Consider the following 57,269-nt stretch of genomic DNA (forward strand, 5'->3'; position numbering starts at 1 on the left):
GCCGACGTTCTGGCCATGCGCGAGCTTGCCGCTGCGGCCCATCCCGGCCTGCCGATCATCCTGTTCGGCCACTCGATGGGCGGCTTGATCAGCCTCAACACTGCCGTCACGCATCCGGAGAAGTTCGATGCCGTCACGGTCTGGAATTCCAATTTCAATCCAGGCATTGCCGGCCGTGCCGCCCAGCTCATCCTGAAGACGGAGCGCATGCTCAAGGGCTCGGACGTGCCAAGCGCGCCGCTGCCGAAGCTGACCTTCAGCGCATGGGGAAAATCCATCCCAAACCACCGCACTGAGTTCGATTGGCTGTCGCGCGTGCCCGAGCAGGTTGATAAGTACATCGCCGACCCTCTCTGCGGTTTCGATGCCTCCGTCTCGCTGTGGCTGGATGTATTCGAGCTGAGTTTTCGCGCACCGCAAAAAGCCTATCTCGATCGGTTGAAGCGCGACATGCCGATCCATCTTGTCGGAGGCGGCAGGGATCCGGCGACGGACAATGGAAAGGCGATTTCCTGGCTGTCAAACCATTTGAAGCGCGCAGGCTTCTCGCGTGTTACGACCACTATCCATCCAGATATGCGGCACGAAACACTGAACGAGATCGGAGCCGATCAAGTCATATCAGACTTTGCCGACTGGTGCAGAAAAATAGTGATAAAGAATTGATATTAAAAGGAATACCCCAATGAATGCGAACGGCGGCTCCTCGCTGCGGTTGCCGCAGTCGGAGCTGACTTTCGGCCTAGCGATGATGTTCATCTCCGTCATCTTCTCGCCGATCATCGATATCTTCTCCAAGCTTGCGGCAGCCACCGTCCCGCCGGCCGAGGTCACGGCCGCACGCTTCATCCTGCAAGCGCTTTTTGCCCTGCCGATCATGGCCATGCGGGGACAATGGGGCGTCTGGTCATGGCGTCGCAGCGGCGTGCATGCCATCCGTGCCGGTGTACTGACGCTATCCATGGTCTCGTTCGTGACCACCCTGCAAGTCATGGAAGTCGCCGATGCCATTGCCATCTTTTTCGTCGAGCCGATCATCCTGACCGTCCTCAGCAGCATCTTCCTGAAGGAGACCATCGGCTGGCGGCGCTACACCGCCTGCGCGGTGGGCTTCTTCGGCGCAATGCTGATCATCCAGCCGAGCTTTCAGGAAGTTGGTTTCGTTGCTTTGCTGCCTGTCGTCACCGCGTTCTGCATCGCAGTCTATGTGATGATCACGCGAGTCGTCTCCCATAGCGAGGACGCGTCTTCGATGCAGTTCCAGACCGGCATATGGGGCGTCGTTTTCAGCCTGATCCTGCTTGCCTTAGGCCGGGCGACCGGAATTGCGATCCTCGGTTCGGTCGTCCCGGACCCGACAGCCACGCTCTACCTGCTCGGCGTCGGCGTCAGCGCGGCCATCACAGGTATTCTTACAGTATATGCCTATCGCGCCGCGCCGGCCTCGATGCTGGCGCCATTACAATATTTCGAGATCGTCTCGGCAACGATCTTCGGATGGCTTGTCTTCGACAATTTTCCGGATGCCATCAAATGGCTCGGCATCCTCATCATTATCGGCTCCGGGCTCTACATTCTCTGGCGCGAGCGGCGCTTTGCATCCAAGCCGGTATCCGATACATCTGAAACAGCATTCACGCCATAAGCGGGAGAGCGGATCGACATGACAGACCAAAAGACCAAGAAACCTCCGCTTTCCGGTATTCGCGTCATCGAGCTCGCCCGCGTGCTGGCCGGTCCGTGGGCCGGGCAAATGCTGGCCGATCTCGGCGCCGACGTCATCAAGGTAGAAAATCCCGACGGCGGCGACGACACGCGCCAATGGGGACCGCCCTTCGTCGAAGGCAAGGACGGCGAGAACCTCTCGGCCGCCTACTATCACTCGGCCAACCGCGGCAAGCGCTCCGTCGCTGCCGATCTCAAGACCGAGGAAGGACAAGAACTGGTGCGCCGGCTGGTGAAGACCGCCGACGTGGTGATCGAGAACTTCAAGCTCGGCGGCCTTGTCAAATACGGGCTGGATTACGAGAGCCTGAGAAAAATCAATCCCCGCCTCGTCTATTGCTCCATCACAGGCTTCGGGCAGACTGGCCCCTATGCCGGCCTTGCGGGCTATGATTACATCGTCCAGGGCATGTCCGGTTTCATGTCGATCACCGGTGAGCCGGACGGCCAGCCGGTGAAGGCAGGCGTTGCGATCGCCGATATCTTCACGGGCATCTATGCCGTCTCGGCGATCGAAGCGGCGCTGATCCACGCCCTAAAGTCTGGCGAAGGCCAGCTTGTCGATATGGCGCTGCTGGATGTGCAATCCGCCGTGCTTGCCAACCAGAACATGAACTATCTGATCTCGGGCAAGCCGCCCGTGCGGCTTGGCAACGCCCATCCCAATATCTCGCCTTACGAGGTCGTTCCGACCGGAGACGGCTATCTCATTCTGGCCGTCGGCAATGACGGGCAGTTCCGCCGCCTCTGCACCATTCTCGGCCTCGATACCTACGCCGACGACGAGCGCTATTCCACCAACAAGGCCCGCGTCGCCCACCGCCACGAGGTCCGGGCATTCATATCGGCAAAAACGTTGACGTGGAACAAGGCTGATCTGTTGAAGGCCTGCGAGGACAATGCCGTTCCGGCCGGTGCCATCAATACGATCGAGGATATGTTCGCCGACCCGCAGATCAAAGCCCGCGGCCTGCGCATCGATCTCGAAGACGCCGCCGGCACCATGATCCCGAGCGTTCGCACGCCGATCGTCTTGTCGGAGACACCGTTGACTTATACGCGGCCAAGTCCGCGCCTTGGGGAGCATCAGGAGGAGGTTCTCGCCGAATTGGCGGAACTGGAGGGAAAGGCGAAGATATGAAACGAACGGGCGGCCAACTCATCGTCGAGGCTTTGAAGGCAAATGGCGTCAAGCGCATTTCCTGCGTGCCGGGCGAGAGCTTTCTTGCGGTGCTCGATGCGCTGCACGACAGCGACATCAATGTACTCGTCTGCCGTCAGGAGGGTGGTGCTGCGATGATGGCGGATGCCTGGGGCCGGCTGACCGGCGAGCCGGGTATCTGCATGGTGACCCGCGGCCCCGGAGCCACCAACGCATCGGCCGGCCTGCACATTGCCCGGCAGGACTCGATCCCGATGATCCTGTTCATCGGCCAGGTCCAGCGCGATGCCCGCGAGCGCGAGGCGTTCCAGGAGGTGGAATTCCGCCGGGCACTGACCGAATACGCGAAATGGGTCGGCGAGATCGACGATGCTGCCCGCATCCCGGAGTTCGTCACCCGCGCGTTCGCGGTCGCGACATCGGGACGTCCCGGCCCCGTCGTGCTGACGCTGCCGGAAGACATGCTGCGCGACGAAGTCGAAGCGCCGGAAGCCAAGCCCTATACGCCTGTCGCCGCTCACCCCGGTCGCAGCGAGCTTGCCGATCTTCAGCGGCGCCTCGCTGCCGCAGAGCGCCCGATGATCATTCTGGGAGGCACACGCTGGAATGACGAAGCCGTTGCCGGCATCCGGCAATTCGCAGAGCGCTTCAACCTACCCGTCGGCTGCTCCTTCCGCCGACAGATGCTGTTCGACCATCTGCACCCGAGCTATGCGGGCGACGTCGGCATCGGCATCAACCCGGCGCTGGCAAAGGAAATCAAGGAATCCGATCTGCTGATCCTGCTCGGCGGTCGCCTCTCCGAGATGCCTTCCTCCGGCTATACGCTGGTCGATATCCCCTACCCGCGCCAGCAGCTCGTCCATGTCTATCCCGATCCGTCGGAGCTGGGCCGCGTCTATCGTCCGGATCTGGCGATCTGTGCCAGCCCCACCGATTTCGTCGCCGCCCTTGCTGGTCTGGAGGCTCCGGGCAAAGCCCGTTGGGCAGAGCGGACCGAGCGCATGCACGCGGCCTATCTCGCCTGGTCAACGACGCCGGAGAAAAGCCCTGGCTCGGTTCACATGGGTCGCATCATGGATTGGATCGAAGCCAATACGGCGGCCGATACGATCTTCACCAACGGTGCCGGCAATTACGCGACGTGGCTGCACCGCTTCCACCGTTTTCGCCGCTTCGAAACCCAGGCAGCGCCGGCTTCGGGATCAATGGGGTATGGCCTGCCGGCAGCAGTTGCCGCCAAGCAGCTGTTTCCGGAACGGGAAGTCATCTGCTTTGCCGGCGACGGCTGCTTCATGATGCACGGGCAGGAATTCGCAACCGCCGTCCAATACGGCCTGCCGCTCATCACGCTGGTCATCAACAACGGCATGTACGGCACCATCCGCATGCATCAGGAGCGGGATTATCCCGGCCGCGTCAGCGGCACCGGGCTGAACAATCCCGATTTCGCTGCACTTGCCCGCGCCTATGGCGGTCACGGCGAGACGGTAAATGCGACGGAAGAATTCGCCCCGGCCTTCGAGCGAGCCCGCGCCAGCGGCAAACCGGCGATCATCGAAATCGCGCTCGATCCGGAAGCTATCACGCCGTCGCGCACCCTGACGGAAATCGCCCAAACGAAAGGCCGGTGAGCGCAAGCTCCCCGGCCTTCCAAACACATAGTGCGCTGACTTAGTCAAGCGCGGCGGTCACGATGAACTCGACCTTGTACTTCGGCGCTGCGAGCTTGGCTTCGCTGGTGGCGCGAGCAGGCGTGTTTGCCGGATCGACCCAGGCTTCCCAGGCAGCGTTCATTTCTGCGAAGTCGGAAATGTCGGAGAGATAGATGAGCGTCTGGAGGACCTTCGACTTGTTGGTGCCGGCTGCTGCGAGCAGGCGGTCAACTTCAGCCAGTGCCGACTTGCACTGATCCGTAACGCTTGCGCCTTCGCCGACCTGGCCTGCGAGGTAAACGGTGTTGCCGTGGATGACAGCGCCGCTCATGCGGGCGCCAACGTCGATACGCTTGATGCTCATGGTTTTCTCCTGATGTTGTTTTTCGACAGGTGAACAGGGCGCGGCACTTAGCCTGCCCTGCAATCTCGATGGCCGGGAAAGCCCGTTCAGCCGCGCCAGTTTAGCCGCGAATATGCTGCGTCTTCTGATAGATCGCTGTCGAGCGTGCGCCCGACCGGCAATAGCCGAGCATCGGCCGCGGAAACTCGTCGAGCGCATCGACCATGCCGCGCACGGCTTCTTCCGTCACACCCATCGGGCCGACGGGCACATGGGTGATCTCAAGGCCGAGCTCCTTGGCGCGTGCCTCGATTGCTCCGAACGGCGTCTGATCCGGGCTTTCGCCGTCCGGGCGATGGCAAACGATGGACTTGAAACCCATGGCCTTGATCTGGTCGAGATCCTCTACGCTGATCTGGCCGGATACCGAGTACTCATCGTCGATCGGGCGGATATCCATGGTTCATGTCCTCTCTAAAACCGTGGCCTTGATCTACGCCGCCCCGGATCAAGCGTCAACCGCCGCACGCGCTCAAACGAAGGCAAAGTTGAGCGCAAAACTACGGGATTCGCCAGGCTGGAGAATATTGAATTCGCCCGCCTCCTCAAGCTCAGCGCGCGAAACCCAGCGGTGCGAAACGGGCTCGATACCGAACACATGCGCCGGCGCGCGCTGATTGCGCCAGACCTGCAGGAAAGGCAGCGTATCCGTGCCGAAACGCACCCTCAAAGACTTGCCGCCGATCGCCGCGATCGGACCGAGACTGATTTCTGCCCAGTCCTCTCCCTTATCTTCTGCCGGCACACAGAAAATGTCGCCACCCTCCTCGCCGAACGTCCAGGGAAAACCGCCATTCTCAAGCATCTGCCCGGTGAGACGCGTGCCGCTGTCGAACCACTTCCCCCCGATATTCATGTGGTACATGAGGAAGACCGGCATCGCCTCGACACTCGTATTGACGACACGATCGGCAAGCGAGACCTCGCCGCTCGCGCCATCGATACGCCAATGGCGCTCCAGTCTCGCCGTTCGCCCCTCGGCGGTGACGATGTCGATATCGGCACGGCATTCCGCATTGCCATTTTCGAATTTGGTCCAAAGAATTTTGGCCGGATGAGAGGAAAATGAGCCGTGCAGCGGATAGCGCCTTCCCTCGAATGCGCCCGTCATCGGCTGCGGATGACGGATATGATCCGGACCGCAAGTGAAGAGGAAGCCCTCCAGAGAGTGGTCGATGCGCGGGTCCCCATCATCTGGAATGGCACGCCCGGGAGCGAGGTTGTTTCCATCGACGACGCAGGTGCCGATATCCAGAACGGAGGTTTCATCCAGCGCCAGCTTAGGCCCTTTGGCTGCGGCAAAATCCATCATTCTCCGAAATCCTCCCAGACAGGCTCCGCGCATGGGCGCCGTCCCACAATAGAGCGCGGCGCAAATAAACGGTGATTTACCTTACCGATTGTTAACTCGAACCCTTGATCACACAAATTTTTATATTTTATTCAGCATGATAATCTAAATTTCCATACTGGCGTCAAAATTGCCATGTGTGTGTCAGCCGAACGACTATCCGAGGATTCGACAGACGTGAACCGGTTCGTAAAATTGAGTTTTGTCTTGGCAATGACTGCCACGATGTCCGCGCTCGCGCTGAGCAACGCGCAGGCACAATATTATCGTGGCGGAAACGGCAATACGGTTCTAGTCACACCCGACGGGCGAATTCTCGAGCAGTACCCCGATGGGGGCGGATATTCCATGGCGAGAGACGGACGCGGCCGCCGCGTTCTCGTCGACGCCTATGGCAATATCGTTGCGACGGAAATGAGGGCGAGCACCTATTATCCCAAAGCACCGGCCCGCGATGCCTATAACGATAATGGATACGGCAATGGCGGCCGCTATGGCGACACGCAGCTTTCCAACAATGGCGGCTATCGCGACTATCGCCAGTATCGCACCGACGGCTACGGTCAGCAGGATCAGGATATCGTAACCGGCGGCATTCCGCGTGATGGCGATATTCTGCGCCAGCCGCTCGACGACCAGCCAATGCCGGGCAAAAGCCCAAACCAGATGAATTCGACCGGCAACGACTATGCCTCGATCGACCCGCAGCAGGGCACGCCGGATATCATCCGCAAGCCGCAGCAGGCGGATCCAGTCATCACGCTCAAGGGCAAGTCGAAAATGGAAATCACCGCGCTTGAGGTCTTCCTCGCGCGGCAGGGTATTTCCCCAGGCGCCATCGACGGCCGCATGGGCGCAAACGTCACCAAGGCGATCTATGCCTATCAGCAGATGACCGGCCAGACGCTCGATCCGAACAATACCGACGCGATCCTCGAACAGCTGCGCATGTCCGGCGGCATGCCAATCATCAATTATACGATCACCGCAGCCGACGCGGCTGGCCCCTATGTCGCCTCGATCCCCGAAGACTACGCGGCGAAGTCCCAGATGCCGTCGCTCGGCTATACGTCGACCACGGAAATGCTGGCGGAGCGCTTTCATATGGATGAAGGCTACCTGAAGGCACTCAATCCGGGCGTCGATTTCACTGTACCTGGCAACACCATCAAGGTCGTCAATACCGGCCCCAGCAAGACCGGCGCGGTCGCCAAGATCCTTGCGGATAAAGGGCGCAAGCAGGTTTTCGCCTATGATGCCAACGGCACGCTGATCGCCGCTTACCCGGCCAGTATCGGCTCTGCCGACACGCCTTCGCCGTCCGGCACGGTCACAGTCGAGCGCGTCGCCTTCAATCCAGGCTACACATACAATCCAAAAATCAACTTCCAGCAAGCCGGAAACGACAAGGTTCTCAACATCCCACCCGGTCCGAACGGTCCGGTTGGAACAGTGTGGATGGCCCTGTCAAAGCCAACCTACGGTATCCACGGTACGCCTGACCCTTCCAGAATCGGCAAGACGCAGAGCCATGGCTGCGTGCGTCTCACAAACTGGGATGCGACGGAGCTGGCAAAGATGGTCAAGCCCGGCGTGGTCGTGGAATTCGTCGACTGATCGCCAGACACGGCTGAACAAAGAAGCCGCCGGGCTCACCCGGCGGCTTTTTTGTTGTCCTGAAGTGCTCGACGCACCGCAACTTTCGTCCGGCGCGTCGAGATGTTCCGCAATGCCTCAGAAGCAGTCGCGGAAAAGAGCCTTCGTGTTTTCCAGCGTCATCGGCACCGGATTGCCACCGGCGCTCGGGTCTTCGATTGCCATGGCAGAAAGCTCGTCGATGCGGTCGGGCGTGATGCCCATGGCCGATAGGCTTTCCGGAACGCCGAGTTCAGCACGCAGCTGCAGCACGTAGTCATAGAAGCCGTCGAAGCCGCCGGCGATGCCGAGGTAGGCTGCCGCGCGGGCGATCTTCTCCTCGATGGCCTTGCGGTTGAAGCGCAGGACCGCCGGCATGACAACGGCATTGGTCATGCCATGATGCGTGTTGTAGACAGCGCCGATCGGGTGTGACAGCGCATGGATGGCACCAAGGCCCTTCTGGAAGGCGACCGCACCCATCGCGGCAGCGCTCATCATGTTGGCGCGAGCTTCGAGATCCGTTCCCTCGCGATAGGCCCGCGGCAGGAATTCCTTGACCAGACGCATGCCTTCCAGCGCGATGCCGGCCGACATCGGATGGTAGAACGGCGAGGAATAGGCTTCCAGGCAATGGGCAAACGCGTCCATGCCCGTACCCGCCGTGATGACCTTCGGCATGCCGACAGTCAGTTCCGGATCGGCGATGACGACGCCCGGCAGGAACTTCGGGTGGAAGATGATCTTCTTCACATGCGTCGCGGAATTGGTGATAACGCTGGCGCGGCCGACTTCAGAACCGGTGCCTGCCGTAGTCGGCACGGCGACGATCGGTGCGATCCCTTCGAGATTGGCGCGGGTCCACCAGTCACCAATATCTTCGAAATCCCAAACCGGCCGGGTCTGGCCAGCCATGAAGGCGACGCACTTGCCGAGATCGAGGCCGGAGCCGCCGCCGAAGGCGACGACGCCGTCGTGACCGCCATCCTTGAATGCCTTCACGCCGGCTTCAAGATTCTTCTCGTTCGGGTTCGGATCGACATCGGCAAAGATTGCTCGACCGAGACCTGCATCCTCCAGAATGTCGAGGGCCGTCTTGGTGATCGCCATAGACGCAAGTCCCCGGTCAGTGACCAGGAGAGGCTTCTTCATGCCCAGGCTCTTGCAGGCGTCCGCGAGTTCCTTGATACGGCCGCGGCCGAGCTTGAAGGCGTTCGGATAGCTCCAGTTGGCTGAGATGTTGCTCATGCTGTTACTTTCTTCAGGTGATAGGATTTCGGGCGCGTCAGATTGTGGAAGCCGATGACCGACAGCGAGCCGCCGCGGCCGGTTTCCTTGACGCCGGTCCAGCACAGTGCCGGATCGAGATAATCGGCGCGGTTCATGAAGACGGTGCCGGTTTCGATCTCGCGGCCGATCCGCGAGGCGCGCTCGACATCCTTCGTCCAGAGCGAAGCGGTCAGACCGTAGGGGCTGTCGTTCATGAGTTCCAGCGCCTCAGCATCGCTCTTCACCTTCATGATGCCGACGGCCGGGCCGAAGGTCTCTTCGCGCATGAAGGCCATGGAGTGATCGACATTGACGAGGATCTGCGGCGCAAGATAGGCGCCGCCATCATCGGCCGGGAACAGTTTGGGATCGACCAGTGCTTTGGCGCCCTTGGCGACAGCATCGGCGATCTGCTCGCGCACGACCTTGGCAAAGCGCTTGTGCGCCATGGGCCCAAGCGACGTCTCAGGATCCAGCGGATTGCCGAGCTTGTAGTTCGAAACCCATGCGACGGATTTCTCGACGAAAGCGTCGTACAGGGATTCATGCACGTAGATGCGCTCGATACCGCAGCAGCACTGCCCGGAATTGAAGGTGGCGCCATCCATCAGCGTGTCGACGGCGGCGTCGAGATCTGCGTCCTCCATGACATAGCCCGGATCCTTGCCGCCGAGCTCCAGCCCGAGGCTGGTAAAGGTGCCGGCAGCGGCACGCTCGATCGACCGGCCGCCTTCGACAGAACCGGTGAAATTGACGAAGTTGAAGCTGCCGGCGGCAATCAGCGCCGATGTCGTATCGTGGTCAAGGAAGACATTCTGGAAGACGTCGGCAGGAACACCCGCTTCGACAAAAGCCTGAACGAGCCGCTCGCCGACGAGGAGCGTCTGGCTTGCGTGTTTGAGAATGACGGTATTGCCGGCCATTAGGGCCGGAGCAACCGTGTTGATCGCCGTCATATAAGGATAGTTCCAGGGAGCGATGACGAAGACGACGCCATGCGGTTCGCGCTCGATACGGCGGGCAAAATTGGCGCTGTCTTCCACGACCAGCGGCGCCATTGCATCGGCAGCGATCGAGGCGACATAGTTCGAGCGCTCGTTGAAGCCGCGATATTCGCCGCCATACTTGATCGGGCGCCCCATCTGCCAGGCAAGCTCCGGCACGACTACATCGGCCATCTCGTTGAGCCGGGCGACACCCTTCAGCACGAGCTGGACACGATCTTCCAATGGGCGGCGCGCCCAATCCTTCTGCGCCTTGCGGGCGCGGGCCACGACTTCCTTGGCGGCTTCCAGCGACAGCGCCGGACGCTCGGCATAAACCTCTCCGTTTACCGGTGAGACGCATTTGATCATCGTCATGATCGAATTCCTGTTTTCTTGGTCATCAAATTGATTGCCGGATGTTGCACAACCTGTGGCCGCATTCAAAGCGGAAATATCAGGCGAGCGGGCCATCCTGACGCCCTGCCCGATCATGAAATGGAAATCGGACAGGGACAGCTTGCAAAAGCCTTACGCTCTTTCGAATCCGCGCGCCACTTCCCAATCGGTGATGCGACGATCATACTCTTCCTGCTCCCATTCGGCAGCGCGGGTATAGTGATCGATCACCTCGTCGCCGAAAGCCGCACGCAGCATTTTCGAATTGGTGAGGGCTTCGGTCGCGCCACGCAGCGTGCGCGGAATTTCTCGAACCTCGCGTGCGCCATAGGCGTCGCCGACAAAGGGCGCTTCCAGTTCGAGCTTATTCTCAATGCCGTCAATGCCTGCAGCGATCAGCGCCGCAAAGGCAAGATAGGGATTGAGGTCGGAGCCGCCGACGCGGCACTCGATACGGATGCTCTTCGTGTCAGCACCGCACAGGCGATAGCCGGCCGTGCGGTTGTCGGTGCTCCAGATCGCCTTGGTGGGAGCAAAAGTGCCAGCCACGAAGCGCTTGTAGGAATTGATATAAGGCGCCAGGAAATAGGTGATTTCGCTGGCATGCGTCAGAAGGCCGGCAACGTAGTGCCTCATCATCGGCGTCATGCCATGTTCTTTTTCCTTGTCGAAGAACAGCGGCGTCTTGCCATCGGCGCTCCAGAGCGACTGATGGATATGGGATGAACTGCCGGCAGCGCTGTAATTCCATTTCGCCAGGAAGGTAATGGCCTTGCCCTTCGACCAGGCGATCTCCTTGCAGCCGTTCTTGATGATGGCATGACGGTCGGCCATGGTCAGCGCGTCGGCGTAGCGGACGTTGATTTCCTCCTGGCCTGCAGAGGCCTCGCCCTTGGAGTTTTCGACCGGGATATCGGCGCCCTGCAAACCCTTGCGGATCGCGCGCATCACATCTTCTTCCTTGGTGGTTTGGAAGATGTGGTAATCCTCGTTGTATCCGCTGACGAGATTGAGGTTGCGATAGCCGGCTTCGCGGGCACTGTCGTAGCTCTGATCGAACAGAAAGAATTCGAGCTCCGAAGCCATATAGGCCTTCATGCCCATCGCCTCGAGGCGCTTGACCTGCTTCTTGAGGATAGCCCGCGGCGAATGCGCGACTTCCTCATGCGTGTGATGGTCGAGCACGTCGCAGAGGACCAGCGCCGTGCCTTCCAGCCACGGAATGCGGCGCAGCGTGGCAAGATCAGGCTTCATGGTATAGTCGCCATAGCCCTTCTCCCAGCTTGTCGACTTGTAACCGGAGACGGTTTCCATCTCGATGTCGGTCGCCTGTAGATAGTTGCAGCTATGCGTTTCCTTCCAGGCGCTCTCGACGAAGAATTCTGCCTGGAAACGTTTGCCCATCAGGCGGCCCTGCATGTCCACCTGGCATGCCAGAACCGTATCGATGCGCCCTTCGGCCACATCCTTCCTGAGGTCGTCGAACGTATAGCTGCTGCTCATAATTTGGTCCGCCTGAAAAAATAACAGAGTGATCGGCCAGCGGCATTATCGTGGGCATTGCCCGAAGCCGCATGTCAGGTTGGAAGGGGCCGCAGCAACGGCCCCCGCCGGATTAGGGATGTGTGAGAATCACACCTCGCCGACGGCTCTTTCGGCAGCGGCAATATCGGCCTGCCGCTTGGCGATCACGTCGCCGATCGGTGGTCCCTGGAAGCGGCGATTTTCGAAGGCGAACCAAACGATCGCGGTCAGAACCAGGAAACCGATGGTGATGTAGAGCGCCCATTCGTTCGGCGGCTGCACGCCGATGATGAAGATGATCGCCATGGCGATGACCACCAGAACGGAGACCAGCTTATAGGTGCCGACGCCCATGTTCCACGGCCCCATTTTCGGCCATTTCGCAGTTCCGATCGCCTTGATGCCGAGGACGATCGGCACCGTGAAGGAGAGGAAAAGGAAGATGACGGTGCACGACACGACGATGGTGTAGGCCGAAGAGCCGGCGATCGTGACGAGCGAAGCGCCCCAGACGAACAGGACTGAAAGAACCGCGCCCGTCCAGATGGCGATGGAAGGCGTGCGGAATTTGGGGCTGACGCTGGCGAGCGATTTCGAGAACGGCAGGCCGCCGTCGCGCGAGAAAGCATAGATCATGCGCGATGCGGATGTGACGGTCGCAAGGCCACACAGCAGCTGCGAGATGAAGATCGCAACATAGAGGATATTGGCGACGACAGGGTTGGTGATGCTGTTGATCGTCCAGAAGAAGACGTTCCAGCCCTGTTTCGATGCTTCATTCATGTCCGGGATGGCCAGCAGGAAGGCCAGCAGCATGATGTAGCCGAACAATGACGACCACCAGACCGAGGAGACCATGCCGCGCGGCACCGAGCTGGATGCCTTGACGGTCTCTTCGGACGTATGCGCCGAAGCGTCATATCCCGTGATCGTGTAGATCGGCAGCAGCAGGCCGAGAGCAAAGACGTACCAGATATTGTCCATCTTCGGCCAAACCGATGCATCACCCTCCGGCGTGCCGGAGTAGTTGGTGAATGTCCAGATGCGGCTGATGTCCCAGCTCTTGACGCCGATCAGGCAGACGATGGTCAGCGCGATCGCTGCGGCAAAGATCAGATAGCCGGACATATCGGTCAGCTTGGCCGTCAGCTTGATGCCGAAATGATTGATCAGCGCCTGCAGGCCGGTGATGATAGCAACGAAGATGATCTGGTTCGCAAAACCGGCCGAAGTAGTGGTGTCGACGGCAATACCGAACCACGGGGCGATGGAGCCGCTGAAAAAGCCCCAGGTGCCGACATTGATCGCACCAAGCACGGTGATGAGGCCAAGAAGATTGAGCCAAGCCGTCAGCCAGCCGGTGAAGCGGTTGCCGAGGATCGAGCCCCAGTGATAGAGGCCGCCGGCCGTTGGATAGGCCGAGGAAATCTGTGCCATCGAGAGCGCGAAAACACCCGAGATCAGGCAGCCGAGCGGCCAGCCGATACCGATTGCAGCACCGCCAGCGCCAGATGTCGCCTGTGCGAGCGAATTGATACCGCCGGATAGAATGCAGATGATGGAGAAGGAAATGGCGAAATTCGAGAATGAACTCATGCGCCGTTCCAGTTCCTGAGCATAGCCCATGGAGTGCAGGATATGAACATCCTGCTTTTTGTCTAACTCTGTGTAATCAGACATGTCATTCCCCCTTAAGCCCGGTCGTCCGCGGGATTGCGGAGAACCATGTGTCACATGAGCCGCCGGCTTTTTGCCGTGCGGCTCGATCGCAGTTGAACTGCTCCCCGGGGTCTTTTTCTTTTATGCTCAGGCTTCCAGACTGCTCTGGAGAAGCCTTGTCAGATAGTCAGCCATGACCCCTTGGCTAACGTCATCTCCGATGAGATCGTTGCGGATCTCGATCATTACGTTGTGCAGACCGTTGGCGATCCCATGCAGCTTCAGCGTATGGGTGACACCATCTTCAGGCCCGTAAGGCTGATTGCGTTCGGTCCGATAGAATGGTGTCTGCGCTGCCCCGTCCAGCATGCGATCGGCCAGCCAATGGTCGTCGTCATGCAGAATGCCGAGCTCCACTGCCCTCGGCTTGCCGTTATAGATCGGCGTGAAACTGTGCATCGTCACGACCACGGTTTTTTGTCCGCGTGTCGCTCTCTCCTTCAGCAGAGCGCGGATGCGGTCATGAAACGGTATGTAAAGCCCCTCGGTGCGTGCCCGCCGATCCGCATCGCCCAGGCGCTGATTGCCGGGGATCGTATAGATCTCGCTCGTTTCCGGCATCGCTCCGGCGCTTTCCGGCGGCCGGTTGCAGTCATAAATCAGCCGGGAGAAGCGCTGGTAGATCAAGGTCGCATCGAGACTTGCCGAGATTTTGCTTGCAACCGCGAGTGCACCGGGATCCCAGGCGATATGGCTGGAAAGAGCTTCAGCGGAAAGCCCAAGATCACCAAAACGTTCGGGCAAAGCACGGGAAGCATGCTCGCAGATGATGAAAACCGCGCTGCTGCCGTCTGGTCTCTCGACCGCGACGCAATCGCCGTCCGCCTTGGTCAAAATGCCTTGCTGTGCAAGCATCCGGGGCGCCCCATTGCCGATTAATAAAATCTTTATAAGAAAAGAATTCTTCAGCTTTTGGCCGCTGTCAACCGGAAACTGAAATTATTTCTTCATTTGTGACATTGACTCGAAATGTGACAGCGTTGTTATATCGTTGCAGGAGATCGGCATAAGACCGTCCCGGGGAGCAAAAATCGATTGAGCAATGCGTCAAAGACAGTTTCTGACGTGATCAATGCCCGCTTCGACACGCTGACGCGGGCCGAAAAGCAGCTGGCTAAGAGCTTGCTGGACAACTATCCCGTTTCCGGGCTGGGCAGCATCACGACAGTCGCCGAGAATGCGCGCGTTTCGACGCCGACCGTCGCCCGAATGGTGCAGAAGCTCGGTTATAAGGGCTATCCCGACTTTCAGTCTCATCTCCATCAGGAGGTCGAGGCGACTATCTCCAACCCGCTGACAAAGCATGATCGTTGGGCGTCGAATGCGCCGGGCACGCATATTCTCAATCGCTTCGCAGATGCTATCATGAACAATCTGCGCCAAACGCTCGCTGATATCGACGCCGCGACATTCGATAGTGTGGCGGCCTTGCTGTCCGAGCGCAAACGCGGGCTCTATTTCGTCGGTGGCCGCATCACGGGCGCGCTTGCCGAATATTTCTTCACCCATATGCAGGTGATCCGCCCGAACACCACGCTGCTTTCCTCCAATTCCAGCACCTGGCCGCAATACGTCCTGAACATGAATCCGGGCGACCTGCTCGTGATCTTCGACATCCGACGCTACGAGCAGGAAATGGTCAATCTGGCCGCCGCCGCCCGTCGTCGCGGCGCGGAAATCATCGTCTTTACCGATCAATGGGCAACACCGGCTGCCAAGCACGCCAAGCACATCTTCCGCGTGCAAATCGAGGCTCCGTCCGCCTGGGATTCATCGGTTGTCACACTTTTCATCGTCGAGGCCCTGATCGAAGCCGTGCAGAGCTTGACCTGGGACGAGACAAGCGAACGCATGAAAACGCTAGAAGGTCTTTTCGAGCAGACAAAATTGTTCCGCAAACTGAGCTAGAGGGAAGCAAAACTACAAAATTAGGTGAGACGGAGCGGTGTGAAATGCAGCAGCTGTCACACTTAACGATTAGAAGCGAAATCAACCGCGTTTAGCGCAAACGTAGCGCCTTGGAACCGTCACACAACCTTCATGCAACGTCATTAACAGCAACGCCAGACACTGAAAACCCAAAAGGAGGAAATGCAGTGATCTCGAAAATTCACCGTCTTCTGACCATCTCTACCGCGATGCTCGTCGCTTCGTCCGCCATCGCTGCCGCAGAGCCGAGCGCCGATCTGATCGCTGCCGCCAAGAAGGAAGGCACGCTGACCACGATCGCCCTGCCCCACAACTGGTGCGGTTATGGCGATCTGATCGCCGCGTTCAAGGCAAAGTACGGTATCGAAGTCAACGAGCTGAACCCGGATGCGGGTTCGGGCGATGAGGTCGAAGCAATCCGCGCCAACAAGGGCAACACCGGCCCTCAGGCTCCGGACGTGATCGACGTCGGCCTCTCCTTCGGCCCGACCGCCAAGAAGGAAGGCCTGCTGCAGCCTTACAAGGTTTCCACCTGGGATTCGATCCCGGACAGCGCCAAGGATGCCGAAGGCTTCTGGTACGGCGACTACTACGGCGTTCTCTCCTTCGTCACCAACAAGGACGTCGTGAAGAACCCGCCGAAGGACTGGGCTGACCTCCTGAAGCCGGAATACGCCAACACCGTTTCGCTCGCTGGCGACCCGCGCACCTCGAACCAGGCCGTTCAGGCCGTTTACGCCGCTGGCCTCGCTGCCGGCGAAAAGGATGCGACCAAGGTCGGCGCTGCTGGTCTCGACTACTTCGCCAAGCTGAACAAGGCTGGTAACTTCGTTCCGGTCATCGGCAAGTCCGCTTCGCTCGCTCAGGGCGCAACCCCGATCGTCGTTGCATGGGACTACAACGGCCTGTCCTGGCGCGACAGCCTGAAGGGCAACCCGCCGGTTGACGTCACCGTTCCGGCTTCGGGCGTTATCGCCGGCGTTTACGTTCAGGCGATCTCGGCCTTCGCTCCGCACCCGAACGCTGCCAAGCTCTGGATGGAATTCCTCTATTCCGACGAAGGTCAGGTCGGCTGGTTGAAGGGCTACTGCCACCCGATCCGCTTCAACGATCTGGCGAAGAACAAGAAGATCCCGCAGGAGCTTCTCGACAAGCTGCCGCCGGCTGCCGCCTATGAAAAGGCTGTATTCCCGACGCTCGATGAACAGGCTGCCGGCAAGACCGCCATCACCACCAAGTGGGATTCCGTCGTCGGTTCGAACGTGAAGTAATTCGACCTAGCATGACCTCCCCGTTTCGACGGGGAGGTTTTCCATTTCTTGGCGCCGCGGATTGGACCAGTCATGAGCATCGTCACAACATCAACGGTCAGTTCCACTCCGATGATCAGCAAACGCATGGTCGTCGACTGGCTGGGCATAGCGCCCTTCCTAATCTTCGCGCTGCTGTTTCTGATTCTTCCGACGATCTATTTGATCGCAGGCGCCTTCCTGACGCCCGAAGGCAGTTTAACGCTGAAGAACATCGGCGATCTGTTCACCAAATCGATCTGGGATTCCTATTGGATCAGTATCAAGGTGTCGGTCGCATCTTCGCTTGGAGGCGCACTGATCGGCTTCTATCTGGCCTGGGCCCTGGTCATGGGCGGCCTGCCGCCCTGGGTACGCCATACGTTTCTGACTTTTTCCGGTGTCGCATCCAATTTCGCCGGCGTGCCGCTGGCATTCGCATTCATCGCCACGATCGGCCGCCTGGGCCTCGTCACACTGCTGATGAGAGACTGGCTCGGCTTCAATCTCTATTCGACCGGTTTCAACCTCTACAGTTTCGTCGGCCTGACCATCACCTACATGTATTTCCAGATCCCGCTGATGGTGCTGATCATCACGCCGGCGCTCGACGGCATGAAGAAGGAATGGCGGGAAGCGGCCTCCATTCTCGGAGCAACCAATGGGCAATATTGGCTCATGGTGGCGCTGCCGATCCTATGGCCGAGCCTGCTTGGAACGACCCTGCTGTTGTTTGCAAACGCTTTTGGCGCCATCGCAACCGCCATTGCCTTGACCGGCAGCTCGCTGAACATCATACCGATCCAGCTCTATGCCCAGATCCGCGGCGACGTGCTGCACAACGCCAATCTCGGCTACGCCATGGCCCTCGGCATGATCGTCATAACAGGCATATCCAACCTGATCTACATCATCATGCGCATGCGCGCAGAACGGTGGCAGAAATGAAGCTGCAAAAATTCTTTGCCTGGATCGCGGTCGTCATCGGCGCCGTCTATTTCATCGTTCCGCTCATCGGTACGCTGGAATTTTCGCTACGCATGCGCCGCGATGCCTATAGTTTCGACGCCTACGCATCGGTCTTTTCTGATAGTCAGTTCTTGTATGCGTTCGGCTATTCCATGCTCATGGCCTTGCTAACCATCATCTTCGGCATGCTGATCGTGGTGCCCACGGCCTATTGGGTCCGGCTTCGTCTGCCGCAGATACGCCCGATCGTCGAATTCATCACCCTGATGCCGCTGGTCATTCCCGCGATCGTTATCGTATTCGGCTATCTGCGCCTCTATAATTCGTCATCGATACTGCCTTTGACGGGCTTCGAGCAGACGACAAACTTCCTTCTGGTCTGCTCCTATATTGTCTTGTCCCTCCCCTATATGTATCGTTCCGTCGATACGGCGATGCGCACGATCGATGTAGGCACACTGACGGAGGCGGCCGAAAGCCTCGGCGCTAAGTGGACGACCATCATGTTCCGCTGCATTTTTCCCAATGTCATGAGCGGTGTTCTTTCCGGCGCCTTCATCACACTGGCGATCGTCATGGGCGAGTTCACGATGGCTTCGCTGCTCAATCGGCCGGCATTCGGCCCATATATGCAGCTCGTCGGCGCGAACCAGGCTTATCAGTCCTCGGCGCTGGCGATCATCGCGCTTGCCGTCACATGGCTGAGCATGGGCTTGCTCCAGCTTGCTTCCCGCTTCTCAAAATTGGCCCCGATTAAGGCGTAAGGCTTCTCACCATGGCTTTTCTCGAACTCACCCACATCAAGAAATCATTCGGCGAAGTTCAGGTCGTTCACGATTTCAATATGAAAATCGAGAAGGGAGAATTCGTCTCCTTCCTTGGACCGTCGGGCTGCGGCAAGACGACGGTACTGCGCATGATCGCCGGTTTTGAGACACCGACCGCCGGTACTTTGATGATCAACGGCAAGGATCAGCGGTCGCTGAAGCCGAACCAGCGCAACATCGGCATGGTGTTCCAGGCTTACGCGCTGTTTCCAAACATGACGGTGCACGACAACGTCGCCTTCGGCCTGAAGGTCGCGGGCATGTCGAAGCCCGACATCGAAAAGCGCGTCAAGGAGATGCTTGCTCTTATCAAGCTCGATCACCTTGCCGCCCGTTTTCCATATCAGATGTCCGGCGGCCAGCAGCAGCGCGTGGCGCTCGCCCGCGCCATCGCGGTCAAGCCGCAGGTCCTCCTGCTCGACGAGCCGCTCTCGGCGCTCGACGCCAAGATCCGCATCTCGCTGCGCGAGGAAATCCGCGCAATCCAGCAGCAGCTCGGCATCACCACGGTCTTCGTGACCCACGATCAGGAAGAAGCTCTGTCGATCTCCGACCGCATCGTCGTCATGAATGCCGGCCGCGCCGACCAGATCGGCACGCCCTTCGAAATCTACAATACCCCGGCCACCCGCTTCGTAGCCTCCTTCGTCGGAACGCTGAACCTCATCGAGGGCAAGGTCATCGATCCCAACAGCAACCGCATCATGATCGGCGATCAGGGCGTGACCCTGAAGCAATCAGTCACGGCCTACAAGCCAGGCGATACCGTATCGCTCGCCCTGCGTCCGGAAGCCGGCTCGCTGGCGGAATCGGCCAAGGGCGACACGGCGCTGACGGGCGAGGTTTCCTCGGCCCACTTCCTGGGCTCGGTCATCCGCACGCGCATGAACGTCGCCGGCAACACGATTTCCTTCGACATGTTCAACAGCCCTGGCATGATGCCCCCGAACGTCGGGGAAAAGGTGACGCTGCGGTTCGCCTCGTCCGATCTGCTGGTCATTCAGGACTGAGAACACCACCCCGAAAGGGGAATGCTTTGGAAAAATAATCGCCAACGCCGGGCCAAAAGCCTGGCGTTTTTCTTTGATTTCCCAGCGGAAATGCATTTATAGTCCACGCGTTCTCAGGGCGGGGCGAAACTCCCCACCGGCGGTATGGGATTTTCCCGAGCCCGCGAGCGCCTTTCGGTTCTCCGAAAGGGTCAGCAGATCCGGTGAGAGGCCGGAGCCGACGGTATAGTCCGGATGGAAGAGAGCACGCAGGGTCGTACCTCCTCCGCGCGAGGGGCGCCGCAATGCTGCATGTTCGCCCAAGGGATAATTGACACAACCCTTGAAAGGCAAATTCATGACCATTTCTATCTCTACCCAGCCGAGCCGCATTGCGCTTATTCGGGCCCGCTGGCACGCCGACGTCGTCGACCGTTGTGTTGATTCATTCGTTGCCGAGTGGCAGACGGCGGAGGGCGCATCGCCGATCGATATCTTCGACGTGCCCGGCGCACTGGAAATCCCGCTGCATGCGCAGACGCTGGCCCGCAACGGCCGCTACTCGGCGATCGTCGCCACCGCCTTTGTTGTCGACGGTGGCATTTATCGCCATGAGTTCGTTGCCAATACGGTTCTCGATGCGATGATGCGCGTTCAGCTCGATACCGGCGTGCCGATCCTTTCGGCAGTCCTCACGCCACATCACTTCCAGGAATCGGAAGCGCACATCCAGTTCTTCAAGGAACATTTCATCATCAAGGGCCGCGAAGCGGCGAGTGCCTGCCGACATATTCTCGCAGAGCGCGCAAAGCTGCTGCCATCTGTTACGGTCTGAGCCAGAATAATTCCAGCAAAAGTGCGAGGCGGTTTGCGTTAGGAATTGCGTGAAAACAAAGAGATGGAGCATTTCCGTGACTCCGTTTAGAACGGAAATGCTCTAGCTGGCGGAGGCGGCGAAAGTCCGCCTCCATCTCACAAGGGAGAACCGTCGTTGACCGTCCTGCGCATAATCCCAAACCTTGCCGCCGCCGATCCTGCTACCGCCCGACTGTTCTACCACGACCTGCTCGGCCTCAATATCGTCATGGACCATGGCTGGATCCTCACCTTTGCCTCCGAGGCGGCGACGGTGCCGCAGATCAGCGTCGCCAGCGAAGGCGGCTCGGGGACTATCGTTCCTGATCTTTCGATTGAGGTCGATGATGTCGACACGCTCTATCAGCGCGCCGCATCTATGGGTTTCAGCATATTATACGACCTCACCGACGAGCCCTGGGGCGTTCGCCGTTTTTACGTTCGCGACCCTTTCGGCAAGGTCGTCAACATCCTGTCCCATCGCTAAAGCAGAGTACGCGGCGCAGCGCCGTTGCAAAGCGGCGCAAAGCTCCCTTAATCCAACTATCGCAGATCGACATTGAAGAGGGTGCGCCATGAATTCGTCCGGACGACCGAATATATGGAGCCACCATTTACCCTCGCCATAAGTGAGGTTCTATTGCTTGCAGTCGATCATCCATTGCACGCCATACCGATCCGTCAGTTTGCCGTAGTAGCTGCCCCATGGCTGTAGGCCAAGCGGCGTCGTCACCGTCGCGCCATCAGCCAACAGGGCAAAAATCCTGTCGGTGCTGGCGCGGTCGTCTATGACGAGGATGTGAGCAGACCCGCGCATCGGCTCGGCATCATGATTGTCGGACGCGAAGAATAACACGCCTGGCCCCTCGAAACGCGCATGCATCACCCTGCCCCGCAGGGACTCGTCAGCAATGCTCATTCCATTCGCACCGTGCCGGACCAACAGCGTAACCTGGCCGAGCCCGCAGGCAGTATAGAAGGCAAGCGCTTCCTCACAATGCGTTGTAAAAAATAGATAATTGGCGAGTTGCACGTCCTGCCTCCCTGTTGCTGTCGGACGATAGCGGCCTAAGTCTGCCCGTCCGTCATTGATGTTAATTCTACCGCCTGAGCGACGTTGAACCTCTGCTTAGGACATTGCAGCGTTCTGAATGGCCCCAACCAGATCTACATTGCTGTAACTCTGGCCTGCAATGCCCCAAGCTCCCTCCGGCGCGTAGACGATGTTCGACCAGATATGCTCGCGTTTGATGCGGCCCTCGGCTGCCCGCTCGACGACATCGGTCGCCTTTTCGATGAAGGCGCGCTTGGCCTCAGCGGTCGCAAGTGCGATCTCGGGCAGCTTGAGTTCGACAAAGGCCGCGGCAACGGGCTTGCCCGCAGCCAGCACATGGTCGACGGGAAGCACGTTGATCGTGCCGATGACATTTGCCGTCATGAAGGTATTTCCGGTCAAGCCGGCAACATCGAGGACTGCATCGGTCAAGCCGGCAAATGCCTGCGCCTGCGCTTGAGACGAAAGCAGTCCTTCGGATACGGTGAGCGTAATGGGCATTGGAACATCTCCTTGTTGGACCTGTGCCGGCAATTGATATATACCGATCACTCTTTAACGATACACACCGATCACTCTCTATGCAAGAGATAAAGAGCGATCTCTCTTAATGGAGGCCGCAATGCGGTATAGCGCCGAACATAAGCAAGAGACCCGGTCGCGGGTCATCGCGGCTGCCGGGCAGGTATTTCGAAAGGAAGGCTACGGCGGTGCGGGCATCGACGCCTTGACGAAAGCGGCCGGGGTTACCAACGGCGCTTTCTACGGACACTTCAAGTCCAAGGTCGAAGCATTCCGCACGGCCGTTGTGGAGGGTTTGGAGGAACTGCGTCAGGCGGTTTTAACACTCAGGGAAAACCAGGCGAAAGACTGGCTGCAAACCTTTGCCAGCTACTATCTCGGCTACAAACGGACTTGCGATCTCGGCGACAGCTGCACGCTGCCGAGCCTTTCCCCGGATGTCATGCGCGCCGACGAGGAAACGCGCGATGCCTATACGGCAGTGTTGAGGAAACTCATTGCGGATGTTGCGGCCGGTCTGCAGGAGGCTTCGAAAGCAGACGCAAACGAGACAACGGCGGAGGATCGCGCCATCATTCTCCTCGCAACGCTCAGCGGCGGCGTCACTCTTGCTCGCGCCGTTTCCGACCCCGCTCTTTCCAGCCACATCGCCCAGGTCATAGAACGGGCGGCGCTGGCAACAGGCAATCCCTCGAATCCGCAAGGCGGATGATCGATCGCTGGGATTCTTCAGCCAGAAACAGCCGAGGCAAAGCTTCCCACTTCGCCTCGGATAGACCAAATTACGCCCGGATCGCTTGGTCATTCGCATCGAAGCGATGCATGTGGCTTCTGTCCGGCGTCGCGTAAACGATCTGGTCCGGCTCGTATTTGTGCTCGCCGAAGAGACGCACGGTCAGGAGGCCGGTGGTCTCGGATTCGAGATAGATGATCGTGTCGGCGCCGAGATGCTCGACGTGGATGACCTTGGCGGCCCAAGAGCCCTGATCGGGCGACAGAGTAATATGCTCGGGGCGGATGCCGACAGTCTTGGCGCCGCTTTCGCCCAGCCGCTCGGCCGGAATGAAATTCATCTGCGGCGAGCCGATGAAGCCGGCAACGAAGATGTTGGCCGGGCGATTGTAGAGTTCCATCGGCGAGCCGATCTGCTCGATCGCGCCGGCATTGAGCACCACGATCTTGTCGGCAAGCGTCATCGCCTCGACCTGATCGTGGGTAACATAGATCATGGTTGCCTTGAGGCTGCGATGCAGGCGGGCGATTTCGAGGCGTGTCTGTACGCGCAGGGCCGCATCGAGGTTCGACAGCGGCTCGTCGAAAAGGAAAAGTTCCGGTTCGCGCACGATAGCGCGGCCGATGGCGACACGCTGGCGCTGACCGCCGGAAAGTTCGGCCGGCCGGCGGGCGAGATATGGTGCGAGCGACAGCATGCCGGAAGCTTTCTCGACGCGGCTGTCGATCTCGGCCTTCGGAGTGCCTGCCTGCTTGAGGCCAAGCCCCATATTGTCCTTGACAGTCAGATGCGGGTAGAGCGCATAGGACTGGAAGACCATCGAGATGCCCCGCTTTGCCGGCGGCGTCACGGTGACATCCTGCCCGTTGATCAGCACGGCGCCCGAAGTCACGTCTTCGAGGCCGGCGATGCTGCGCAGAAGGGTCGACTTGCCGCAGCCGGAAGGACCGACGAAGATGACGAACTCACCGTCCTTCACTTCGAGGTCGATGCCCTTCAGTACATCATGGATACCGTAGGCCTTGCGGATGGATTTCAGTTGAAGCGATCCCACAGTCTTTTGTCCTTATAGATAAACAGGCTTGCCGGTGCGCACGCTTTCATCGGCGGCGAGGCAGATTCGAAGAGAGTTGAGAGCGTCGTCCATGTGGCGGGTGAGGTCCAAATCCTCACGGATGGCCTTCAGCATGAAGGCCTGCTCCGCCTCGCAAAGTTCCTGGTGACCAGGTTCGCCCGTCATGTTGATGATCTCATCCGGATATGCTAGCCGGCCGGTCGCTTTGTCGATATCAGCGCGATGAACGCGGATCGTCGAGGTCTTCGTGTGAGCATCGACGTCATCCGACTTCGTATTCGGATCAACGACAATCGAGACTGCCCCGTTTGGCGACATCACATCCTTCACGAAGAAGGCCGTCTCCGAAATCATCGGCCCCCAGCCAGCCTCATACCAGCCGACCGAACCGTCGTCGTAGATCACCTGCAGATGGCCGTAATTATACATATCCGGCTTGATCTCCTGCGATAGCCGCAGCCCCATGCCGCGCACTTCGACGGGCTTGGCATCGGTGATCTGGCACATCACGTCGACATAATGCACGCCGCAATCGACGATCGGCGAAGTCGTGCGCATCAATGACTTGTGTGTTTCCCAAGTGGGGCCGCTGGATTGCTGATTGAGGTTCATGCGGAACACATAGGGGCCGCCGAGCTTGCGCGCTTCCTCAATCAGTCTCACCCAGGATGGATGATGGCGAAGGATGTAGCCGATCACCAGCTTCCGCCCAGCCTTCTTCGCGGCAGCAACGATACGCTGCGCATCTTCCATAGTTCCTGCCAGCGGCTTTTCGATAAAGACGTCACAACCTGCCTCGAGCGCCATCACAGCGTAATCGGCATGGCTTTCCGTATAAGTGCAAATCGAACAAAGATCCGGTTTCAGCTCGGCAAGGGCTTTGGCAAAGTCAGGCCGGATCTCGTAGATATGCAGTGCCGGATCCAGTGTTGGCGCCGTCCGGTTCACCAGACCGACAATTTCGAAGCCCGGATTGCGGTGATACGCGAGAGCGTGGCTTCGGCCCATATTGCCGAGCCCGGCGACGAGCACACGAACTGGCTTGTTCACCATATTGATATCTGCTTGTTCGGGGTTCACTTGACTGCTCCGGAGGTAATGCCGCGAATGAGTTGACGCGAAAACAAGACATAGAGGATGAGGATCGGCAGGATGGCCAGCGTCAGCGCCGCCAGCACAGCGTTCCAGTTGGTGACGAACTGGCCGATGAAGATCTGCGAGCCTAGCGTCACCGTCTTGGTCGCTTCGCTTGGTGCCAGGATCAGCGGGAACCACAGGTCGTTCCAGATCGGGATCATGGTGAAGACCGCGACCGTTGCCATTGCCGGACGAACGAGTGGCAGAACGAGGCGGAAGAAGATGGCGTATTCACTGAGGCCATCGATCCGGCCGGCGTTCTTCAGGTCACCGGATACGGTCCGCATGAACTCCGAGAGAATGAAGATCGCCAGCGGCAGGCCCTGCGCGGTATAGACGAGGATCAGCGCCGTCAGCGTGTTGACAAGGCCAGCGGCGACCATGCCCTGCAGGATCGCGACCGTGCCGAGGCGGATCGGGATCATGATGCCGATCGCCAGATAGAGCCCCATCATGGTATTGCCGCGGAAGCGATATTCCGACAGCGCGAAGGCCGCCATCGCCCCGAACAGCAGCGTGAAAATAATCGAGACGATCGTCACGATGAAGCTGTTCTGGAAATAGGTCAGGAAATCCCCCTGCTTCAGAACGGTGTCATAACCGATCGTGCTGAAAGAGGATGGCGTCGGAACGGTCAAGGGCGCACGGAAGATCGATGCGCGATCCTTGAAGGAGTTGATGACCGTCAGGAACACCGGGAAAATGGCGACAAGCGTATAGGCGATGAGCGCCAGATGCACGAGGCCGGTACGGACAACGGAAGTGCGTGCCTTCGACATGGATCGCCGCTCCTCAGAATTGGTAACGGCGAATGCGCCGCTGTACGATGAAAAGATAGAAGGAAACCCCGGCGAGGATGATGAGGAACATCACCGTCGCGATCGTCGCACCCATCGAGCGGTCGCCCAGCTGCAGCTGGAAGCCGAAGAACACGCGATAGAGCAACGTGCCGAGAATATCGGTCGAGCCATCAGGTCCCGCCAGGGCGCCCTGCACGGTATAGACGAGGTCGAACGCGTTGAAGTTGCCGACGAAGGTCAGGATCGAGATGATGCCGATCGCAGGAAGCACCAGCGGCAGCTTGATCTTCCAGAACTGGCTCCAGCCGGTAATGCCGTCACATTCGGCGGCTTCGATGACCTCTTCGGGAATGTTGAGCAGGGCGGCATAGATCAGCATCATCGGAATGCCGACATATTGCCAGACGGAGATAAGGGCGACGGCGATCAAAGCCGTGCTTGGCTTGCCGAGCCAGGGCGCGAAAAACGACTTGAGGCCGATCACACTCAAGAGCTCGGGCGCGACGCCCCAAAGCGGCGAGAGGATCAGCTTCCAGATGAAGCCGACGACCACGAAGGACAGCAATGTCGGCAGGAAAATGGCCGTGCGATAGAAGGCGACGAAGCGCAGCTTCGGCAGAGACAGAAGTGCTGCCAGCGCGACACCGATCGGATTCTGCACGCACATATGAATGACGAAGAAGATCAGGTTGTTGCGCAGCGCATTCCAGAAATCATGCGCCCAGCGCTCGTCGCCGAACAGCACTTTGAAATTGTTCAGGCCGACGAAGACGGGCTGATTGTCGACGACGTTATAAAGCGACAGTCGCAAGGTCTCGATGAGCGGCAGGATCATGATCGCCGTATAGACGACGAAGGCCGGGAAAAGAAAAACGAGGATGTGCCAACGTTTGGGGTGCCTGATCGGCGTGACCTCAAGGGCATCTGATGTCGCAGCGTCGCTCATGGCTTTCTGCCTGTTCTTGTTGGCTGACCGGTGAGACGGCAGCGCTAAGGTTCAAATCCACCCGTTGTCCCGGGCGTGCGGCCGGATCGAAAAGACACCGGGCGTGTCGCAATGCCATAGCGATATGATCGCCAGAGCGATGGTCGATGATGAGAAAAGGGCGGGGAGCCAGAAGCCCCTCGCCCCTTTACGCGATGATCACTTGGCCGGCTTGTACCAGCTGTCGAGACCCTTCTGGAGCTTCTCGGCAGCCTGTGCCGGCGTATCCGTGCCGTTGATGACGTTGGCGGATTCGGTCCAGGTTGCGTTTTCCAGGTTCGGCGTGCCGCGCGACAGGATCTGATAGGTGGAGCGAACGGTCGACTTGTGGTCGTTGCGCCAGGAAACGAACGCCTGGGCAAGCGGATCGCTCATCTTTACCGGATGCGAGTTCAAGCTGAAGAAGCCCGGCAGCGCATTGGCGTAGATGGTGGCGAACTCGTCGGAAGCAACCCAGCTCAGGAACTTCTTGGCTTCTTCCTGATGCGTGCTCTTCGCATTGAGGCCAACGCCGATATCCGGATGGTCGGAGATGTAAGCCGTGTCGCCAGCCTTTGCGATCGGCGGCGGGAAGGCGCCCATCTTGAACTGAGCCTGCGTGTTGAACAGGCCGATTTCCCAGGAACCGGACGGATAGATCGCAGCCTTGCCGAGCGTGAAGAGGTTCTGGCTGTCAGAGTAGCTCTGCGCCTCGAACCCGTCGCCGAGATAGGGCTTCCACTTGACCAGTTCCTTGTAAGGATCGACCCATGCGGCGTCGGTCAGCTTTTCCTTACCCGATATCAGAGCCTTGCGGCCGTCTTCACCCTTCCAGTAGTTCGGACCGATGTTCTGGTAGCCCATGGTTGCGGCTTCCCAGAGATCCTTCGTGCCCATCGCCATCGGGATGTAGGTGCCATCGGCCTTGATCTTGTCGAGAACCGCAAAGAACTCGTCGCGCGTTGTCGGAACCTTGAGGCCGAGCTTGTCGAAGGCGTCCTTGTTGTAGATGAAGCCGTGGATGACCGAGGCCATCGGCACGCAGAAGGTCGACTTGCCGTCATCGGTCGACCAGGCGGCCTTGGCGACGGCAGAGAAGTTATCCATCCCCTTCAGGCTCGTCAGATCGGCAAGACGCTTCTTGTTGAAAAGATCGAGCGAGGCATCGAACGGACGGCAGGTGATGATGTCACCGGCGGAGCCGGCATCAAGCTTGGCGTTCAGCGATGCGTTGTATTCGGTCGGCGCAGTCGGCGAGAAGACGATCTTGATGCCCGGGTTCTTCGCTTCGAAAGCCGGGATGATCTTTTCCTGCCAGATCTGCAGGTCGTCGTTACGCCAGCTTTCAATGGTCAGCGTCACATCGGCTGCATGCGCCAGGCTGACGGAGGTCAGCAGGCTCGATGCGAGAAGCAAGCCTTTCAGAACATTGGTTTTCATTTCCCTCTCCTGTTTTCCGCGCCCATAGCAAGGCGCTGTTCTCGATCTGAAAATCCGCTGGCCTGTCCGAAGGAACGGTCAGCGCTCCATAGAGATCGCCAATTCTGCCGACCTCCCAAGCATGGGACCTCTGGGGCGAATTGCCCGATTGGCCCGATCAACGTCTGCCTGCCGCTGGAAAGCGGAGGCATTGCAAGAACCATGCGTGAAATTCATGACGAGCGCCGAAACGCGGATCCTCATCCAGTAGCTTCCAACAACAACGAGATGCGCACTTAGTCGCTTCGTCTACCGCTCGTTGTTATTCTGCCGGCCTTGCCGATGTCTATTCGCACTGTTCCCTTGAAGTGAATTAAGGCCAAAAAAATACCAATTGTCCAGCCGATTTTAACATTCGGCAGAAAAAAGAAAGGACAAAAAATTTTTATATAAATATTTCAAATAGATAGAATGAAGAAAAAATGGACGCCTTGGCTATTGGTAAATGGTATTTTTTTGGTATTGTATGATAAAACGGGGAACAGGCGGCATCCGGAGGCATGATGGGACAGCTTGCAATAGGCATCGACGGCGGCGGAACGAACTGCCGTGCGGCCGTGATCGACCAAACGGGGCAGATTCTCGGCACAGGCAAAGCCGGCGCCGCGAACATTCTCTCCGACCTGGAAAACTCTCTGATCAACATCGTCGAGTCGGCACGGCAGGCGTTGGCAACAGCGGGGTTCGACCCGGAGCTTGCTCGTCAACTGCCGGCAGTCATCGGCACGGCAGGCGCCAATGTCGGCAACTATGGCAAACGGGTGGAAGGTGCCCTTCCCTTCGCTAGCTCCCGCGTGGTGACAGATGCCACGATCGCGCTTCAGGGTGCGCTCGGCGATGCCGATGGGATCATCGGCGCCTTCGGCACCGGTTCCGTCTACAATGCGCGTCGTGACGGCAAGATCTGGGGCATCGGCGGTTGGGGGTTTGTGATCGGCGATCAGGCGAGCGGCGCCCGCCTCGGCCGCGACCTGCTCGAACGGGCCGTTCTCGCCTTTGATCGGGTCACGGCAGCCTCACCGCTGACGGATGCCGTCATGGCCGAATACGGAAATGATCCGGAGCGGGTCGTCGAGTTTGCCCACGCATCCAAGCCAAAGGATTTTGCGCGCTATTCGCCGATCGTCTTCGAATATGCCGCAATGAACGATGTCGTCGCCTTGGATATCGTCAAGACGGCGGCAAAGGCCATAACCGAAAGCCTCGACGCGCTGCTCTGGCCCGAATGCCCTTCGATCTGCCTTCTCGGCGGCCTTGCCCAAGCCTACCGCCCCTGGCTCGATACGCGCCATAAAACGCTTCTCGCCGAACCGAGGGGTGACGTGCTACGCGGAGCAATTGATCTGGCGGTAAAACTACTGCGGGATGGGGAAGGAAACCGGGCATGACCGAGGATTTAAGTGCCATCTTCTCGCCGGAACGCCTGTCAGGCGGCGGCACCGGCCCGCTCTATGTCAAGCTGCGCCGTACGCTCGAAGATGCCGTAAAGGTCGGGAGACTGAAACATGGCGACGCACTGCCGCCCGAGCGCGATATCGCCGAGTTCGCCGCCGTCAGCCGCGTCACCGTGCGCAAGGCGATCGACGATCTCGTCGCCGAAGGCATTCTGGTGCGCCGTCACGGATCCGGCACCTTCGTCGCAAAGCCGGTTTCCAAAGTGGAACAGCGCCTATCGCAGCTCACCTCGTTCACCGAGGATATGGCGCGGCGCGGCATGACCGCGCGTTCGGAATGGCTGCACAAGGGCATCCATACGCCATCCCCCGACGAGATGATGATCCTTGGTCTTGCCGCCGATACCAAGGTATCGCGGCTGAGCCGCCTGCGCATCGCCGACGATCAGCCGCTCGCGATCGAGCATGCCAGCGTCTCCGGTGAATTCCTGCCGGATCCATCGGTCGTAACGACATCGCTCTATGCCGAACTGGAGAAGCAGCAGGTTCGTCCGGTGCGCGCAGTGCAGCGCATATCGGCGACGAATATGAAGGAAGCGGATGCGGGGCTGCTTGGCGTTCCCGTGGGGGCGGCAGGCCTGTCGATCGAGCGTATTTCCTATCTCGGCTCAGGCCGAGCCGTGGAATTCACCAGGTCGCTCTATCGGGGAGACGCTTATGATTTCGTCGCGGAATTGACGATCGGCGCCACCTAATTTTACTTCTGCGCAAGCAGAAGGTTTTCATTTGCAATCAAATGCCTAAGGCCGCGATCTGAATCAGATTGCGGCCTTAGCGGAATGCAGAATAAGCCTGTAATCGCAACGCCCCTCAATCAGGCCGCATCCTCAACGACGTCATCAGCCTTCGCCGGCACGTAGTTCAGCACCGGCCCCAGCCAACGCTCCACCACGGCAACGGGCATGCCCTTGCGGATCGAATAGTCCTCGACCTGATCGCGCTCGACCTTGGCGACGCCGAAATAGTAGGAGTCGGGATGCCCGATATAAATACCGGACACCGAGGAGCCTGGCCACATCGCGTAGCTCTCCGTGAGCTTAACGCCCGTTGCCGCTTCGGCATCGAGCAGACGGAAGAGCGTTTCCTTTTCGGTATGATCGGGCTGCGCCGGATAGCCGGGCGCCGGGCGAATGCCGGCATAGGCCTCCGAAACCAGCTCCTCGCCGGAAAAATTCTCATCGGGAGCGTAGCCCCAGAATTCACGCCGAACGCGCTCATGCATCCGCTCGGCAAATGCTTCGGCGAAACGATCGGCGAGCGCCTTTACCAGGATCGACGAGTAATCGTCATTCGCACGTTCGAAACGCTCGGCGATCGCGACTTCTTCGATCCCCGCCGTGACGACAAAACCGCCGACATAATCATCCACGCCGCTAGACACCGGCGCAACGAAATCCGAAAGAGCGACATTCGGGCGACCGTCACGCTTCGACAGCTGCTGGCGTAGCGTGTAGAAGGTCGCAAGCTCGCGAGAACGGCTTCCATCCGTGAACAGCTTGATATCGTCGCCAACAGTGCCGGCCGGCCAGAAACCGATGACGGCACGCGGCCGGAACCAATTTTCCGAGATGATCTTTTCCAGCATCGCCTGAGCGTCGCCATAGAGCTGCCGCGCCGCCTCGCCCTGCTTTTCGTCCTCGAGGATCGCCGGGAAACGACCCTTCAATTCCCAGGTCTGGAAGAATGGCGTCCAGTCGATATATTTGGCGAGCTCCGCCAGATCGTAATTCTCGAAGACTTTCGTCCCAAAGAACTGCGGCTTGGTGGGCTTGTAGTTCGCCCAATCGACCTTCTCGGCATTCTCGCGTGCTCTCGCTATCGGCAGGCGCACCTTCTCCGCTTCACTGCGCGCATGAGCGGCCGCTACCTTGGCATATTCGGTCCTGATGGTATCAACATAACCATGCTTGGCGCCCGGCGACAGCAGCGACGAGACAACGCCCACAGCACGGCTCGCGTCGGTGACGTAGACCGCCTGGCCCTTTTCATAACGCGGATGGATCTTCACCGCCGTATGCACGCGGCTGGTGGTTGCACCGCCGATCAGCAACGGAATATCAAAGCCCTGCCGCTCCATCTCGGAGGCTACATGCACCATCTCGTCCAGAGACGGGGTGATGAGGCCGGAAAGGCCGATAATATCAACCTTCTCGGCAATCGCCGTTTCCAGAATCTTCGTCGTCGGCACCATTACGCCGAGATCGATGATCTCGTAATTGTTGCAGGCGAGCACGACGCCGACGATATTCTTGCCGATGTCATGCACGTCGCCCTTGACGGTCGCCATCAGCACCTTGCCGGCGGACTGTCGTTCGCTGACGCTGCCATTGGCGAGCTTCTCGGCTTCCATGTAGGGCAGCAATACGGCAACAGCCTGCTTCATTACGCGGGCGGACTTCACCACCTGCGGCAGGAACATTTTGCCGGCACCGAAAAGATCGCCGACGACGTTCATCCCGGCCATCAAAGGACCTTCGATGACATGCAGGGGACGTTCGGCCGCCTGACGTGCCTCCTCGGTATCGGCCTCGATATACTCGGTAATGCCGTTGACCAGCGCATGCTCCAGCCGCTTCGCGACAGGCCATTCGCGCCAGGAAAGATCCTGCGCCTTCGCTTCCTTGCCGCCCGCCCCGCGGAAACGCTCGGCAATTTCGAGCAGCCTTTCGGTGCCGTCCGGCCGGCGATTGAGGACGACGTCCTCGCACGCGTCGCGCAGTTCGAGATCGATATTGTCGTAGACCGCAAGCTGGCCGGCATTGACGATGCCCATGTCCATACCAGCCTGGATGGCATGGTATAGGAACACGGCATGCATCGCCTCACGCACCGGCTCGTTGCCGCGGAAGGAGAAGGACAGGTTCGACACGCCACCGGAGATATGCACCAACGGCATGGTCTGACGGATCGTCCGCGTCGCCTCGATGAAATCAACGCCGTAATTGTTGTGCTCTTCGATACCGGTCGCAACCGCGAAGATGTTCGGATCGAAGATGATATCTTCCGGCGGCAGGCCTGCCTTTTCCGTCAGCAGCTTGTAGGCGCGCGAGCAGATTTCGACCTTGCGCTTATAGCTGTCCGCTTGTCCCTGCTCATCGAACGCCATCACGACAACGGCAGCGCCATACATGCGCATCAACCGGGCCTGCTTGAGAAAATTCTCCTCGCCTTCCTTCAAAGAGATCGAATTGACGATCGGCTTGCCCTGCACGCATTTCAGACCAGCCTCGATGATCGAGAACTTCGAGCTGTCGATCATGACGGGGACGCGCGCGATATCCGGCTCGGCGGCGACCAAGTTCAGAAACTCGACCATGGCCTTTTCGGAATCGATCAGGCCCTCGTCCATATTGATGTCGATGACCTGCGCGCCGTTTTCGACCTGATCGCGGGCGACGGCCAGTGCTGCCGTATAGTCGGCATTGGTGATCAGCTTGCGGAATTTCGCCGAGCCTGTGACGTTGGTGCGCTCGCCAACGTTGACGAAGGGAATATCCTTGGTCAGCTCGAACGGCTCGAGGCCGGAAAGCGACATGAAGGGACGGTGCTCGGCCGGCTTGCGCGGCGGATATTTCGAAACCGCTTTAGCGATCGCGGCGATATGCTCAGGCGTGGAGCCGCAGCAGCCGCCGACGATATTGACGAGGCCTTCGCGCGCAAACTCTTCGACCTGAGCCGCCATCGTCTCGGGCGTTTCGTCATATTGGCCGAATTCGTTCGGCAGGCCGGCATTCGGATAGGCGCAGATGAAGGTATCCACAGCAGCCGAAAGCTCCTGCAGATGCGGCAGCATCGCGTTTGCTCCGAGGGCGCAGTTGAGGCCGACGGTAAAGGGGCTGGCATGGCGCACGGAATTCCAGAAAGCCGACGGGGTCTGACCAGACAGCGTACGGCCGGAAAGATCCGTGATCGTGCCTGAAATCATGACGGGCAGGTGGATGCCCTTGGCCTCGAAGCGTTCTTCGCAGGCGAAAATCGCCGCCTTGGCGTTCAACGTATCGAAAATAGTCTCGATCAGGATGATATCGGCGCCACCATCGATCAGGCCGTCGATCTGCTCGCCGTAAGCCAGGCGCAAATCATCGAAGCTGACGGCGCGATAGCCGGGATTATTGACATCAGGGGAAATGGAGGCGGTGCGGTTGGTCGGACCGATGGCGCCGGCGACAAAGCGGCGCTTACCGTCTTCCCGCTCCGCGCGGATTGCAGCGCGGCGGACGATCTCGGCCCCCTGCTTGTTGAGATCATAGACCGCACCTTCCATCTGGTAGTCCGCTTGCGCGATGCTCGTGGATGAGAAGGTGTTGGTTTCTAGAATGTCGGCGCCGGCCTTGGCGTAGCGATAGTGAATCTCTTCGATCGCATCAGGCTGGGTCAGAATAAGAAGGTCGTTATTGCCCTTCTGGTGGCAGGCGCAGCCTATGAAACGCTGACCGCGGAACTGGTCCTCGTCGAAGCCCAGACCTTGGATCTGAGTGCCCATGGCGCCATCAAGCACAAGGATGCGTTCGCTTGCAGCCTTTCGCAGGGCCTTGAGTATTTCGCCGCCGTCACGCTTCGTCGTTTCGGAACCAAAAAGATCGTCAAACATTGGGTGAATTCCTCTGGCCTGATTACGACTCCGCAATCAGATCACATAAAGATATCTTTATGTCAATATATCTATGCTCTAGTTGCACGCAACGCAAGCTCGCGGCTTCTATAGCCTACCCAATTTGCGAAAAATACGAATAAAGCGATTTCCCACCCGACCATGGACAAAACGGTGTCGCCGACACAGTTTCCTGCCATCACGCCATGACAGCACTTTCGGGCAGCGCTATAGGGCTTGTGGAAAAGAATCCAAGGAGGACGGCATGAACATACAGGTTGAACCCGCAACGCTCGGAAACTGGAGCACGCGCGCCTACCATCGGCGCTGGCTGCTCGATCAGGCGAGCGCACTCTTTGACTTCTTCCAGTATCGCGCCGTCAATTCCAAAGGCGGCTTCTATGACCTGGACGACGCCGGCAAGCCGCTGGATGCAGCCAATCCGGTGCGCGGCATTCATTCGACCGCCCGTATGGTCCATTGCTTCTCGATCGGATCGCTGCTCGGCCGCCCCGGCGCGAATGAAATTGTCGATCACGGAATGAACTATCTGTGGAAGCATCACCGCGATACGAAACATGGTGGTTATGTCTGGTCGCTGAACAATGATGGTCCCGTCGATTCCAGCAAGCAGGGCTACGGCCATGCGTTCGTGCTGCTTGCGGCCTCCTCGGCCAAGACGATTGGCCATCCACTGGCTGACGGCATGCTCGCCGATGTAACGCAAATTCTAAATACGAAGTTCTGGGAAGAAAAGCATGGAGCGATTGCTGAGGAGTTCAACCAGGATTGGTCGCTGATCGATGGCGGCACATATCGCGGCCAGAACTCCAACATGCATTTGACGGAAGCGCTGATGGCTGCTTTCGAAGCAACAGGGGAAAGATCGTACCTCGACAAGGCCGAAAGCATCGCCGATCTCGTCATCAGGCGATCGGCTGGATCGGTCGGCTGGCGCGTGGCCGAACATTTCAACACCGATTGGGTGCTGGACAAGGATTATCGCGGCAACGAAATGTTTCGCCCATCGGGTACGACGCCGGGGCATTGGCTGGAATGGGCGCGCCTCATCCTGCAGCTTTGGTCGTTGGGAGAGAAGCGTCACGCTTGGATGCCGGAAGCGGCCAAAGGTCTCTTCTCTCAGTCCATGTCACTGGGTTGGGACAGTAAAAAGAACGGGTTCTTCTACACGCTCGACTGGGAAGATGTGCCTGCAAAGCGCAACAAGCTTTGGTGGCCTGCCTGCGAAGGCGCTGGCGCCGCTCACTATCTGAATGAGCACGTTCCGAGTGATTTTCACGAGGAAAGCTATCGCAAGATTTGGAGTGTGATTGGCCAGGCGTTCTTAGATCGCGCCAATGGCGGCTGGCATGAGGAACTGACGGAAGATCTCGTTCCCGCTCATACGCTATTCGCAGGCAAGGGCGATATCTACCACGCCTTGCAGGCGTGTCTGATCCCCCTCTTCCCGGCAACGGGCAGCCTGACCAAGGTCATCGCTGAAGCCGGCGGAAAGATCTGACATTGGTGGCGGCGCCCGCGCGAAGCCCGCGGCGCCGCCTCTGCCTTCTAGCCGAGGCTGAGATTGTGAAGTTCGTGGCCGAGTGTCAAAGCCAATGCCTCGACGACGAGATTGTGATCTTCGCGCTGAGGAAGACCTGAAACCGTGACGGCCCCGATGCAGCCCGTGCCGTTGACGAAAATGGGAAAGCTTCCGCCGGATGCGGCGTACTCGGTGCTGGAAAGCCCGTTCTCCTCGATCGTCTTCCCCTGCTGCTGCAGCCGCAATGTGCTGGCGTAGCTGCTGCGGAAATATCGCAGCACCATGTTGCGCTTGCGGCGTATCCAGTTGGAATTGTCGGGTGTCGATCCGGGCAAGGCTATGTAGAAAACCGGCATGGAATGCAGCGTGATGTCGATGGCAACGCCGAGATTGCGCTCGCTGGCGAGATCATGCAGCAGCTTGCCGAGTACCCAGGCAGTCGAGAGGTCAAAGGCGTCGAAACGCAGCATCTCCTCTTGCAGCGCGATACGATTGAGGTCCTTGTCGATCGTCATGGAAAACCTTCCCTAAAAATAGATCAGCCTATCAAACGCTGAGGGAGTGATTTGTCCACCTATCTCTTCGGCATTTCAAAACCAAGTTGCCACTTCTGACCCAGCAGAAGATCGTATTCCTCCGGCTCGAGCACCTCGAAGCCTCCGCCTGGATAGAACGTCAACTCGCCGACGCGAACCCATTCCGCCGACGCATAGAGATCGACCCGCACGAAATCGATGTCGGAAGCGACGGTTTCCGCCACGGAAATCATCTCGTCGAGTCGCGGCGGGCGTGCGACATCGCCCGGATACAGACCAAGATAATCCCGATCGAAGAACGGTAGCTTTTGCCAGTCCGGCGTATAGTTGCAGGAGTAGCCCCGGCCATTCTCGCGTATGTCGATCTCGATATGCGATACCTTGCCGCCGAAAGTGAAGAGCCGGTAATCCCAGGGAACACGCCCCTCGACCAGCAGCATGCTTTCGATCAGGATGCGAGGTTCGATGCGCCTGTAAGCCCATTCCCTGTTGTAGGAAGCGTGGTCGATCGCCAGCCATTCGGCGGAGGGATTGTTCTTAAGCAGCCGATCCACGTCGGCCTGTCCGTAAAGAAAGAGCCCTACCCCGCTTGCATGGGTCGGCTTGACGACTGCGGGCAAGGAAATCTCGGACCAATTGACGGCCGCAAGATCGGTGCCGGCCCAGAGTGTCGGAATGACGTACTGACTACCGACCCTTTCCGCAATTAGCGCCTTCGCATCAGCCTTATCCACGAAACGCGGAAGCAGCGGATTACGATCATAAAGCTTCCGGGCCTGGATCTTCTCGGTGAGCGTTTGAGGCGACGTCAGATTGGGAAATTTGCCGCGGATGATACGATATTTCAACGCGCAATAGGATTTGTCGGGCAGCGGCGATATAAGGCGCCATAGAAGATTGTGCGCTCGCTCACGCAACCCCTTCTGGAGATACCCCGGAATAAGAAACCCATCCCGGTCGACGGTTCTATCTGTCATGGCAGCCAACTTAAATTTCAACTAGAACGCAAGTGAAAATTATCAGCGGCCCTTTAACACAAGGTTATGCGGCAACCTTCTAGATGAACGGCATGAGTACTTCCGTGTCCAATCTTCTCAAAAGTTCACTGATCAGCCTGGCGGCGACTTTGATTTCGCTGGTTGCCGGCTTTGCAAGCAGCGTCATCGCCGCCCGCCTGCTTGGTCCAGCAGGATCCGGCGAAGTCGCCTACGCCTTGTGGATTGCAACCTCCGCCGCGGCATTGGCCGATATGGGGCTTCCCCAGGCGCTGCTGCGCAACACGGGCGGCCTCTCAGGCGACGGCGAAGCATGGAAAATACTGGTAAGGACGGCACTGCGCAGTTTCATGATTTCGGTCAGCATGGTCGGCGCCGCCATATTGGCCTTCGCCGCCATCATCTACATTCAACGCGACACGCGACACGCCTTGCTCTGGATCGTCACAGGACTTTTGTTTCTAAGCTACGCATTTCACGTGTTCTCCATGGCAATCGCGCGTGGGAGAAATCGGTTCGGTCAGACCGCGCGGACGACCGCACTGGGCGGAATTTTGCAGATTCCGCTCGTCTTCGCCGGAGCATGGCTGCTTGGCCCGACCGGCGCTGTGATCGGATATGTGGTTCGCTACCTGCCGCAAGCATTGCTTTTGCGGAGCTATGTCGATCGCGACATAAAACCGTCCCATGAAGCGCTGCAACCGGAAATGCGGCGTTACGGCCGTCATATATGGCTAAGCGACCTCATCGAGATTCTGGTCCTGTCCCGCATAGAATTCCTGTTTCTCGGCCTCTTTCTCTCGTCGACCAGCGTCGGGTATTTTGCAGCGGGCCTCGGCCTGACAGGCCTGATCGAACAAGTGATGCTGCAGATATCACCGGCGTTGATCGTCAGCTTTACCGAAGCGCATGCGAGAAACGATCAGCGGATGCTGAACGCTGCGTATCGTCGTGTCATTCGTATAGTAGCCCTTGTCATGCTGCCGATCAGTTTCGGCGGCGCTGCCATCATGCCCGATCTTCTGCCTCTCATATTCGGCGATGCCTTCGACCCTGCCATACCTGCTTCAGCGACCTTGCTCGCCTTCGTCTGGCTTGCCGGCATGTCCGTCATTCCTTGGGGTATCATAGGCGCATCGGGGCGCAGCGTTCTTTTGCTGCGCGTGCAGATCATAAGCGGCATGTTGATGATACTGTTGCTGACGGCCCTCGTGCCACGAATGGGCCTGCAGGGTGCCGCCCTTGCTCGCGCGGCCATTGTAACGCTGACTTTTGTTCTGCTCAGTTGGACCGCCTGGAGATATGTCCAGGTTTCCGTCCCGGTCGCAGCCCTTGCAAAAACGATGCTTGCCGCCATTCTTTGCGCAGTGGCGGCAGGAGTCGGCGTCTACAGCTTTGATGGAGCAATCGCGATCGTGACTGCTGTTCCGGCGGGCGTCATGGCTTATATGCTAGCCGTCCGCTTCCTGCGCCTCATCGACCCGGAGGATGTCAAGATCCTGATGGATACGGTTGGCGGAAAGCTGCCCGGCGCCTCACGCCCGTTCGCCAGCAAGCTGTTGACCTTCCTGGCGCCAGGCTAGCTTAGCTGCGACGGTTCGAAGGCGGCACTCAGCGTCTGCCGCGCAACTTCGTCCCAGGTCATGATCCCTTCGCGAAAGGTCAGCGAGCGATGCATCGCCAATGCCACATCGATTTTCTCTCGCCACGCGGCTTCGCCGTCGAGGCGATAAGCAATACCGTTGGCGCGGGAAAACGGAATGAGATCTGGCAGCAGGATCGGCAGACCGCAATAGCTGTACTGCGCTAGCTTGAGGCTCGATTCCGCCAGGTAGACTTCATCTTCGGTCAGACGGTAAGGAGCAATGCCGAAATCCGCATGCTGCAGATAAGGCACGATACTCTCAAAGTCCTTCTCGCCATAGAGCACGATATTTGGCGGCGCCCAACCACGCCACGCCGCACCAAAAACATGGAAATTCACATCCGGCGCAGCCGCTGCCATTGAAGCGACGGAAGCCTGATCGAAAAGCATATTACCGATGGAAATGGCGTTGCGGGTGCCGGGCCGATAAGGCGACGGCTGCTCTCGATCAAACAGGGCCGCATCAACGCCTTGGGGAATAACCCTTACGCGGCCGCCAGGCGGAAGCAAGGCCCCCAACCTTTCCGACGGAACGCAAACTGCGTCGAAACGGCCGATTTCGGTCGCTTGAATATCCTGCAACACAGGCGCCGCCCCTATGCTTCTCAGCAGGTCGCGGCAAAAATAGAGCGTGCGCGCCTTCGGATTGAGCTTTTTGATCTGACCAAAGAAAGCAAGCGCCGAACCGCTTTCAGCCAACACCAGATCCGCATCGCTGATGATACGACGGGCGAAGCGTGGCAGGTAACTGCCATAAAACCGAAAGAGCACAGCGTTCGCCGCATTCAGAAAGCGGTTGCTTGAGCTGAATGCATGCACTGGCGGAAGATAGGCCCCCGCTCTCAAATTGGCGCTGATCTTGTGAAATCGGTTTGCTTGATCCTGCGATAAGGCTCGGAAGCGCTGGCGATCCTTGAGCAAGGTCAGCCAGCTATGCCCTATGGTGAGAAAGTGGACGTCATGCCCCTGTTCGGCCCAACGGGATGCAATAAAATGGACCGACGCCTTGCGATAGCCGCGTAGAAACGCGTGCGCCGTCAAAATCACGATTTTTCTTCGCGGCTCAGTCTCGTTTAAAGCCCGCGCTGCCTTCCAATTTGCCAAAGGCTGCCCCCAACAGCGCCTCTCAGCCGGTTTTATCATGACCGACATTAGAACGTCGATGAAGCTGCGGCGGCGAACGATCATGTCCGGGGCGCTGATAGCCGCAGCCAAAGCCCAATGTCGCGGGATATGAACCGCAAAGCGTCTAACAGGTCGTTAAAGTTGAGCGGGAACAACCCAATAAGTTGAGTAAATCTTCTGAAGTCGCGTGAATCGATCGTCGCCGCCTTCAGCGTATTGGGAAGCGACATGGCTCTCACTTGCCTGCGGCAAGCGAACAGGTCATTGATAACGCTTCGCGAATGTCCCGCCATAGGAATTCCCAGCATGAACGCAAAATATGCTCTGCCCGCGATCCTGGCCTGCACCTGCGCCGGTGTCGTAACACCGGCCTTGGCTGACGATCCGGCACAACTTGTGCTGCATGACGGCTTCGACGGCAAGGATTTCGCCCCATCGGGCCATCTTTATTATCGGGAGAACTTCGAGCAGAAAGCGGGAACGGTTGAATTTCAGTCAGACGTGAAGCGCTCGGGCACGGGAGCATTAAAACTTAGCGTCAAACCATTCTGCCCGCCGGGCAAAGCAAATTGCAGCGAAAGAGCGGAGATCTGGGAACGCACAAAATATCGCGTGCCTTACGATCAGGGAGTCTGGTACGGCTTTGCCGTGAAATTTGCCGATCCCATTCCCTCGGGGGATCATCGCTATCTCATCGCGCAATGGAAGCGAGAAATCGGGCCGAAGGCCAAGGGCGATTTCAGCCCCTTTCTCGCATTGCGGCTCAACAATGGCAAACTGTTCGCCACCGTGGAAACCAACTACGTCGCTCCGATCGCCAGGAAGGACGGGCCCAAGAATGACAGCAAAGCTTGCAGCAAAGGCGAGACACCCGTCTGGTTCCGCCCAGATACCAATCAAATGCGCGCACTGGTCGCAACGGATGGCAATTGGAACGCGGCAGATGGCGAAGAGTTTACGGATTGCACCAGCGCCATCAAAGTAATCAATCGCGGCAACAGCCTCCCGACGCCCGCCTCGGGCTGGATTGATTTCGCCATTTATAGCAAACCTGGTCCGAACGGCTCAGGCCATATCGAAATATTCGCCAACAATAAATGGATTTCTACGGTCACTGGGCATATTGGGCATGGAGACCATGGGCTCGGTGAGAATCAATACTTCAAATTTGGCCCTTATCGCGCCGCAGACACTACGATATGGACGCTATATTACGACGATTTTCGCCGCTCGCCACGCTGCACAGATGTATTGGCGGATCCCAATCTTTGCCCGATGAAATAACCGGTCGCCAGAGGTCTGCCGTTGGCAAATAGGGTCGAAAAGGCACTGCAGGGATCTCGTCGATTTTTTTGGAACTCGGCTGAACTTTTTCGCTTCTTGCCGGTTATCTCCTCTGGTGAAGGAGATAACCGAAATGCTTACCACCAATCGCGATTGCAAGCATCACGTCAAGAGGAATGCGATTCCATCTCTTGGCGAGATTGAAGGGCGCGTTGCCGTTTTGGAAATAGTCGCCCAGTCTGCTTTGACTCACGTCTTCGATGAAGGTGAAGTAGACATTGACGCAGCGTTTCTGTCTCAAATCCGCAGAGCCATGCATCGCAAATGCAAGGAGCTGAAATTGGACGGCGAAGATACGGCGTCAGCACTTTCCTACGCGGAGGAATTGATCGAGGCCGCAGTGAATTCGTCGCATCCAATCCATCAATGATGCTCCCGGGGCCAAGATATATTTTGCTTCTAATGGTGGCGCTGACGTTTGTGCTCGGCGCCCTTCTGTTTATTGTGCCCCATGCGTCATTCGACAAGCTTCAACACCCCGCTCAGTCATCTGAGCGCAAAAATCAACAATGATGTTCCATAACGAAATCGTGTCGCATTAAGAGACAACGCGCCTGTATCATCTCAGGAGCGCATTAACGTCGAGAGACGATCACGATTGCAAATCTCAAAAATCAAAGCAGTATTCGCTACACCCGCCTCTGCTCCAGCCCTAACCATGAATGGTCTAGCGAATGTCTATGATGGTCAACGCGCCTCTCTATTCCGACGATATTGATGTCCTCGCAAGTGCGCTCTTTGCCTGGTGTGCCGAACGCAGCATCAGATTGCAAAGTCAGGAAGGCCTGTCCGCGGCAAACGTGGCTATCAATCTTTACGATGCCGGCTACCAGACGCAGGACAAGCTTCTTGGCGCCCTGCACAATCATGACTTTCATTAGAGAGTAACGGACATTGCCGTAGGAAGGCGACGAACAAGCCGCAAAGAGCCTTGCCTTGTCGAACAGTCCCTGCCCATTAGAGCATTTCCAGGAAAAGTGCGCAGCGGTTTTCCGTCCGGAATGCGTAAGAAAACAACAAGATAGAGCGTTTCCGCGATTCAAAGAAAAGCGGAAAAGCTCTAGCTGAATCTCGCCTTCATCCCGCAGCCACTCTTCGCAGCACCCCAGCGATGCATTCACGCTCTTCGAGAATCCCGGACCATTCGTTTTCATGATATGGGGAATCATAGATAAGCGTGAAAGGACCTCGATAGCCAGCTGCATTGGATAGCTCTACGCAGCGAACATAGTCCGCCACATCGAGACCGGCAGTTAAATAGCGTCCCTTCGCGTGGCAGAGCTCAGCCCGCCCCATGATCTTCGCAAGGTCTTCATATTTGCCGGCTCGCTCCCAATTTCCGAAATCGCCGTTGAGACCAACTTTTCCGTCCAATGTGTCGAGAACACGGTTAACTTCGCTCGGTCCAGGCAACAGGTCGAACCAGTTTTCTATGACGAGCCGTACCCCTGCTGCCGAGGTCATCTCTGCTAACACGCAAAGATGACTCTCCGCCATAGCAAGGGCCGCATCCGTCGGCCACCGCTTGCCGGCAATGACCCGCATATTCTCGGCTCCGAGAGAGGCGGCTACGCCGATCCAGCCGGCCATCCATTCGGCGTCACGCTGGGCAGTGTCGGGATCGCTAAGATCTCCATCCTCAATCAGAAGCGTTTGCACCTTCACACCGGCCTTTTCAGCGGCTCTGCGAAACTCAGCGACGTAATCGGGAGAACGGCTCGGCAAATGAAAGGAGCAAATTTCCAATCGAAACACGCCATGTTCAGCGCATTGTCGCGGCACATCAATCAGCTCAATGTTCCCCTCGCCATAGGCCGGCTGACGGGCAGGATCGGCGCTATCGGAGGGTCTATAGGGATAAATACAGCCCAGCGCCCGGTGCAATGACCAAGTCGAAACAGCAAAACGATCAGAAAAATCAACCGCTAAGGCCATTTAAGCTCTCCTCCTATGCGACCATACCACCACAAGGAAGGACAAAATCAGCCTAGCCGCAAGCGCCGCGAATCGAAATCGTGAAGTCAAGAGCTTTGATATCGCCGATAAATCGAGCCGGAGCAAAAAAAGCTTGAGATATAAGTCTGACATCACGTCATTTCACGGCCACCTTTTACCCATCGCGAAATGGCATCGAAAACCAGGTCGGCGATCCACATGGCGCACACACCGACGACGAAAGCCGTCGCGTTCATCGCCGCAATATCCTCTTGGGGTAAGGGCCAATTGATGGCACGCAGATAGAAAAGTGCCGGCTCCGTAAGATAAGCCGCCGCCAGCGCCCCGCAGATCGGCGATGCGACAATCTCTCTGGTCGTGTATCGACGTCTGGAAAGACCTCGCAAAATTCCACCCGAAAGGCCAGCAATGACGACACCGACTTTGATGCCCAGTGCATCCAGAAATTCGTGAATCGTCATTGCTTTTCTCTATCAAGTTTTGGAATTCTGAAAATTGCACATCTTCGTCATTGGACGTATCCGGGCGGGAGCTGCCCTCAATTGTCGACGGGCGGTTGCGGTTTTATCAGTCCGGCAACGCCATCCCGCATGATATTAACAGCGATCTTAAGCGCGCTCAGAGCAGCAATGGCCCCTGCTGCATAACCTGGGCCGATGAAAGATTGGGAACATTCCAATAGGCCGTCGGCAAGTTGAGTACAGCCCGTCGCCAAGAGAATGGCAACCAAAAGAGCCGACAGGGTGATCAGAATATTCAGGGCGTTGTGTAACATATTCGTATCAAACATTTTTTCCTCTTTGAGGCGGGGAAACAATCGTCGGTTGGCAGGCAGGTGTCGGTCGATAGCGACCTCCGAAGTCGCGCAGTCGCGAAGGCTCATGACGAGCCACTTCGATCGCACGCGCGGTCGACGACAGGTGAATCGCGTCGCAAGATGCCGGGGATCTAAGTGATGGGCCTGATTGGATATTCGGCGATCTTATCCAATCGCCTTGCCGCCGAACTACCGCGCGACCTCGATTGCCGCGGCAAATTTCTTGGCGTAGCCGGCAATCTCGATGGCGCGATCCGTGCCGTTGATAATTCTGCGCGCCCCGACCCAATCTGTCGCGGTAGCGCTAAAATAATCGGCAAGTTTTCTTCCGGTAAAGCGACCGTTGATCATGCCATCGAACAGGATTTCGATAGCCTTGGGAGCATCTAGTGCCTTATCCGGGTCGTCGTCGATGGCGTATTTTGCGTAATTGTCGCGGCCAGTGATCTGCACCAGCCCGCGGCCGCGATAACGCCAGCCGTCCCCGGTCGCCTCGCTGCCGTTGCCCATGCGGTTTGCATAGGCGCGGTTGGCGATACGTTCTGGCTGGCGAGCATAAGCAGCAGCCTCTTTGGCGTTGAAGTATTTCGGGAAGACGGCGCAAAGACCAGCCGCAGAATAGCTAAGCTTTTCAGAGATCGCGCACATCATGGTGCCTGTCTCGTGATACGCCGTCGCAAGCATGTAGGCGAGCCACCGGCTATCGAACGGCTCGACCCGCCACCTTGAAAGAAAGGCCTCCATGCCATCGACCTGATTTGTCGACAACCGCCCGCCAAACAATGACATGCGTACTGACGCGAAGAATTTCGCGTGATCCATAATGGTTTCCTCTGTGGATGAGCTTCGCCATTGCCTTGCCTGAAGACGGAGCGCGCCTAATTTGCGAATCCCTAATGATTCTTGGGAGTTAGTGAGTGTGAGTTATGATTGGAGTGGCGTCAGGACGCGGCGCATCAGAGCGCTTAAGATTGGTATTTCCGCGATAATCACGTCAGCGGCGCTTGCCGTCCCGGCGGTGTTCCTGCTCGGCGGGCTGCGCTAGCCAAGGCAATGGCAAGGATTGCAGGACAAATGCGAGTAGCGCTTGTGTCACAAGGCCGCGGGTTCGACGCCCATTTCATCTGATTTCATTCGTTGCGATTCCTCTGCATTTTGCGCGGCAGACCGGCCGGCGTGATCCGACCCCGCAATGACAGCAGCCGAGTCACCCTGCGTCCAAAGGTCGCCAGGCTGCGATGGAGCGCTGCGGGGTTCTCCGTCAACCCTGTCGAACGGCAGAGCGGCATTCTCGTTTGCTGCCATCTTCGAAGCATCAATCGAAGCCGGTTTTTCATGGATCGCAAGTCGACCCCGCGTATCGGCCAAATCGCCGGCCAAGCAATCGACCGCATTGGCATATAGCTCGACTTCGCCCTGCAGCAGCTCGATCTGCTTCTTGAGGGACTTTACATAAGTGGACATTCAAGGGCTCCTTAGGCCGCAGGCGCCGCAGCTGAATTGGACGGCCATGCAAACGCATCGATTTCATTCGCCTTGGTGATGGTGCCGGCGGCGATCCGCGCGTTGACTTCGCTCTCGGCGGCAAAGCTCGCTTGCACATGCTCGCCGACTGCGTTGGCAATCGCCGTCGTCTGCGCGGCGGAAAGCTCGACAAAGCCGGCCGCCGTCTTGAACTTCACCAGCGCGTCCGGGTTCGCCTGCACATAATTATCGGCTCCAGTGATCAGCGACTGGCTGCTGCGATCGGTCATGACACGCATGCCGCCGAGCACGATGCCGCCCGTCTCGACGGCATAGCGCTTGGTGGCAGCATAGGCATAGAGATCGACCGGAGGCGGCTCCGGAGACCAGCCGGCGACGATCGCCAGAAGACTTGCCGGCGTCTCGGGCCAATCGGCGGCCGAAGCGACCAAGGCGGCTTCCTTGCTGTTCAGCTGATCGAGGATCGCGTCCTTGTCGGCGGCATCCAGTCCAGATGTGATCTTGGCCGCGAGCGACAGCCAGAAATCCGCCACGTTGTACATCTGTTGCCGGCCGAGCCAGAAGGCGACGCATGCCATCCAGCGATCGGCCTTGTTTTCGGATCGAGCCGCAAGCAGCGCCTCGACCATCGGTTCATACATGCTGTCAATGCGATACATGGCAGTCCTTTCTGTGGTTCAGCGCTTCAGAGTGAGCGCGTTGATGCTGCGATTGTTGACAAGAAGGAGCGGCGCGCTGCTCCCTTGAAGGGTGAGCGGCTTCACGTCGAAACGGAACTGCGTAGAGCTAGTCCCAGCAGGCGGCGTGTAAGTGAATGCGTGCGCGAAAGTACCGTATTTATAGAACGACAACGGCAGAACCGCCGTATAGGCGTTGTTGCCGCTGTCCCAGACGTAGACCTCGACTTCGGTCATCGCGCCCGCCTGGGTGACGCCGTTATTGCTCATCGAGAATGACGACATGACCAGGATCGGCGGAGAGCCAGTGCCGTGATAGGCCGTAATACCCGTCGTCGGGACGGGACCGGATCCAGCGTTAATGCCCGCCTGGCCCTGGATCGAAGAATCAACGCGCGTAATAGCGCCCGCCGCAATGTTGCTGGTTCCGACCTGCAAGCTGCCGATGATGGCGGAGCTGATATTGACGGCCCCAAGATTGGCCGAAATGGCGTCAAGGCTGTTGACCGACATTTTGTTGGCCGTGATAGCGCCGTCGACGATCAACTCGGCCGAAACAGCGCGGCGCATGACCGGCTTCGACCAGTAGCAGGAATTGCCGGTGCCTGCCGTCTTGTCCACCAGCAGAAGCATGGCGAGCTTGGTACAGCCACTCGGGATAAGGTATCGCCCCTGCAGGCGCGCCCATGTGTTCTTGGCGTCAGTGAAAGCTACGATGCTATAGCCCCAAACCCCCGTAGGTGTTTGTGTCACCGCGTAGATGGCAGCCCTTGCGGAATCGGCATTATAGACCCACGCATCGAACGCATAGGTTTCACCGACAGAAACGGCGACGAAGTTCGATCGGGCACAGTCTCGGCCGAGCGACTGAAGAACCCATCCAGCCGCATCCCCGGAAACGGTGTCAATGTAGAAAGACTGCAAATTTTGCGGCGCCCAGCCATCCAGCGTGCCAGTCTGCCAACCGTTATCAGCCATATTGGAAAAGTCGGTCAGCACGAGCGATTTGGCGGTGATCGCGCCGGCCGCGATTTGGTTGGCACCGATCGTGTTTGTCGCCAGCTTGTCGCCGGTGATTGTGCCGGCCACGATCGAGGCGGCGGTGACCGCACCGGCGGCGATCGCCGTAGCCGTGACCGCGCCGGCGGCGATCTTGCCAGCAGTGACGGCGTTGGCAGCGATCTTGTCGGCCGACACCGCGCCAGTGGCGATATTGCCATCCGAAACCACCGTCACACTTTCATCGCTCCAAGGCGTCGCCTCGGCTTGATTGGTATTGGCCTCGCCGAAATACATGCGGGTCAGCCAGAGATAGCTGTCGCTCTGGCCCGCCACAGTCCCCTTCATTCGAAAAAAGACCATCGCCTTGGCAGCGTTGGCGGGCATCTGAACCTTTCCCCAGAAGCGGCTATAGTTCACCAAACTCTTCTGAGGGTCGAAGTTATGATAGGCCGGGAAGATGCCCCAATTCGGAAACGCGAGGAGGTTTCCGGCAGCGTCGAAAACCCCAAGGTAAGGTTGCACACCGGTGCAGCGATGGCCGAAATAGTAAACGGACAGCTCATACCAGCCATTCGCCCTGACCGCGAATTCCCGCCTGCTTCCGTAGGCGTCTGTAGCCATCACCCCGTATTCGATGCCTTGGTTGCCGTTCCCCTGATAGATCTCGATCGCACCGGGGATAGGGGCATAGGTATCGGTGCGCAATTTCAACACGAAACTGGCCGCATCGTTGGAATACTCAGCCGCCCAACCGGTCAGCCCAGCAAAGAGATCGGAATTCGACAGGAAGTTGCCACCGGTGCCGACCGCGAGCGCTTGAGTGGAGACGGAGCCCGCCGCAAGCTTGTCGGCGGTGATCGCACCTGCCGCAATCTGTGCTGCCGCGACCGCGCCCGCCGCGATCGTGCCGGCCGTCACCGCGTTGGCGGCGATCGTGCCGGCCGTAACAGCGTTAGCTGCGATCTTTCCTGCGGTAACGGCGTTGGCGACAATGCCGCCGCTCGTGATCAGAACGATACCGCCGTCACTCCATGGTGTTGCTTCCGTCGCCCCGGCCGGAATGCGACACAGCATCGGCTTGTTGATAAAGGCATAGCTATCTGCGCCGCCCGCCTGCGTGTCGCGTTTGCGAATGAGGATCGAAGCGGCCACCGCGTTGGCTGGCGCGGCACCCGTGACCCGCAAGCGCAGCCACAGGTCGGGATTGTTCGAATCGCCGCTAATCGCGTTGTTGGTGTTGCTTCCGGCCGAACTATATCCGACTTCCGTGCCATCTGCGCCCACCCACGCAATGTACGACTCGATTTGGCAGCGATGGGCGGACGTATAGACCGTTGCCTCAAGCCATTCGCCAGGCACACAGGGAACCGCGTACTTCAAGGAGCCGGCGAGCGATCCCCCGTCGGGACGCAGCCAGCGAATATCGGCATAGGTGTTCGAACCGGCTGGCCCGCTCGCCTGCAAGAGCAGCAGGGTCGAATTGTTCTTTCCTGACCAGGGCCAACCCACGGGCCGGACCCCAAAAGAGAGGCCAGGAATGGTGCCCCAAGGCAGATAGGTCCAACAATCCGTTCCCATGGTGAAACTGGAATTCTGCAGCAAGTTTACACCGGCGCCAACAGCGAGCTTGCTGGTGCTGACCGAGTTCGCCGCGAGTTTGTCGGTCGAAACAGCACCGGCCGCAATCTGTGTCGCGCCGATCGTGCCGGCCGCAATCTGGCCGGCCGTGATGCTATTGGCGGCAATCTTGTCGGCGGTAACGACGCCGGCCCCGAGCTTCGGGGTCGAGATCGCACCGTCCGAAACCTGCGTCCCGGCGATCTGGCCCGCGATATCACCTGCCGCCGTCGCGGCAGTCCAAGCACCGCTATGGTAGCGATAGAGCTTGCCATCCGCCGTTAGAAAAACCTGACGGCCTTCGACATTGCCCGCCAACGGAAGGGCGTCAACGACCTCAATCGGCTTTATGCCGGATGCGAACTTCGTCGCGTCCACCGCGCCCTGGGCGAGCTTGCTGATCGTGATGGCGGCATCGGCGATCTGCGAGGAAACGAGAGAGCCATTGATATCGCCGGCAGCAACGGCCAATGTCCATCCGCCGTTGTGATAGCGGTAAAGCTTGCCGTCCGTCGTCAGAAAGACCTGCCGGCCTTCGACATTACCTGTCATCGGAAGGACATCAACGACCTCGACGGCCTTGATGCTGCTTGCAAGTGCAGTCGCATCCACCGCGCCCTGGGCGAGTGCCCGCGCAGTAACGGCACCATCGGCAAGCTTGGAGGCAATCACTGCTCCGCTGGCGAGCACGTCAGCGGTCACAGCGGCCACCTGAAGCTTCGCGGTCGAAACCGCCTTATCGGCGAGCTTCAGGTTCGAGACCGCTTCGTCCATGATCTTCGCGGCAGTCACCGCAGCATCGGCGATCTTCGATTGGATGATCGCGCCATCGAGAACGTCACTCGCCTGGATGAGCACGTTCGGCGTCTTCACAGCCAACCAAGCCGACCAGTCCGTTGCTCGGTTCGACTGCGGAAGATAACGTCCGCGTGCCTCATAATTCGTGTTCGGGAGGGTCCACTGACCGGAGATGATCCAGGAGAACGGCGTGGCATAAGGGTTGCTGTCGCTATCGAACACGACATCGCCCGTTTCCTTGAGCCGCACCTGTCCCCAAACGCCCGAAACGTCATCGAGATCCGGCGCGCAGCTGATCTTGATGGCCGGGCGACGATCGATTCCGCCAGCATCCTTGATCGTGGAAGGCTCCACCATCCAGCCGATCATCGGTTGCGATGGAGGAGTGATCGGGCCTAGCCAGCCGATGGCCGTTGGCAATTGCAGCCCCGGATGCCAATCGTAATCGGCCGGGTCGATCTCTTTAAGGGTCACAACGATCAGGAAATTGGGTTGCGGTTCGACTTTGACGACGAGGAATTTCTTCTCGTCATAGCCATTGCGTGCCGAAGACCAGGAAACGACATCGTTCGGCTCCAGCGGATAGGCATCCGGCGGCAGCGAGACCTGGTGCACCCGAAAGCGCCGATAGTCCTGAATCATCGCCAGGCCGACCCGCTGCACCTGATTGGCGAACGGAACGGCGAGCAGTTGAACCTGCGCTGGCAGACGCCGATAGCCATCCTGTGCTTCGAGATCGGCGTTGTAGCGCCCCGGCGCATCCTTCGTCGTCCATTTTTCGGCCGGTTCGGGATATGTGGCTTCGATGGCGTTGTATGTCGCGGAAAGCGAAGGGAACGGCTGGAAATCCTGCTCCTCGGTGACGACGATATCATCATCCGTGAAGGAATAGACTGCGCCGCCCGGCGCACCCACCAGCATCTTGAAGATGCCGCCGACTTCGGCCATGCGGCCGTTGCAGCCTTTCAGAAGTTCGGTAATGGCATCGAGCGGCTCGCGGTCGCACTGAACATCGTAGCCGGCGCGAAAGGCGGGTTCGCTGTTTCCGTCGCCGAGCCCGACGACTGCGTCACAGGCATTCGCCGCCGCCATCCAATTCGCCGCCGGCAGGCAGAAGGCGCCGATATTCTGGCCGCCATAAACCCATTCGGACGCGTAATAGACACCGCGCGCGAGATTGTAGATCATCACGGCCGGGTTGCTGCTCCGCTCCCAGGTCGATCGATCATCCCAACGGTGCGCGCCATGGCCGCCCATCGAGGAATCCTTGCGGATGTCGTAGAGCGACAGCGGATGCGGCTCGAAAAGGCCCGATGGTACGCCGGAAAAAAGGTCCGTATTGTAGCGCGAGGTCAGGATGACGATCTGGCAGCCGCGGCCGATCATCGTTGATCTCCAGGGCCGCTCGGCTTGGCTGCCGAATTTGGCCATCAGGAAGGGATCGGGGCTCGTTTGCGTGCCGTCCAGGAATTTGATCCAGAGATAGTCCTTGCCCTTGACGCGATACTGCAGCACCGGATAGCCGCGCCCGTCGGGATGCGGCTCTTCCCACAGGACGCCAACCTTCTGGTCGTCGATCCAGACGCTAGTCAGGCCACGGGCGCCGCCAAAGTTGGGAAGGCTGCCGATCTCGATGACGTCGGTGAAATAGGCATTCGGCGTCTTGCCGTCCTCACCCCAGGTGCCGGCATATTTGCGTTTGCCGGCTGTCGCGTAGCTGCCGATGATGAAGGACATCGCATGATCGTCCCCCATGCTGATCTCGAGCTTGGTGCCGGCCGGCTGCTGATCCTTCTTCGCCATCGCCTTTTCGATCAGCGACAGGCCGACATTGATAGCGACGGTCAAGGCCAGTTTGCCGATGATGCCGAACGAACCGACAAATTGCGAGATCGCACCGATTGCCGCAACGAGAGGGCCGGCATGCGCCGCATCCGCCATCAGCCAGAAGCTGAGGACATTCAGGAGCAGAATGAGATATTTCATGGATCGGACGACCTCGATTGGCGCATGGAAAAGGGTCGCCGCAGTCAAAGCTGCGCCGACTTGTCACCGGTCAGAGATAAAATTGGTGTCGAGAGACTGGCTAGCCGACCTTGAAGGCCCGCTTGGCGTCGAGCAGGTCGACGGTGCCGAGCCCGCTCTCGCGCAGCACGAAGATGCGCTCGCCATTGACGACGCCGAGCGCGTAGCCGAAGGGGCCTTCATGCGGGACGGCCGCGATATCGCCGATGCCGGCTTCGCTCGGATGGATCTCCGGAAGCATGCTGGCGACGAGATCGGCGAGATTGTCGAAGCCCGCCGCCTTCATCGTTTTCAGCGCGCCGGCCGCGGTCGAATATTCGCCGCGAAACTGCGCGGCGCAATCGACGCCGGTGATCGCCAGCACCAGATTGCCGGCAAGGCCCGGTCCGCAATCATGGCTACCCCAAGCAAAGGGCGTGCGCTTCAACCGATCGATCTCGGCGACGAAGCAGGCGCGCCAGTTCTTGACCCTGACAAGATCGCTGTTCATTTCTGCCCCCAGGGTATCTGCCAATTGGCGACGGTGCTGGAATAAAGGCCGAATTCATCGCCGCTGCGGCGCTTCTGGCCTTCATAGGAGGATTTGGCCGGATTGGTGCGCTCCAGCATGGCGATGGCGGCGGAGATGGCTGATATCTCGATATCGCCATCCTGCCCGACGGCCGGCGTCTTCACCGGCGCGCCATCGGCGATGCCGAGAAAGGCGATTTCCGGGGCCGCACTCGGCTGCCGCATGCCGGTATCGAACGACATGTCGTGGATTTCGATCGGCGCCAGCCGCAGATCGTAGCCGCGCACGAGCTGCTGCACCGCGGGCGCGATCTGGCCGATGGTGATGGTCACGGTCTGGATCGTGAGATCGGCCGTGCGCGGGATCGGACTCACCTTTAGATTGAGGCCGCCATAATAGGTGCGCGCCTCAGCCAAACCGGTGACGCCAGAGATGACGGTAATGTTGATGTCGTCATCGCCGGTCCAGAGGCCAATCGAGGCAGGCGCGCCGCTGGCGATATCCCTGCCGGTGATCCAGACGAAACGACGGGGCACGAGCCCCTTGTCGCGCGCGCCGGTCAGCGCCGCGAAGAAGGCGGAGGTGATGTTCTTCATCGTCTATTTCTTCTGGATGATTTTGAAAGTGGCGCCCGAGGTGATCGGGCCGCTCGCTGTGCCGGGATTGTGGCTGCCCGGCATGACCAGGCATTTGCAGGCCGGCAGCAGAAGCGTCACGCCGAGACCGGCGGCAAAGCCGACCGGCAGATGCGGGAAGACGCCGAAGACCGGCGTCACCCCCTGCCCGTCGGCACCAACCGTTTCCGAGACTTCGAGAAAGGCGGAGCGTGCGCCGCCATAGCCGACCTGCATCTTGTCACCGACCGTCAGCCGATAGCCGACCGGCAGGCCCTTGAGGCTGAGCGAGGCATTATCGCTCCCGAGCGCCGCGACGCTGACCGCAGCGCTCCCGAGCTTCGTCCCGTCGGGATCGGCCTGCGGATATTTCGACAGCGGATCATAAAGAAAAAGCGCCTCCTGGGCGCCGTGTAGCTTGCGGATGCGGGCGGCGATTTGTTTCGCCTCCGCATTATACACGTCGGCCAGCGTCACCGTGCCGGTCCAGAGCGGCGGCGCCAGCTCCGCCTGCCAGACCCGGCCATCGCCGGAGCCGGAAAGCTCGTCATTGCGCTGAATATCCCAGACGATGCTGGAGATCTTCAGAAGATCGGCAAAGGCCGGCAGGCTGTAGGGATAGGAAACGGCCATCAGCGCCTCCGGGGATTGCGGTTGATCTGCGCGACGCGATCGGGAAGCTGCTGATTGAAATCATTCAGCCCCTGCCGCGTCGAACTCTGCGCTTCCGATTGCGCGACATTCTTCACATAGGCCTTCAGATTGCCGTCCTCATCGACGGAAACACCGACGGTGACATGCACGCCGGAAGCGGAGCCGGAGGCATCGTTCTGATTGTCAGCCCTCAAGCGACGGACGGGAACGGCAGCATCCGGCTGCGCCCGCACCAATTGCGGCCCGCCCTTGCCGACCACGCCGCCATCGGCATAGCCGCGCCGGCCAAGCCGCATCGCCTCGACGACTCCGACGCCGCCCGCCCGGGCAATATCCTTCTGGCTCCAGACGACCTCGCCGGCATGAACGATGCCAGCCGGCTCATGCTTGCCGCCAGGGCCGGTATAGCCGCCGTCTGCGAACGGTCGTGCAATTGGGATCGGGGCATTCGCACCCGTCGCCAGATCGAATTTGCCACCGCTGCTCCCGCCGCCAAAGCCGAAGATACCGAGAATGCCGCCAAGGATTCCACCTCCCCCGCCACCGCCTGCAGCAGCACTATTGACCTGGAACAGGCTGTTGAGCACATCGTTCAGCAACCTGTCTGAGATCTTCGTGAGCACGGAAATCGCCGCCTTCCCTAGGGATTTCCAAAGGCCCTCGCCGTTGCGCAAGCCGCTGACCAACGTCGAGGCGAAATCGCCGGCAAGCTCGCGGGCATATTTCAGCTGTTCATTATAGCGAATGATATTGGCCGAGGCCGAGTTCATGTCGACCGGCAGGCCATATTGCTTCTGTGTCGAGGCAACGGTCTGATCGATGGTCGAGCGGCCCATCTGCTCCTGCTGGAACTGGATATCGCCCGCGAGCTTCTGCAGCGCCTGCGCCTCAGCGACACGCCGATAGGCTGCGGCCTGGTCGTTGGCCGCCTTGGTCAATTGCGGCATTTGCGCCAATTGTACGGCGCAGCTTTTCTGAAGCTCATCCTGGCTTTGCTTCAGCGTGACAACCTTCGACTTCACATTGTCCGTCGCAGCGGCGGATTGGGCAGAGGTCTGTATTCCAACTTTCGCTTGCTCCGTGTTAGCTTTGGAGGATTTCGTAAGAGCGTCTGTAGCTTGCTGAGTGCTCTGGAGTTCGTCTTTTTGGCTGTTTTGAACGCCAATACTGTTCGCTATGGGCTGCCTCGATGTCATTTCAATCGCAAGAGGACTGACGCGAGAGAAAGCAGAAATATTTGGAAGGAGTGTATTCGCGCTGGCGCCGCCCTGGGGGAAAACGATTTGCTTTGCCGGATCGACGGCGACGCTTTGAGTCCTATTAGACAGTTCATGTTGCGTTTTCAAACCATTCGCAACAGTCAAGTCCTGTGTGATTGATCCGAGAACGCCTTTGAAATTCTTGGAAAACTCAGCAAGTTCAGAATCATCGGGCATTTGCGCCGCCGTCTTTGACAACACTTTATCAAAGTTCTGCGCGTCCACTATTTGAGCGGTGCCCGCTCTAAGCTTATCATAGAAATCTAAATAGCTATTTCCCAGTTCGGAAAGCTGACTACCAGCCCTGCCTGCAGAGGCAGAAAGTAATACATCGAACTCACCCGCGACACTTTCGAACTTACCGAGAGCTTGACTAAATGTGCGGTCTGCGCTCTCACGAAATCCAACAGTTTGACTGAGAAGGTCCTCTCTTGAGATCTTCTCAGCCGCAAATTCCGCAACTGCCGGATTGTTTTTCTGCCCCGACAAAGATTGCATTTCCCTGGCAAGCTGAGCGTCGGACTTGATCTGTGCCGCAGATTTTTCACGCATTATCGCCGGGCTAAAGGATTCTATCCAATTCCCTACCCACTCGCCAACTTCACCTACATAGGGAATTTTTTCATTAGCTACGCCTTTCACTGCGAAGCTCGTAGCGCTCAAAAGGATATCCGCTATGCCTTTACCTGTATCGTTCGCGAAATCCGCCCTATGTGCTAGAAAATAATCATAATCCTTGTCCCCGGTAGATTGTACGTTTGCGGAAGCAGCGATGGCGTTCTGTGTCTCCATAGTTGAAGCATAGGATAAGTGCGCACCGTTGTTTGGTCGAGCATCGAGGACCATTAGCCCTCCCCTTAACTTATCCGCAGCGAGACCGTAACTGGTTCCAAACTTTAGTACATTTGCGGCAGTCTTATCGACGATTCCACCAGTCGTTTTCGCCTCGCCATTCATGGTTTTGAACGCGCGTGACGTTGCGCCAGAGCTATTTGTCACACGCCCCATCGCTGCAGCGAAACCATCTAAGTCACCAGTCGCCTTCCGCACATTCGAGCTATCAACAAAAATACCGAGAGTTGCAACATCAGCCACTAGCGTACCTTTCGAATAGATGGCAGAAATCACCCAGCGCATTCGGGGGATTTCATGAAGTTGTTTTCAAATGTTGTGATCACGGCGTTTCTGTTGCCGCTGCTGAGCAGTTGCGGCGCCTTCGACCCGCCGATCGTGACGGCTTGTGAGGAAAATCTGAAGCCGGCACTCGTGGTACCGTCAAGCTATGAGCGTAATAGGTTCATCCCCGGTGAGAGGCCCGCCACCAGAGCCGAACTCGACGAGAAATTACGGCATCCCGATCTGAAAAAATTCTACCTGAAGGAGTTTGATACGGGAGCGCTGAAGCCAGTAATTTATACCGGAATCCTGACCTTCAGCGCATTGAACAGGAATGCTGATCGCGTCACGACAACGGTTACTTGCCGATACTTCTCCACCGACGGCCGCACGTCCCAAATTGCGATTTGGTCGGTCGTCCCGTCGCCAGTGGATGCTTCCGCATTTTCCCAGATAATACGAGACATCGGCAACGATCCGCCCCCGACACCGGAAGAGGAGTTGAGATACTCAAAGCCAATCGCCCCTTATGCTGGTTGGATTCGCGACCAGCTTCGTCGTGTCTTCGGCTGAGTACCGGTATCTAAGATTGTTTAAATCAACCTATAGGGATAGTATGCGTCGAATAATTTTAGCAACTTTTGTATGTGTAGTGACATGACTATGAGGTTTAAACCACTTCTGACTGTACTCTTCGCATGCACAATCTTCACGCAAGCCTTGGCTGACGACGAGCAAAAGCGTGTTCAGCTGGCCGGTAAAGTCATCGATGGTGTGAACGTGAGTTTCATGATTGCTTATCAATGCCGCGATGCGCTTGGCACGACATATTACAACGCAATTCGGACGTATGCCGAGAAGGTGTTTCAGCAAATCGGCTTGTCGCCAGAAATGGCGGCTCAACGAGTAGACAGACTTGAAAAGTTTATCGCGAGTGAAAAGAAACTTGCTGCAATTACGGTGACAGTGCACTCGCAATTACGGTGACAGTGCACTCAATAGATTCCGGATCTGACCAACACACCCAATGGCCCGTCTCGCTCATATCATCGTCCCTG

At 58.5% G+C, this 57,269-nt stretch carries 53 protein-coding genes and 1 riboswitch (2 of these 54 only partly in view); of the genes, 23 read left to right on the plus strand and 30 right to left on the minus strand.

Going from position 1 to position 57,269, the window contains the following annotated elements; all coding sequences use genetic code 11:
* The 4 genes in view from RHSP_RS10440 to RHSP_RS10455 are tightly spaced (at most 19 nt apart) and all read left to right on the plus strand, a layout consistent with a single transcriptional unit that may run on beyond the window.
* Nucleotides 1-666, plus strand: the 3' portion of a protein-coding gene (locus RHSP_RS10440; RefSeq protein WP_004116121.1) for an alpha/beta fold hydrolase. Its footprint begins 267 nt before the window's first position; 666 of the gene's 933 nt are visible here — the last part of the coding sequence; its start codon lies off the left edge, out of view; the stop codon is at nt 664-666.
* Nucleotides 667-685: 19 nt separating this feature from the next.
* Entirely contained in the window at nt 686-1,645 is a 960-nt protein-coding gene (locus RHSP_RS10445; protein WP_004116123.1) for a DMT family transporter, read from the plus strand.
* Between the two features lie 18 nt (nt 1,646-1,663).
* Nucleotides 1,664-2,866, plus strand: coding sequence for a succinate--glutarate CoA-transferase (caiB, locus tag RHSP_RS10450; RefSeq protein ID WP_004116126.1), 1,203 nt, complete (start codon nt 1,664-1,666; stop codon nt 2,864-2,866).
* Nucleotides 2,863-4,521, plus strand: a complete 1,659-nt coding sequence (locus RHSP_RS10455) for a thiamine pyrophosphate-binding protein (protein WP_004116129.1) — start codon at nt 2,863-2,865, stop codon at nt 4,519-4,521. The genes caiB and RHSP_RS10455 overlap by 4 nt, the downstream gene beginning before the upstream one ends.
* Before the next feature lie 40 nt (nt 4,522-4,561).
* On the opposite strand, the gene RHSP_RS10460 is transcribed toward RHSP_RS10455, so the two are convergent.
* The 3 genes from RHSP_RS10460 to RHSP_RS10470 all read right to left on the minus strand — a co-directional run bounded on the left by RHSP_RS10460 (nt 4,562) and on the right by RHSP_RS10470 (nt 6,257).
* Nucleotides 4,562-4,906, minus strand: coding sequence for a RidA family protein (locus RHSP_RS10460; protein WP_004116132.1), 345 nt, complete (start codon nt 4,904-4,906; stop codon nt 4,562-4,564).
* A gap of 100 nt (nt 4,907-5,006) precedes the next feature.
* The gene (locus RHSP_RS10465; RefSeq protein WP_004116135.1) at nt 5,007-5,345 is read right to left on the minus strand and encodes a protein tyrosine phosphatase family protein; all 339 of its coding nucleotides are present in this window, start codon (nt 5,343-5,345) and stop codon (nt 5,007-5,009) included.
* Between the two features lie 72 nt (nt 5,346-5,417).
* Nucleotides 5,418-6,257: a DUF4432 family protein gene (locus RHSP_RS10470; RefSeq protein ID WP_004116138.1), complete on the minus strand. Its 840-nt coding sequence runs from the start codon at nt 6,255-6,257 to the stop codon at nt 5,418-5,420.
* A gap of 252 nt (nt 6,258-6,509) precedes the next feature.
* On the opposite strand from RHSP_RS10470, the gene RHSP_RS10475 reads away from it, so the two are divergent.
* On the plus strand, nt 6,510-7,913 hold the full coding sequence (locus RHSP_RS10475; protein ID WP_051074066.1) for a L,D-transpeptidase family protein: 1,404 nt from the start codon (nt 6,510-6,512) through the stop codon (nt 7,911-7,913).
* Nucleotides 7,914-8,030: 117 nt separating this feature from the next.
* Here the strand turns inward: RHSP_RS10475 and RHSP_RS10480 are convergent, their stop codons facing one another.
* The 5 genes from RHSP_RS10480 to RHSP_RS10500 all read right to left on the minus strand — a co-directional run bounded on the left by RHSP_RS10480 (nt 8,031) and on the right by RHSP_RS10500 (nt 14,680).
* On the minus strand, nt 8,031-9,179 hold the full coding sequence (locus tag RHSP_RS10480; RefSeq protein ID WP_004116140.1) for an iron-containing alcohol dehydrogenase: 1,149 nt from the start codon (nt 9,177-9,179) through the stop codon (nt 8,031-8,033).
* Nucleotides 9,176-10,561: an aldehyde dehydrogenase family protein gene (locus RHSP_RS10485; RefSeq protein ID WP_037151366.1), complete on the minus strand. Its 1,386-nt coding sequence runs from the start codon at nt 10,559-10,561 to the stop codon at nt 9,176-9,178. Before RHSP_RS10485 ends, RHSP_RS10480 begins: the two co-directional genes overlap by 4 nt.
* Nucleotides 10,562-10,714: 153 nt before the next feature.
* On the minus strand, nt 10,715-12,085 hold the full coding sequence (locus tag RHSP_RS10490) for a glutamine synthetase family protein (RefSeq protein WP_004116142.1): 1,371 nt from the start codon (nt 12,083-12,085) through the stop codon (nt 10,715-10,717).
* 129 nt (nt 12,086-12,214) lie between these two features.
* The gene (locus tag RHSP_RS10495) at nt 12,215-13,786 is read right to left on the minus strand and encodes an amino acid permease (RefSeq protein ID WP_004116143.1); all 1,572 of its coding nucleotides are present in this window, start codon (nt 13,784-13,786) and stop codon (nt 12,215-12,217) included.
* A 126-nt stretch (nt 13,787-13,912) separates the two neighbouring features.
* The gene (locus RHSP_RS10500; protein ID WP_004116144.1) at nt 13,913-14,680 is read right to left on the minus strand and encodes an N-formylglutamate amidohydrolase; all 768 of its coding nucleotides are present in this window, start codon (nt 14,678-14,680) and stop codon (nt 13,913-13,915) included.
* Between the two features lie 180 nt (nt 14,681-14,860).
* Here RHSP_RS10500 and RHSP_RS10505 point away from each other — a divergent pair, with 180 nt between their 5' ends.
* The 7 genes from RHSP_RS10505 (at nt 14,861) to RHSP_RS10535 (ending at nt 21,170) form a co-directional block, all read left to right on the plus strand.
* Nucleotides 14,861-15,733 carry a MurR/RpiR family transcriptional regulator gene (locus RHSP_RS10505; protein WP_037151094.1) on the plus strand — a complete coding sequence of 291 codons (873 nt, stop codon included), beginning with the start codon at nt 14,861-14,863 and terminating at the stop codon, nt 15,731-15,733.
* A 188-nt stretch (nt 15,734-15,921) separates the two neighbouring features.
* Nucleotides 15,922-17,025, plus strand: a complete 1,104-nt coding sequence (locus RHSP_RS10510; RefSeq protein ID WP_004116146.1) for an ABC transporter substrate-binding protein — start codon at nt 15,922-15,924, stop codon at nt 17,023-17,025.
* Between the two features lie 72 nt (nt 17,026-17,097).
* Complete coding sequence (locus RHSP_RS10515; protein ID WP_004116147.1) at nt 17,098-17,991, plus strand: ABC transporter permease; 894 nt, start codon at nt 17,098-17,100, stop codon at nt 17,989-17,991.
* Nucleotides 17,988-18,776, plus strand: a complete 789-nt coding sequence (locus tag RHSP_RS10520) for an ABC transporter permease (RefSeq protein ID WP_037151097.1) — start codon at nt 17,988-17,990, stop codon at nt 18,774-18,776. The genes RHSP_RS10515 and RHSP_RS10520 overlap by 4 nt, the downstream gene beginning before the upstream one ends.
* Nucleotides 18,777-18,787: 11 nt before the next feature.
* Entirely contained in the window at nt 18,788-19,849 is a 1,062-nt protein-coding gene (locus tag RHSP_RS10525; protein WP_004116151.1) for an ABC transporter ATP-binding protein, read from the plus strand.
* A gap of 105 nt (nt 19,850-19,954) precedes the next feature.
* Nucleotides 19,955-20,099, plus strand: a riboswitch (FMN riboswitch).
* A gap of 87 nt (nt 20,100-20,186) precedes the next feature.
* Nucleotides 20,187-20,663, plus strand: coding sequence for a 6,7-dimethyl-8-ribityllumazine synthase (locus RHSP_RS10530; RefSeq protein WP_004116153.1), 477 nt, complete (start codon nt 20,187-20,189; stop codon nt 20,661-20,663).
* A gap of 156 nt (nt 20,664-20,819) precedes the next feature.
* On the plus strand, nt 20,820-21,170 hold the full coding sequence (locus tag RHSP_RS10535) for a VOC family protein (protein WP_004116155.1): 351 nt from the start codon (nt 20,820-20,822) through the stop codon (nt 21,168-21,170).
* A gap of 150 nt (nt 21,171-21,320) precedes the next feature.
* On the opposite strand, the gene RHSP_RS10540 is transcribed toward RHSP_RS10535, so the two are convergent.
* Nucleotides 21,321-21,716, minus strand: coding sequence for a VOC family protein (locus tag RHSP_RS10540; RefSeq protein ID WP_004116158.1), 396 nt, complete (start codon nt 21,714-21,716; stop codon nt 21,321-21,323).
* Nucleotides 21,717-21,812: 96 nt separating this feature from the next.
* Nucleotides 21,813-22,238, minus strand: a complete 426-nt coding sequence (locus RHSP_RS10545; protein ID WP_004116161.1) for a tautomerase family protein — start codon at nt 22,236-22,238, stop codon at nt 21,813-21,815.
* 121 nt (nt 22,239-22,359) lie between these two features.
* Between RHSP_RS10545 and RHSP_RS10550 the strand changes: the two genes are divergently transcribed.
* Complete coding sequence (locus RHSP_RS10550) at nt 22,360-22,971, plus strand: TetR/AcrR family transcriptional regulator (protein WP_004116164.1); 612 nt, start codon at nt 22,360-22,362, stop codon at nt 22,969-22,971.
* Between the two features lie 70 nt (nt 22,972-23,041).
* On the opposite strand, the gene RHSP_RS10555 is transcribed toward RHSP_RS10550, so the two are convergent.
* From RHSP_RS10555 to RHSP_RS10575, 5 genes are all read right to left on the minus strand, one after another.
* The gene (locus tag RHSP_RS10555) at nt 23,042-24,046 is read right to left on the minus strand and encodes an ABC transporter ATP-binding protein (protein ID WP_004116170.1); all 1,005 of its coding nucleotides are present in this window, start codon (nt 24,044-24,046) and stop codon (nt 23,042-23,044) included.
* Between the two features lie 12 nt (nt 24,047-24,058).
* Nucleotides 24,059-25,120, minus strand: a complete 1,062-nt coding sequence (locus RHSP_RS10560) for a Gfo/Idh/MocA family protein (protein ID WP_420820089.1) — start codon at nt 25,118-25,120, stop codon at nt 24,059-24,061.
* A gap of 23 nt (nt 25,121-25,143) precedes the next feature.
* Entirely contained in the window at nt 25,144-25,983 is an 840-nt protein-coding gene (locus RHSP_RS10565) for a carbohydrate ABC transporter permease (protein WP_037151100.1), read from the minus strand.
* A 13-nt stretch (nt 25,984-25,996) separates the two neighbouring features.
* Entirely contained in the window at nt 25,997-26,950 is a 954-nt protein-coding gene (locus tag RHSP_RS10570; protein WP_004116174.1) for a carbohydrate ABC transporter permease, read from the minus strand.
* 198 nt (nt 26,951-27,148) lie between these two features.
* Complete coding sequence (locus RHSP_RS10575; protein ID WP_037151103.1) at nt 27,149-28,408, minus strand: ABC transporter substrate-binding protein; 1,260 nt, start codon at nt 28,406-28,408, stop codon at nt 27,149-27,151.
* Nucleotides 28,409-28,950: 542 nt separating this feature from the next.
* Here RHSP_RS10575 and RHSP_RS10580 point away from each other — a divergent pair.
* Nucleotides 28,951-29,835, plus strand: a complete 885-nt coding sequence (locus RHSP_RS10580; RefSeq protein ID WP_037151106.1) for a glucosamine kinase nucleotide-binding domain-containing protein — start codon at nt 28,951-28,953, stop codon at nt 29,833-29,835.
* Complete coding sequence (locus tag RHSP_RS10585; RefSeq protein ID WP_004116184.1) at nt 29,832-30,596, plus strand: GntR family transcriptional regulator; 765 nt, start codon at nt 29,832-29,834, stop codon at nt 30,594-30,596. The genes RHSP_RS10580 and RHSP_RS10585 overlap by 4 nt, the downstream gene beginning before the upstream one ends.
* A gap of 119 nt (nt 30,597-30,715) precedes the next feature.
* Here the strand turns inward: RHSP_RS10585 and metH are convergent, their stop codons facing one another.
* A complete protein-coding gene (gene metH, locus RHSP_RS10590; protein WP_004116186.1) occupies nt 30,716-34,492 on the minus strand; it encodes a methionine synthase in 3,777 nt (1,258 codons plus the stop codon).
* Nucleotides 34,493-34,757: 265 nt separating this feature from the next.
* Between metH and RHSP_RS10595 the strand changes: the two genes are divergently transcribed.
* Nucleotides 34,758-36,014, plus strand: coding sequence for an AGE family epimerase/isomerase (locus RHSP_RS10595; RefSeq protein WP_004116187.1), 1,257 nt, complete (start codon nt 34,758-34,760; stop codon nt 36,012-36,014).
* Nucleotides 36,015-36,061: 47 nt separating this feature from the next.
* Here the strand turns inward: RHSP_RS10595 and RHSP_RS10600 are convergent, their stop codons facing one another.
* Entirely contained in the window at nt 36,062-36,550 is a 489-nt protein-coding gene (locus tag RHSP_RS10600) for a heme-degrading domain-containing protein (RefSeq protein WP_004116190.1), read from the minus strand.
* Between the two features lie 59 nt (nt 36,551-36,609).
* On the minus strand, nt 36,610-37,548 hold the full coding sequence (locus RHSP_RS10605) for an ATP-grasp fold amidoligase family protein (protein WP_037151371.1): 939 nt from the start codon (nt 37,546-37,548) through the stop codon (nt 36,610-36,612).
* A gap of 92 nt (nt 37,549-37,640) precedes the next feature.
* Between RHSP_RS10605 and RHSP_RS10610 the strand changes: the two genes are divergently transcribed.
* The gene (locus tag RHSP_RS10610) at nt 37,641-39,149 is read left to right on the plus strand and encodes an oligosaccharide flippase family protein (RefSeq protein WP_037151373.1); all 1,509 of its coding nucleotides are present in this window, start codon (nt 37,641-37,643) and stop codon (nt 39,147-39,149) included.
* Here the strand turns inward: RHSP_RS10610 and RHSP_RS10615 are convergent.
* On the minus strand, nt 39,146-40,315 hold the full coding sequence (locus tag RHSP_RS10615) for a GumK N-terminal domain-containing glycosyltransferase (protein WP_200863252.1): 1,170 nt from the start codon (nt 40,313-40,315) through the stop codon (nt 39,146-39,148). The two genes, RHSP_RS10610 and RHSP_RS10615, sit on opposite strands and share 4 nt — an antisense overlap.
* Before the next feature lie 327 nt (nt 40,316-40,642).
* Between RHSP_RS10615 and RHSP_RS10625 the strand changes: the two genes are divergently transcribed.
* The 3 genes from RHSP_RS10625 to RHSP_RS10635 all read left to right on the plus strand — a co-directional run bounded on the left by RHSP_RS10625 (nt 40,643) and on the right by RHSP_RS10635 (nt 42,561).
* Nucleotides 40,643-41,620 (plus strand): polysaccharide lyase family 20 protein, encoded by a 978-nt coding sequence (locus tag RHSP_RS10625; RefSeq protein ID WP_037151118.1) that lies wholly within the window; start codon nt 40,643-40,645, stop codon nt 41,618-41,620.
* A gap of 133 nt (nt 41,621-41,753) precedes the next feature.
* A complete protein-coding gene (locus RHSP_RS10630; RefSeq protein WP_004116201.1) occupies nt 41,754-42,050 on the plus strand; it encodes a hypothetical protein in 297 nt (98 codons plus the stop codon).
* Between the two features lie 304 nt (nt 42,051-42,354).
* Nucleotides 42,355-42,561, plus strand: coding sequence for a hypothetical protein (locus RHSP_RS10635; protein ID WP_037151124.1), 207 nt, complete (start codon nt 42,355-42,357; stop codon nt 42,559-42,561).
* A 196-nt stretch (nt 42,562-42,757) separates the two neighbouring features.
* Here RHSP_RS10635 and RHSP_RS10640 read toward each other — a convergent pair whose 3' ends face one another.
* The 11 genes from RHSP_RS10640 to RHSP_RS34620 all read right to left on the minus strand — a co-directional run bounded on the left by RHSP_RS10640 (nt 42,758) and on the right by RHSP_RS34620 (nt 56,232).
* Nucleotides 42,758-43,615: a sugar phosphate isomerase/epimerase family protein gene (locus RHSP_RS10640; RefSeq protein WP_004116204.1), complete on the minus strand. Its 858-nt coding sequence runs from the start codon at nt 43,613-43,615 to the stop codon at nt 42,758-42,760.
* A gap of 152 nt (nt 43,616-43,767) precedes the next feature.
* Complete coding sequence (locus tag RHSP_RS10645) at nt 43,768-44,097, minus strand: hypothetical protein (protein WP_004116207.1); 330 nt, start codon at nt 44,095-44,097, stop codon at nt 43,768-43,770.
* Between the two features lie 77 nt (nt 44,098-44,174).
* Nucleotides 44,175-44,426: a hypothetical protein gene (locus RHSP_RS10650; protein ID WP_004116209.1), complete on the minus strand. Its 252-nt coding sequence runs from the start codon at nt 44,424-44,426 to the stop codon at nt 44,175-44,177.
* A gap of 216 nt (nt 44,427-44,642) precedes the next feature.
* Nucleotides 44,643-45,275, minus strand: coding sequence for a hypothetical protein (locus RHSP_RS10655; RefSeq protein ID WP_004116212.1), 633 nt, complete (start codon nt 45,273-45,275; stop codon nt 44,643-44,645).
* Nucleotides 45,276-45,545: 270 nt separating this feature from the next.
* Entirely contained in the window at nt 45,546-45,917 is a 372-nt protein-coding gene (locus tag RHSP_RS10660) for a hypothetical protein (RefSeq protein ID WP_004116215.1), read from the minus strand.
* A gap of 11 nt (nt 45,918-45,928) precedes the next feature.
* Nucleotides 45,929-46,597 (minus strand): DUF4376 domain-containing protein, encoded by a 669-nt coding sequence (locus RHSP_RS10665; RefSeq protein WP_004116218.1) that lies wholly within the window; start codon nt 46,595-46,597, stop codon nt 45,929-45,931.
* Nucleotides 46,598-46,615: 18 nt separating this feature from the next.
* Complete coding sequence (locus RHSP_RS10670; protein WP_004116220.1) at nt 46,616-52,018, minus strand: phage tail protein; 5,403 nt, start codon at nt 52,016-52,018, stop codon at nt 46,616-46,618.
* Between the two features lie 100 nt (nt 52,019-52,118).
* A complete protein-coding gene (locus RHSP_RS10675; protein ID WP_004116223.1) occupies nt 52,119-52,547 on the minus strand; it encodes a DUF6950 family protein in 429 nt (142 codons plus the stop codon).
* On the minus strand, nt 52,544-53,164 hold the full coding sequence (locus tag RHSP_RS10680; RefSeq protein WP_004116231.1) for a hypothetical protein: 621 nt from the start codon (nt 53,162-53,164) through the stop codon (nt 52,544-52,546). The genes RHSP_RS10675 and RHSP_RS10680 overlap by 4 nt, the downstream gene beginning before the upstream one ends.
* Nucleotides 53,165-53,167: 3 nt before the next feature.
* Complete coding sequence (locus tag RHSP_RS10685; protein WP_004116233.1) at nt 53,168-53,815, minus strand: hypothetical protein; 648 nt, start codon at nt 53,813-53,815, stop codon at nt 53,168-53,170.
* A complete protein-coding gene (locus RHSP_RS34620; protein ID WP_004116235.1) occupies nt 53,815-56,232 on the minus strand; it encodes a phage tail tape measure protein in 2,418 nt (805 codons plus the stop codon). The genes RHSP_RS10685 and RHSP_RS34620 overlap by 1 nt, the downstream gene beginning before the upstream one ends.
* A gap of 12 nt (nt 56,233-56,244) precedes the next feature.
* Here RHSP_RS34620 and RHSP_RS10695 point away from each other — a divergent pair, with 12 nt between their 5' ends.
* The 3 genes from RHSP_RS10695 to RHSP_RS10705 all read left to right on the plus strand — a co-directional run.
* Complete coding sequence (locus RHSP_RS10695) at nt 56,245-56,784, plus strand: hypothetical protein (RefSeq protein ID WP_004116237.1); 540 nt, start codon at nt 56,245-56,247, stop codon at nt 56,782-56,784.
* Between the two features lie 147 nt (nt 56,785-56,931).
* Nucleotides 56,932-57,198, plus strand: coding sequence for a hypothetical protein (locus tag RHSP_RS10700; RefSeq protein ID WP_157385336.1), 267 nt, complete (start codon nt 56,932-56,934; stop codon nt 57,196-57,198).
* Nucleotides 57,199-57,238: 40 nt separating this feature from the next.
* On the plus strand, nt 57,239-57,269 hold the 5' portion of the coding sequence (locus tag RHSP_RS10705; protein ID WP_004116240.1) for a transposase. The gene runs 647 nt beyond the window's last position; only the first 31 of its 678 coding nucleotides appear in the window; it begins with the start codon at nt 57,239-57,241; its stop codon lies off the right edge, out of view.

This window comes from Rhizobium freirei PRF 81, assembly GCF_000359745.1.
Taxonomy (GTDB): Bacteria; Pseudomonadota; Alphaproteobacteria; order Rhizobiales; family Rhizobiaceae; genus Rhizobium; species Rhizobium freirei.

What these genes read in the sequence shown, in the direction of transcription:
- RHSP_RS10445 (WP_004116123.1), top strand. Translation starts at nt 686, where the DNA reads ATGAATGCGAACGGCGGCTCCTCGCTGCGGTTGCCGCAGTCGGAGCTG.
- caiB (WP_004116126.1), top strand. Translation starts at nt 1,664, where the DNA reads ATGACAGACCAAAAGACCAAGAAACCTCCGCTTTCCGGTATTCGCGTC.
- RHSP_RS10455 (WP_004116129.1), top strand. Translation starts at nt 2,863, where the DNA reads ATGAAACGAACGGGCGGCCAACTCATCGTCGAGGCTTTGAAGGCAAAT.
- RHSP_RS10460 (WP_004116132.1), bottom strand. Translation starts at nt 4,906, where the DNA reads ATGAGCATCAAGCGTATCGACGTTGGCGCCCGCATGAGCGGCGCTGTC.
- RHSP_RS10465 (WP_004116135.1), bottom strand. Translation starts at nt 5,345, where the DNA reads ATGGATATCCGCCCGATCGACGATGAGTACTCGGTATCCGGCCAGATC.
- RHSP_RS10470 (WP_004116138.1), bottom strand. Translation starts at nt 6,257, where the DNA reads ATGATGGATTTTGCCGCAGCCAAAGGGCCTAAGCTGGCGCTGGATGAA.
- RHSP_RS10475 (WP_051074066.1), top strand. Translation starts at nt 6,510, where the DNA reads ATGACTGCCACGATGTCCGCGCTCGCGCTGAGCAACGCGCAGGCACAA.
- RHSP_RS10480 (WP_004116140.1), bottom strand. Translation starts at nt 9,179, where the DNA reads ATGAGCAACATCTCAGCCAACTGGAGCTATCCGAACGCCTTCAAGCTC.
- RHSP_RS10485 (WP_037151366.1), bottom strand. Translation starts at nt 10,561, where the DNA reads ATGACGATGATCAAATGCGTCTCACCGGTAAACGGAGAGGTTTATGCC.
- RHSP_RS10490 (WP_004116142.1), bottom strand. Translation starts at nt 12,085, where the DNA reads ATGAGCAGCAGCTATACGTTCGACGACCTCAGGAAGGATGTGGCCGAA.
- RHSP_RS10495 (WP_004116143.1), bottom strand. Translation starts at nt 13,786, where the DNA reads ATGTCTGATTACACAGAGTTAGACAAAAAGCAGGATGTTCATATCCTG.
- RHSP_RS10500 (WP_004116144.1), bottom strand. Translation starts at nt 14,680, where the DNA reads ATGCTTGCACAGCAAGGCATTTTGACCAAGGCGGACGGCGATTGCGTC.
- RHSP_RS10515 (WP_004116147.1), top strand. Translation starts at nt 17,098, where the DNA reads ATGAGCATCGTCACAACATCAACGGTCAGTTCCACTCCGATGATCAGC.
- RHSP_RS10520 (WP_037151097.1), top strand. Translation starts at nt 17,988, where the DNA reads ATGAAGCTGCAAAAATTCTTTGCCTGGATCGCGGTCGTCATCGGCGCC.
- RHSP_RS10525 (WP_004116151.1), top strand. Translation starts at nt 18,788, where the DNA reads ATGGCTTTTCTCGAACTCACCCACATCAAGAAATCATTCGGCGAAGTT.
- RHSP_RS10530 (WP_004116153.1), top strand. Translation starts at nt 20,187, where the DNA reads ATGACCATTTCTATCTCTACCCAGCCGAGCCGCATTGCGCTTATTCGG.
- RHSP_RS10545 (WP_004116161.1), bottom strand. Translation starts at nt 22,238, where the DNA reads ATGCCCATTACGCTCACCGTATCCGAAGGACTGCTTTCGTCTCAAGCG.
- RHSP_RS10550 (WP_004116164.1), top strand. Translation starts at nt 22,360, where the DNA reads ATGCGGTATAGCGCCGAACATAAGCAAGAGACCCGGTCGCGGGTCATC.
- RHSP_RS10560 (WP_420820089.1), bottom strand. Translation starts at nt 25,120, where the DNA reads ATGGTGAACAAGCCAGTTCGTGTGCTCGTCGCCGGGCTCGGCAATATG.
- RHSP_RS10565 (WP_037151100.1), bottom strand. Translation starts at nt 25,983, where the DNA reads ATGTCGAAGGCACGCACTTCCGTTGTCCGTACCGGCCTCGTGCATCTG.
- RHSP_RS10570 (WP_004116174.1), bottom strand. Translation starts at nt 26,950, where the DNA reads ATGAGCGACGCTGCGACATCAGATGCCCTTGAGGTCACGCCGATCAGG.
- RHSP_RS10575 (WP_037151103.1), bottom strand. Translation starts at nt 28,408, where the DNA reads ATGAAAACCAATGTTCTGAAAGGCTTGCTTCTCGCATCGAGCCTGCTG.
- RHSP_RS10580 (WP_037151106.1), top strand. Translation starts at nt 28,951, where the DNA reads ATGGGACAGCTTGCAATAGGCATCGACGGCGGCGGAACGAACTGCCGT.
- RHSP_RS10585 (WP_004116184.1), top strand. Translation starts at nt 29,832, where the DNA reads ATGACCGAGGATTTAAGTGCCATCTTCTCGCCGGAACGCCTGTCAGGC.
- metH (WP_004116186.1), bottom strand. Translation starts at nt 34,492, where the DNA reads ATGTTTGACGATCTTTTTGGTTCCGAAACGACGAAGCGTGACGGCGGC.
- RHSP_RS10595 (WP_004116187.1), top strand. Translation starts at nt 34,758, where the DNA reads ATGAACATACAGGTTGAACCCGCAACGCTCGGAAACTGGAGCACGCGC.
- RHSP_RS10600 (WP_004116190.1), bottom strand. Translation starts at nt 36,550, where the DNA reads ATGACGATCGACAAGGACCTCAATCGTATCGCGCTGCAAGAGGAGATG.
- RHSP_RS10605 (WP_037151371.1), bottom strand. Translation starts at nt 37,548, where the DNA reads ATGACAGATAGAACCGTCGACCGGGATGGGTTTCTTATTCCGGGGTAT.
- RHSP_RS10610 (WP_037151373.1), top strand. Translation starts at nt 37,641, where the DNA reads ATGAGTACTTCCGTGTCCAATCTTCTCAAAAGTTCACTGATCAGCCTG.
- RHSP_RS10625 (WP_037151118.1), top strand. Translation starts at nt 40,643, where the DNA reads ATGAACGCAAAATATGCTCTGCCCGCGATCCTGGCCTGCACCTGCGCC.
- RHSP_RS10630 (WP_004116201.1), top strand. Translation starts at nt 41,754, where the DNA reads ATGCTTACCACCAATCGCGATTGCAAGCATCACGTCAAGAGGAATGCG.
- RHSP_RS10635 (WP_037151124.1), top strand. Translation starts at nt 42,355, where the DNA reads ATGTCTATGATGGTCAACGCGCCTCTCTATTCCGACGATATTGATGTC.
- RHSP_RS10640 (WP_004116204.1), bottom strand. Translation starts at nt 43,615, where the DNA reads ATGGCCTTAGCGGTTGATTTTTCTGATCGTTTTGCTGTTTCGACTTGG.
- RHSP_RS10645 (WP_004116207.1), bottom strand. Translation starts at nt 44,097, where the DNA reads ATGACGATTCACGAATTTCTGGATGCACTGGGCATCAAAGTCGGTGTC.
- RHSP_RS10650 (WP_004116209.1), bottom strand. Translation starts at nt 44,426, where the DNA reads ATGTTTGATACGAATATGTTACACAACGCCCTGAATATTCTGATCACC.
- RHSP_RS10655 (WP_004116212.1), bottom strand. Translation starts at nt 45,275, where the DNA reads ATGGATCACGCGAAATTCTTCGCGTCAGTACGCATGTCATTGTTTGGC.
- RHSP_RS10660 (WP_004116215.1), bottom strand. Translation starts at nt 45,917, where the DNA reads ATGTCCACTTATGTAAAGTCCCTCAAGAAGCAGATCGAGCTGCTGCAG.
- RHSP_RS10665 (WP_004116218.1), bottom strand. Translation starts at nt 46,597, where the DNA reads ATGTATCGCATTGACAGCATGTATGAACCGATGGTCGAGGCGCTGCTT.
- RHSP_RS10670 (WP_004116220.1), bottom strand. Translation starts at nt 52,018, where the DNA reads ATGAAATATCTCATTCTGCTCCTGAATGTCCTCAGCTTCTGGCTGATG.
- RHSP_RS10675 (WP_004116223.1), bottom strand. Translation starts at nt 52,547, where the DNA reads ATGAACAGCGATCTTGTCAGGGTCAAGAACTGGCGCGCCTGCTTCGTC.
- RHSP_RS10680 (WP_004116231.1), bottom strand. Translation starts at nt 53,164, where the DNA reads ATGAAGAACATCACCTCCGCCTTCTTCGCGGCGCTGACCGGCGCGCGC.
- RHSP_RS10685 (WP_004116233.1), bottom strand. Translation starts at nt 53,815, where the DNA reads ATGGCCGTTTCCTATCCCTACAGCCTGCCGGCCTTTGCCGATCTTCTG.
- RHSP_RS34620 (WP_004116235.1), bottom strand. Translation starts at nt 56,232, where the DNA reads ATGCGCTGGGTGATTTCTGCCATCTATTCGAAAGGTACGCTAGTGGCT.
- RHSP_RS10695 (WP_004116237.1), top strand. Translation starts at nt 56,245, where the DNA reads ATGAAGTTGTTTTCAAATGTTGTGATCACGGCGTTTCTGTTGCCGCTG.